Raw genomic sequence first — 49,351 nt, 5'->3', positions numbered from 1 at the left:
TGACTTTCAAGGATCCAACGCCCCAGGATCTGATTTCATCCCCAAAGTTACCCACAGCCACCGACCGGTGATGTGGACAGAATGAGAGCCTGCTGCTGCGGTTATTTTATATAACCAAATATCATTTATTCTTTATATTTTATTCCAATAACATCAGCGCCAACCCGTGATTACAACTAAAAATACAGAACTACAGAGAGAGGAATCCCCATGAAAACCACCATCAAGCTGATTTCCGGCGCCGCCATTCTGCTGGCCAGCCTGTCCGGCCAGGCCATCGCCCAGGAAACCATCAAGGTCGGCATGTCCGGCAAGTATTTCCCGTTCACCTTCGTCAAGCAGGACAAGCTGCAGGGCTTCGAGGTGGACATGTGGAACCAGATCGGTGAGCGCACCGGTTACAAGGTCGAGTTCGTCACCGCCAGCTTCTCCGGCCTGTTCGGCATGCTGGAAACCGGTCGCGTCGATACCATCTCCAACCAGATCACCATCACCGATGAGCGCAAGGCCAAGTACGCCTTCTCCCAGCCCTACGTCTATGACGGCGCCCAGATAGTAGTGCGCAAGGGCAACAGCACCATCCACGGTCTCAAGGATCTGGAAGGCAAGACAGTCGCGGTGAACCTGGGCTCCAACTTCGAAGAGCTGCTGCGCAAGAACGACCCGAACAAGAAGATCGATATCCGCACCTATGACTCCAGCTTCGAGCAGGACGTCGCCCTGGGTCGCATCGATGCCTTCGTGATGGACCGCGTCTCCACCGCCCAGCTGATCAAGGAATCCAAGCTGCCGCTGCAGCAGGCAGGTGCACCGTTCGAGACCATCGAGAACGCCCTGCCCTTCCTGAAGACCCCGGAAAAACAGGCCGTGCTGAAGAAGGTCGACGAGGCGCTGACCGCCATGCGCAAAGACGGCTCCCTGACCAAGATCTCGGAAAAATGGTTCGCAGCGGACATCACCAGCAAATAAATGATGGAATTTGATCTCGAGTACACGCTAGGGCTGTTTCCCATCCTGCTCAAATACCTGGGCACCACGATGGAAATGGCCCTGTGGGGATTCGTATTGGCACTCGTACTGTCGTTGATCCTGGCGATAGTACGAGTGTTTCGCGTTCCCGCAATTCACTGGCTGGCGATGCTGTATATCTCGTTCTTCCGGGGGACCCCCCTGCTCGTCCAGCTGTTCCTGCTCTACTACGGGCTGCCGCAACTGTTTCCGATCTTCGTGGGAATGGATGCCTTTACCGCCGCCATCATAGGTCTGACCCTGCACTTCGCCGCCTACATGGCCGAGTCGATCCGGGCCGCCATTCTCGGCATCCACAAGAGCCAGATGGAAGCCGCTCTCAGCATCGGCATGAGCCGGCTGCAGGCGATGCAGCGGATCATACTGCCGCAAGCTGCCCGCATCGCGACACCATCGTTGATGAACTACTTCATCGACATGATCAAGAGCACCTCACTGGCGTTTACCCTGGGAGTGGCGGAGATAATGGGCAAGGCGCAGATGGAAGCGGCCTCCTCCTTCAAGTTCTTCGAGAGCTTCATGGCGGTGGCCCTGGTCTACTGGGTGGTGGTCATCTTCTTCACCCGCTTGCAGCACCTGCTGGAAGTACGCCTCAATCGTGCTTACTAAGAGGATGCCAGCGATGATGAACAAGCCATTACCCACTTGCGGCACAGGCTGGAAGTACCTCTCAACGGCCGCGCCTGTTAAAGGAGACCTGTCATGATCAAGTTAACGGGTCTTTCCAAGGCCTATGACGGCAATCAGGTATTGAACGGCATCGATCTGGAGGTGAAGAAGGGTGACATTGTCGTCATCATCGGTCCCTCTGGCACCGGCAAGTCAACCCTGCTGCGCTGTCTCAACCTGCTGGAGACCCCGGATGCAGGCACCCTTGCCATCGATGATCTGCAGCTGGATCTGGCCCATGCCAGCGAGCAGCAGGCCATTGAGCTGCGCAAGCGCGCCTCCTTCGTGTTCCAGAACTATGCCCTGTTTGCCAACAAGACGGCGCTGGACAACATAGCCGAGGGGCTGATCACCGTTTGGAAACAGCCGAAGGCGGAGGCCCGTGCCACCGCCCTTGGCATCCTCAAGGACATCGGCCTCGCCGACAAGCAGGACGCCTACCCGGCCTCCCTCTCCGGCGGCCAGCAGCAGCGGGTCGGCATAGGCCGCGCCATGGCGGCTCACTCCAAGGTCATCTTGTTCGATGAGCCCACCTCGGCCCTGGATCCCGAATGGGTCGACGAGGTGCTGGGGCTGATGAAGGAGCTTGCCCGCCAGCATCAAACCATGGTGGTAGTGACCCACGAGATCGAGTTTGCCCGTGATGTCGCAGACCGGGTGATCTTCATGGAGGGGGGCCGGATCGTCGAACAGGGCCCGCCGGATCAGATATTGGTCGATCCGCAGGATCCCCGCACCCGGGAGTTCCTGCGAAAAGTGCTGAAATAGCTCTCTCTTTGGCGGCCTGGCCGCCTTTTTTCTTGGTGGATCCTTGTTTAACCCGGGGTTGCCAGTATAATTCGGGGCCCTTGATCCTCTGGATCCTGCCAGCTTCTCCTGCTTATTGTTGAGCCAGAAGAAGATGAGAGGGAACGGCGGATTGACGAGAAGCCGAACTCTGTTTAGAATTCGGCCTCTTTTGCTAGTCGTCACACGCTATAGCTGGCGCGTCGGCTAAGTGTGACAATCAAAACTGTACAGAAATACGGAATCGAATCATGAAACGTACTTTTCAACCGTCCAACCTGAAGCGCAAGCGCTCTCACGGTTTCCGCGCTCGCATGGCTACCGCCAACGGCCGCAAAGTTCTGGCCGCTCGTCGTGCCAAGGGTCGTGCCCGCCTGGTAGTCTAATGCCTACCCAGCACACCTTCTCTCGGGAGTTACGTCTGTTAACTCCCGAACACTTCAAACGCGTTTTCGCCGAGCCTGTCCGGGCCGCTTCTCCGCAAATTACGCTTCTTGCTTGCCTCAATTCCCTCGAACACCCCCGTCTTGGCCTAGCTGTGCCCAAAAAAGCACTCAAGCGTGCCGTCTGGCGTAACCGTGTCAAACGAGTGGTACGGGAGAGCTTCCGTCTCAATCAGGCCAATCTGCCCGCTATCGACATCGTCGTCATAGCCAAGGGTGGCGTGAAGGAGATGGACAACGAAGAGCTGTTCAAGTTACTGGAAAAGCTATGGCGCACTCTGTCACGCCGTTGCAATGGGTAGCTATCAAACTGATACGCCTGTATCAGCTAATCATTAGTCCCCTGCTCGGGCCGCGCTGCCGTTTCACCCCGACTTGTTCCCAATTTGCGATAGAAGCAATCCGACTTCACGGTTTCATAAAAGGCGTTTGGTTAGCCAGCAAACGTCTATTAAAATGCCATCCCTTATCCGAGGGTGGTTATGACCCGGTTCCGCAACCAAAGCGAAGAAACTGAAGACTATGGAATCACAACGCAATTTACTCCTGATCGGTTTGCTGTTCGTGAGCTTCTTGCTCTGGCAACAGTGGGAGTCCGACAAGGCTCCGAAGCCGGCCCCGACTACCGTGGCCCAAACCGAACATTTCGTACCTGAAGCCGGTCAGACCGGTGATATTCCTCAGGTTTCCGAGCAAGCCAACGCCACCACCGCACGCAAGCTGGTCACCGTCTCCTCCGACGTGCTCAAGCTGACCCTGGATACCCAGGGCGGTGACATCGTCTCTGCCGAACTGCTGGCCCACAAGCTGGAAGAAGGCAAGGAACAGCCATTCACCCTGCTGACCAGCCAGCCTGCGCACCTCTATGTTGCCCAGAGTGGTCTGGTGGGTCGCGATGGCCCGGACAGCCAGCCCCAGGGTCGTCCCACCTATGAAGCCGCCCAGACCAGCTACCAGCTGGCCGACGGTCAGGATCAAGTCGTCGTACCGATGACCTGGACCGACAGCAAGGGCGTGGTCTTCACCAAGGAGTTCGTACTCAAGCGCGGTGACTACGCCATCGGTGTCGATTACAAGATCGACAACAAGTCTGCCGAGCCGGTTCAGGTGCAGTTCTATGGTCAGCTGAAGCAGACCGTGACCACGCCGAAGGACCAGGAAGGTCATGCCATGGTGGCCAGCGCCTACCGTGGTGGTGCCTTCTCCAGCGAAGATACCCGCTACAAGAAGTACACCTTCGACGAGATGAAGGATGCCGACCTGAACAAGACCACCAAGGGTGGTTGGGTCGCCATGCTGCAACACTACTTCGTCTCTGCCTGGGCACCGAATGCCGAGGACACCAACAGCTTCTACAGCCGCGTGATCCCGGGTAAAGACCAGGCCATCATCGGCTACAAGGCGCCGCTGGTTGACGTGGCTGCCGGTCAGCAGGCCGAAGTAAGCGGCAAGCTGTGGGTCGGTCCCAAGTTGCAGGATCAGATGGCCAAGGTGGCAAACCACCTGGACCTGACCGTCGACTACGGCTGGCTCTGGTTCATCGCCCAACCGCTGCACTGGTTGCTGACCGTGTTCCACGGTTTCGTCCAGAACTGGGGTGTGGCCATCATCATGCTGACCCTGCTGGTTCGCGGCATCATGTTCCCGCTGACCAAGGCCCAGTACACCTCCATGGCCAAGATGCGCATGCTGCAGCCCAAGCTGGCGGCGCTCAAGGAACGCTTCGGTGACGATCGCCAGAAGATGTCCCAGGGCATGATGGAGCTGTACAAGAAGGAGAAGGTCAACCCGCTCGGTGGCTGTCTGCCGATCCTGGTGCAGATGCCCATCTTCATCGCCCTGTACTGGGCACTGATGGAGTCTGTCGAGCTGCGTCACGCACCGTTCGCCCTGTGGATCACCGACCTGTCGGTGAAGGACCCCTTCTTCGTGCTGCCAATCCTCATGGGTGCCTCCATGTGGTATCTGCAGAAGATGAGCCCGACCACCATCACGGACCCGATGCAGCAGAAGGTGATGCAGTTCATGCCGATCATCTTCACCTTCATGTTCCTCTGGTTCCCGGCAGGTCTGACCCTGTACTGGCTGGTGAGCAACGTCATCTCCATTACCCAGCAGACCATCATCTATCGTCAGCTGGAAAAGAAAGGCCTGCACACCCGCAGCTAATCTCTCTTAATGGCAAGATGGATGACAAAAGAGGCGGCCTTCGGGCCGCCTTTTTTATTACAATGACCCCACTGCTGTGAACCATCAGCGAACAAATGAGCCAAGCAAGATGACAACAGATACCATCGTGGCCCAGGCCACCGCCCCCGGCCGGGGTGGCGTCGGCATAGTCCGCGTCTCGGGCCCCGCCGCCGAACGAGTCGCCGAGATAGTGCTCGGCAAGCTCCCCCGGGTGCGTTATGCCGAATATCTGCCGTTCAGGGACGAGCAGGGCCAGCCGCTGGATCAGGGCATAGCCCTGCGGTTCAAGGCCCCCAACAGCTTCACCGGCGAGGATGTACTGGAGCTGCAGGGCCACGGCGGCCCCGTCATCCTGGACATGCTGATCCGCCGCATTCTGCAAATCGAGGGCATCCGCCCTGCCCGTCCCGGCGAGTTCAGCGAGCGCGCCTTCCTCAACGACAAGCTGGATCTGGCCCAGGCCGAGGCCATTGCCGATCTTATCGAAGCCTCCAGCGAGCAGGCCGCCCGCAGCGCCATGCACTCCCTGCAGGGTCAGTTCTCCGGCAAGATCCAGCAACTGGTGGAGAGTCTCACCCGGTTGCGTATCTATGTGGAGGCCGCCATCGACTTCCCGGACGAGGAGATCGACTTCCTCTCCGACGGCAAGGTGGCGGGAGATCTCTACGCCATCATGGCAGAGCTGGATGCGGTGCGCGGCGAAGCCAAGCAGGGCGCCCTGCTGCGGGAAGGGATGAAGGTGGTGATCGCCGGCCGTCCCAACGCCGGCAAATCCAGCCTGCTCAATGCCCTGGCAGGGCGCGAATCCGCCATCGTCACCGAAATCGCCGGCACCACCCGCGACGTGCTGCGCGAGCACATCCACCTGGATGGCATGCCGCTGCACATCATCGACACCGCCGGCCTGCGCGATACCCAGGACAAGGTGGAGCAGATCGGCATCGAGCGTGCCTGGGCCGAAATAGAGCAGGCCGACCGGGTGCTCTTCATGGTGGATGGCACCACCACGGATGCGGTCGACCCGCGGGAGATCTGGCCGGAATTTGTTGATCGGTTGCCAAAAAAGATCGGTCTCACAGTTGTGCGCAACAAGGCCGACCTGACTGGCGAGGATCTGGAACCTAGCCAGGAACTGGGCCACGCCGTCTACCGCATCTCAGCCAAGACAGAGCTGGGGCTGCCCACCCTGCGCGAGCACCTGAAAGCCTGCATGGGCTTCCAGGGCAACACCGAGGGGGGCTTTATGGCTCGCCGCCGCCACCTGGACGCTCTGGAGCGCGCCGCCGAGCGGCTGCTGATGGCCAGGGAGCAGCTCGAGGTCTTCGTGGCCGGCGAGCTGGTGGCCGAGGAGCTGCGCCTGGCCCAGGAGTCCCTCTCCGAGATCACCGGCGAGTTCAGCTCCGACGATCTGCTGGGCCGCATCTTCTCCAGCTTCTGCATCGGCAAATAAACCTGCACGGCAGGCAATGAAAAGCCCGGGATCATCCCGGGCTTTTTTTGTGCATTTTTTATCCGAAAACCTAGAGGCGGCGCAGGCACCACATGAAGTAAGCGCCCCCTAACAAGGTGGAGACCAGCCCGACCGGCACCTCCTGCGGGAACAGGATCTGCTGGCCGACCCAGTCCGCCAACACCATCAGCAGGGCCCCGCATCCCGCCGCTCCGAGCAGGTGCCAGCGCGCACGCACCAACCCCATCAGCTTGGCCATGTGGGGGGCCAGCAAACCGGCGAAGGAGAGCGGGCCTATCACCATGGTCGCACTGGCGGTGAGCACGGCCACCAGCAGCAGTATGATGAGCTGGGCGCGGTTGAGACGAATGCCGAGCGCAGTCGCCACCGCCGGCCCCATGGGCATCAGATCGAGCCAGCGGCTCACCAGCAGGCAGGCCGCTAGCATCAGCAGCGCCAGACCAGTCAGGCCATAGGCCACCGGCGGGGTGACGTAATAGGTGGAGCCGGACATCCAGGAGAGCAACTGCTGCACCCGCAGGTCGCCGTTGGCCAGGGCGATGGCCTGCAGCGGCTCGAACAGCGCCGTGATGGCGATGCCGGAGAGCAGGATCCGCTCCGGCTGGAAGCCGTTTTTGCGGTTGATCAGCACCAGCAGCAGCAGGCAGACGAAGGCTCCCAGCACGCCCCCCAGCAACATCAGGGGCAGCGGCAAGGCAGGCAGCAGCAAGGCCATCGCTATCACCCCCATGAAGGTACCGCCGCTCACCCCCAGTAGCTCGGGGCTCGCCATGGGGTTGTTGCTGACCCGCTGCAACAGGGTGCCAGCCAGGGCCAACAAGACGCCGGCGGCACCGGCCGCCAGGGTACGCGGCAGGCGCCACTCCAGCTGGGCCTGCCACCTGAACCAGCTCGGCCAGCCCCAGCCGTTCATCCCCTGGCCAAACAGCAGAGAGGCCAGCATGACGACCACCAGCCCGGCTACCAGAATAGCGATGAAACGCGCCGGCGCCGGATGCCGCGCCACCACCAGCCCGACAGTCGCTCTGGGGGTCGCCTTGAAGCTGAGGCGCGGGATCAGCCACAACAGCAGTGGCGCCCCCAGCAGGGCCGTCATGGCGCCGGTCGGGATCAGCACGGGCCAGAAGCGGGTCAGGGATTGCAGCAGCAGATCGGTGGCCGCCAGCAGCAGGGCGCCCAGCACGGGGGCCCACAGCAGGCGTAAACCGAGCTGCCTCACCCCCAACATCCGCACCATCACAGGGGCCGCCAGCCCGATGAAGCCGATCAACCCCACCACGCTCACCACGCAGGCGGTGACGAAGACCGCGAGGCCGAGGCCGGCGAAGCGCAGCTGCTTGAGGGAGACCCCCAGGCTACGAGCGCTGGCGTCATCCAGCTCCAACACCGCCAGAGGGCGAACCAGCAGCGCCGCCAGCACAACCGCCACCAGCAACCGTGGCAGCAGGTAGAGGACGCCGCTCCAGCTGTTCTGGGCCAGGGAACCGCTGCCCCACACCAGCAGGCCCTTGAGCTCCTCCTGGAAGAAGAGCAGCAGCCCCATGCTGATGGCCGCCAGATAGAGGTTGATCACCAGGCCGGCGAATACGATAACCACAGGGTTGAGCTGGCGACGCCAGGCCAGGGCAAACACTAGTGCCATCGCAAGGCTCCCCCCCGCCATGGCGATCCACTCGCGCCCGATCAGCAGCCAGGAGGGGGCGAACAGGGTCACCATCATCAGCGCCAGCTGGGCGCCGGAGGCCACCCCCAGCGTGGTGGGGGACGCGAGGGGATTGCGCAGCACCTGCTGCATCAGGGTGCCGGCTAGCCCGAGGGCGGCACCGGCCAGCAGGCAGACCACCAGCCGCGGCAGCCAGCTGAAGTGAATGACCGCCTGGCGGGCGTCGTCCAGATTGGGCGAGAAGATGGCCTGCCACCAGGGCGCATCCGGCAACTGATGGGCCAGATCCCAACCGGCCAGCACGCCGGTAAGCAGCAGCAGGCAGAGGCCGGGGCGCAGCAGAGAGGCGGGAAGAAGGTGATTCATCGGGTGCCCCCCTTGGTGTTCACATGGGTTGCCGGATCGGAGGGTGACGCCTCTCGCAGGGCCTCACTCAACAGGTCGGCGAAGCGGCGGGCGGCCAATATGCCGCCGAAACTCCAGACGGCGGGCAGATGGAGCACCTTGCCCTGCTTCACCAGCGGTAGATGCTGCCAGAGCCCGGGCTCCTGCAGCCGCTCGCTCACCCCGACCGGGACAGGATCCACCACCACCAGTCGGGCCTCAGGCAGGGTAAGGAATTGTTCCAGACTGACCACAGAGAACCCCCAGGCATTGGTCTCCCCCTGCCAGGCGTTGTGCAGGCCGAGCCGCGCCATCACTGCCTCGAACAGGCTGTGGCGACCGAATACCCGCACGTGGCGCTCGTCGATAAACTGCACCAGCAACAAGGGTGGCAGCTCCGCCGGCAAGCTTGTCTTCATCCGGGCCAGATCCCTGTCCAGTACGGTGAGCTGGCGCTCGGCCTCGGCGGTTCTGTTCACCAGCGCGGCTATGGTCAGGGTCGCCTCGCGCAGCCGCTGCCACAGATCCGCATCGGGTTCATAGAGGGCGATGGATTGCACCGGGGCGATGCGGGACAGGGTAGGCTCCAGCGACGCCATCAGCGGGGAGATGAGGATGAGGTCGGGCTTGAGCTCGGCCAGCAGCTCGCGGTTAGGCTGCATCCGCAGGCCGATATCCACTACATCCACCGGCAGTGTCGGCTCCCCGACCCAGGCGCGATAGGACTCCACATCCCCCATGGCCAGCGGTGTCACGCCGAGGGCCAGCAGGGTTTCGGCTATGGTCCAGTCCACGGTGGCGATACGCGGAACCGTACCGTCGGCAACAGGGGCTACGGGCTGCGTCTCGGCCTGCGTCGCCAGCGACAGCAGCAGGCTGACGAGGCAGGGGACAATTTTAAGTAGACGATTCAAGAGAGGACCCCGGCTAGACGATGGCGATGGCATGGTCATGGGCCGGATGGCGAATGACCTCCATCGGGATGCCATAGATGGCGTGCAGGGTCTCGCCAGTCATGATCTGTTCGGGCTCACCGTGGGTCAGCAGACGACCGCCGTGCAGTGCCACCAGCCGATCGCAGAAGCGGGACGCCATGTTGATGTCGTGAATGACGATGACGACCCCGAGGTTGAGCTGGCGACTGAGCTGCCTGACGAGGGTGAGCACCTCCACCTGATGAGCCACGTCCAGGGCGGCCAGCGGCTCGTCCAGCAGGATGAAGCGGCTCTCCTGGGCCAGCAGCATGGCCAGCCAGACCCGCCCCCGCTCGCCGCCGGAGAGGGTATCCACCAGCCGGTCGGCAAACCCCTCGGTATGGGTCAGCGCGATGGCCTTGTCGACCTGGCGGTGATCTTCCGCCCCCATGCGGCCCAGCAGGCCGCGCCAGGGATAGCGCCCCATCTCCACCAGCTCGCGGCCAAGCAGGTTCTCGGCGCTCGGCAGGTGCTGGGGCAGATAGGCCACCTGACGGGCGAAGTCCCGGTTGCCCCACGCCTGCAGCGGCTTGTCATCGAACAGTATCTCCCCATCACTCAGGGGTTGCTGGCGTGCCAGCAGCTTGAGCAGGGTGGATTTGCCCGAGCCGTTGTGGCCGATAAGGCCATAGACCCGGCCCTGCTCGAAACGCAGGCTGGTGGGTTGCAGCAGGGTGCGGTCGTTGACCGCGAAGCTGGCGGCTTTCATCTCAAACATGATCTGCTCCTGTGCCGGCTCTGTGCTCGACGCTCGGGTCGGTGAGCGCCATGGCTCGGCGAGCGTTCACCATAAAACCGGCAGATTTCCTCTCAAACATGATTCATTCCTGTGCTGAAAGGGGTTGGCGCTCGCCTCCCCCTTGCGGCCGGTATCAGACCGGCACCTCGCTATCCAGATGGGCGACCGCATCCCGGCTCACCTGCTCGCGCCGCTCGCCGGTCAGCTCGGTGAGCTGGCCCTGACGCATCTCCAGCAGGCGGTCCGCCAGGGAGAAATAGAGATCGTCATGGCTGATGGCGATCACCGTCTTTCCCATCTCCTTGAGGCGTGGCAACAGCACCTGATAGAAGATGCGGCGGAACTGGGGATCCTGATCCGCCGCCCACTCGTCAAACAGCATCACCTCGCGCTGCTCCGCCAGTGCCAGCAGCAGGGCGACTCGCTTGCGCTGCCCCTGGGAGAGATCGATGTTGGCAATGAAGCCCTCCTCGATGGCAAGCTTGCTGCCCATCTGCAGCCGCTCCAGCCACTCGGCCACCAGGGCCTCTTTCGGCTCGGGCCCCAGCAGGTGCTGGAACAGGTGATAGTCGGTGAAGATGGCGGAGAAGAGCGCCAGGTAGGCGTTGCGATCGGCAATGGGTTCACCATCCAGCAGGATCCGGCCAGAGACCGGCTGATAGAGCCCGGTCAGCAGCATGGCCAGGGTCGACTTGCCGGAGCCGTTGCCGCCAATGATGAAGATCTGCTCCCCACGCTCAATGGTCAGATTGATGGGCCCCACGGCGAAACCGCCCTCCCCCTGATAGTGAAAGCTCACCTCCTCCAGCTCGATGCGTTGCCAGGCACTGGGGGCCGGCGGCAGCGGGAACGCGGGCTCCGGCTCGGCCAGATTCAGGGTCGCTATCTTGTCGAACGCCACCTGGGCCGAGATCAGGGTCGGCAGGGCGCCAATGCCCTGCAGCAGCGGGGTACGCAGGAACAGCAGGGTCAGGGCGAAGGTGGCCGCCACATTGGTGTTGGCCCAGCCGAGGCCATTGGCCAGGAAGAAGACCAGGCCTATGGCCCCCAGCATCATGATGTTCGACCAGTTCACCGCGCTCAGGTGATAGGTATCGGCGCGGATGATCTCCCGGCGGTAATCCCGGGCGTTCTGCTCATAGAGCTGGTGATAGACGAAGTGGGCACGCTCGCGATTGAGCGCCAGCTCCTTGCTGCCCGCGATGATGGACTGGTAGTTCTGGTAGAGCCTGTCTTCGGCCTGACGCATCCGGGCCAGGTGGCGATAGACCCGGTTCACCAGCAGCCAGCCCACCACCATGGTCACGGTGACCCAGAGGGCGGTAACACCGAGCAGGGCGGGAGAGAGCAAGCCGAGGTAGATGATGGAACCCAGAGTGAGCACCAGCCCCTGCACCAGCTCCGGCAGGCGCACGAAGGCGATGGTGATCTGGCCTATATCGCTGGAGAGGGAGGCCAGCAGCGGCCCCTGCCCTATCTGACGAATGCGGGCGACGTCGGTGTCCAGCAGTTGCTTGAGCAGGCGGCCGCGCAACCGGTAGACGAAATGATGACCGAGGGTGGTCAGGGCCAGCTGAGAGCCGAGCGTGATCACCAGCAGCAAAAAGATAAGACCGACAAGCTGACCCAGGATCGGCAACGGATCGCCAACTGACTCGATAAGGTATTGGTTGATAAAGGCGATGACACCTATCCCGCTGACAGCACTGAGCAGGCTGAGCAGGGTAATGGCGATGAAGGGCCAACGGTATTGGCGGTAAACCAGTGACAAGAGTTCCATGACAGGCCTGTGTACAAAAAGAAGGAGGGCGGGAGCTTGAGGCTCCCGCCCGGCCTGTATTTTACCAGCGGTAGTTGACTGAGCCGACTATGCTGCGCGGCTCACCGTAGTAGCAGTAGTAGTCACAGCTCGCTACATAGGTGTCGTTCAGCAGGTTGTTGACGTTGACCTGGGCACGCCAGTTCTTGGCAAAGTCATACCCGATCATCGCATCCCACACCGTCTGGGCCGGCACCTGGGCCGAACCGTAGATGGGGGTGTAGTCCGCATTCACGGCACCTATGCCGATGCTGGAGCCGATGTAACGCACCCCGGTGCCCACTTCCAGCCCGGAGACAGGACCCTGCTGCACCTTGTAGTTGCCCCAGAAGGAGGCCTGGTGACGCGGGATCAGGCTGGCCTGGCGATCACCGTTGCCGGTGTCGTTGGTCTTGGCATCGGTGTAGGTATAAGCAGCGGTCAGACGCAGCGCCTCTGTGGCCTGCACGCTCCCTTCCAGTTCGATCCCCTGGGAGGTCACTTCACCAGCCTGGGTCTGCTGGCCGGATCCTGTAGAGACGAGCGAGTTGGTCTGTTCCAGATCGAACAGCGCCAGGTTGATGTAGCCATCGAGGAAGCTGGGGGCGTACTTGATGCCGGTCTCATACAGCTTGCCTTCCAGCGGTTTGTAGGAGTTCTTGGTGTTCGGGTCTATGCCAGGCAGCACTTCGAACGACTCCGCATAGGCGAAGTACGGGGAGAGGCCGTTGTCGGCCAGGTACATCAGGCTGCCGGAGAGCGAGAGGTTGTCGTCATACTGCTTCTCGTTCTTGCTGGTGGCTTCGCTGATGTTGTGGGTCTCCACATAGTCGAAGCGGCCGCCTGCGGTCAGCAACCAGCGATCGTCCCAGCGGATCTGATGCTGGGCGTAGAGGCCGCTCTGACCCTTGGTGTTCTTCTGATAGGTGGCGGTGGACTCGTCGAAGCCGGGGAAGCCGCTGTAATCCGGGTTCATGGTGTCGATGGACCCCATGCCGTAGTTGTCGGCCTCGACCCCTTCGTTCACGTGGCGCTGCAGATCTATCCCCATCAACAGGGTCTGCTCGGTGCTGTCCGTGTTCCAGTAACCCACCAGCTGGTTGTCCATGGTGGCACTCTTGGTGTCGCCGTCACGGTAGACCAGGCCGCGGTAGGCGGTGGTGCCTTCATAGGTCGGGAAGATATAGGTCTGGCGCAGCAGCAGATCGTTGTAGTTGAAGCGGACGTTCTGCTTGAACTCCCAGGTCTGGTTGAACTGGTGGGCCAGCTCGTAACCGGTAGATATCTGGGTGTTGCGGTTGCGATCATAATCCGGCTGACTCAGGTTGGTGGCGGGATCGATCTGGCCGCCCTCGGTATTGAGGGTGCCATAGACGGGGAAGAAGCCGTTGGTGGGCACTCCTTCGTCATGGAGGAAGCTGGCCAGCAGGGTGAGACTGGTGCGATCCGAGATGTCCAGGGTCACGCTCGGCGCCAGGTAGGCGCGTTCGTTGTAAGTGCCATCCAGCACGCCGTCGCGCTCTTTATAGAGCGCAACCATGCGATAACGGCTGTCGTCGGTCAGATCGTCGGAGAAATCGACCCCGACCTGACGCAGATCCCGGTTCCCCAGTTGCAGATTGACCAGGCCTTGAGGGGTCGCGGTGGGGCGCTTGCTGATGGAGTTGATCACGCCGCCGGGAGGCGCCTCGCCGTAGAGGATGGAGGCCGGGCCCTTGAGCAGCTCCACACTTTCCAGACCGAATGGCTCCGGGGTCCAGACATAGTAACCGGTGCCGAACAGGCGGTTGCCATCGAGGTACTGGGCGGCATCGAAGCCACGCACCTTGAACCAGTCGGTGTTGTTGTCGGAGCCATAGAAACCGGTGAGCACGCCGGAGCGGTAGCGCACGGACTCGTCGAGCTGCTGCACGGCGTGCTGATCCAGCTCCTCGCGGTTGACCACGGAGACGGCGCGGGGGGTCTCGGCCATGGGCACCTCGACCTTCATGGCGGTGCCGGTGACCACCATGGTTTCAGCCGCCTTGGGCAGCTCTTTATCTGCTTGTTCAGCAGCCAGCACAGGCAGGCTCGCCAGCAGGCAGGAGAGCGGCAACAGCTGGGCCCCCCTCTTTCGCATCACTGCATTCTGGGTATTTTTTTGCGCAATCATATAAGTGTCTCAAATATCAATGAGTTATATTTTGGTTTCTTATTATGGGTGCCCAATGCGGCCGGTCTGCCCGACTCCTTAGGCGAATAAAGCGGCACAATGCTACTACAGGAGCCATGATCGAATCGATTCAATAATTGCTAATCATTTGCATCTCTATTGTTACCTGCTGTATCAATGGACGACTTTTCCGGCAGAAAGACTCATTCAGGAGGGTGATCAAAAGAAGGGAACACAGAGGAAGATAAAAAAAGATGGCGAGGGCGGCCTCTGCCATAAAAATCGTGAAGGATCCTTATCCCCAAGCTTTATCCATATTTATCCACATCCTTTGGCGGTAGAATCCCGGCTCTCCATTTCTTTCGATGACATCAGGATCCATTCCATGGCCAAACTCAATCTTGTCGTCGGCTCCATGCTGGGCGCCGCCGAATATGTCGCAGATCATGTCGCCAGCCTGCTGGAACAGGCGGGCCACCAGACCCGGATCCACAACCCGGCCAGCCTGGCCGAGGTGTTGGCGGAGCCGGATGCCATCCTGCTGGTGATCACTTCCACCCACGGTGCCGGCGACGTGCCCGACAATCTTCAGCCCTTCGCCAAGGATCTTGCCGACCAGCATCCTGATCTCAACGCCTTGAAATATGGGGTGATCGGGCTTGGTGACCGCAGTTATGACACCTTCTGCCAGGGCGGCAAGACGCTGGATCGACTGCTGGCCGAATGTGGCGCCAGCCGGATCGGGGATCGTCTGGAGATAGACGTGACCCAGCATGAGATCCCGGAAGATGCCGCCGAAGCCTGGATCCATGACTGGATGCAGATGATCGCCTGATCAGGGCCCGGGAGATCCGGTAAAAACACCTTGATCTCCCCGCTTGTCCCCAAATTCCTATCCACCAGGTTATTAACAGATAGATCCGGGAGAGTTGTTCTACACGGTTACCCACAACGCCCAGGGGTAATGTGCATAACTATAGTGTTAAGCTCTGTAAAACCTATAGTTATCCATGTATGAGATCTTATCCAGTTCTGGTCTGTGTATAAAACCACTGGTTATCCCCCCGTTCACGGCCCTGGGATCCAAGCTTTTCCACAAGCTGGGATCGTCTTTAAACGGATGATCTTTATGATCAAAAAGGGCTTATCAACAGAAATCGTGGATCCTAATAAAAGATCCAGTAAAAGATCGATCTAAAGATCCTTAAGATCTACTAACGGATCCTGCATCCATACTGATCCTGAAGTAGACGTTCCCCTCAAGAGGCGAAACGGATAGAATGATCCGCCCTTCAGCCCAGGCAAATAAAGATCTTCAGGCGTGCAGATCAAGGTGATCCCCAATGCAATACCATGAACAATTTGATGTGATCGTCGTCGGTGGCGGTCATGCAGGAACCGAAGCAGCAACAGCGGCAGCCCGTATGGGTCTGAATACTCTGTTGTTGACCCACAACATCGATACGCTGGGACACATGTCCTGTAATCCGGCGATCGGCGGGATCGGCAAGGGACACCTGGTCAAGGAAGTGGATGCCCTGGGCGGGATCATGGCGCAGGCCATCGATCTTGGCGGGATCCAGTTCCGTACCCTCAACTCCTCCAAAGGGCCCGCGGTGCGAGCCACCCGTGCCCAGGCGGATCGCCTGCTCTACAAGGCCGTGGTGCGCCAGACCCTGGAGAATTACCCGAATCTGAAGATCTTCCAGCAAGCCTGTGACGATCTCGTCATGGACGGTGATCGCGTCGCCGGCGTGGTCACCCAGAGCGGGATCCGCATCAGTGGCAAGACGGTGGTGCTGACAGTCGGCACCTTCCTGAACGGTCTGATCCACATCGGGATGGAAAACTACAAGGGCGGCCGCGCCGGGGATCCTCCCTCGATCGCCCTGGCGCAGCGTCTGCGTGAGCTGCCGCTGCGCATCGATCGGCTCAAGACTGGCACACCGCCACGCATCGATGCCCGTACCGTCGATCTCTCCGTGATGCAGCAGCAGCACGGTGACGATCCTCGTCCCGTCTTCTCGTTCATCGGCAACGCCAGTCAGCACCCGCGTCAGGTGCCCTGCTACGTTACCCACACCAACGAGAAGACCCACGAGGTGATCCGCAACAACCTGGATCGCAGCCCCATGTATGCCGGGGTGATCGAGGGGATAGGCCCCCGTTACTGCCCGTCGATCGAGGACAAGATCACCCGCTTCGCCGACAAGACGGCGCACCAGATCTTCGTCGAGCCGGAAGGCCTGACCACCCACGAACTCTACCCGAACGGGATCTCCACCAGCCTGCCGTTCGACGTACAGGTGCAGATCGTCCGTTCGATCCGTGGCTTCGAGAATGCCCACATCACCCGCCCCGGCTACGCCATCGAATACGACTTCTTCGATCCGCGAGATCTCAAGGCCAACATGGAGAGCAAATGCATTCCAAACCTCTTCTTCGCCGGCCAGATCAACGGCACTACAGGCTATGAAGAGGCGGCCGCCCAGGGGCTGATGGCCGGTCTGAACGCCGGTCTGCGAGCCCAGGGCAAGGACGCCTGGCATCCCCGCCGGGATCAGGCCTACATGGGTGTGATGATGGACGATCTCTCCACCCTGGGTACTCGCGAGCCCTACCGCATGTTCACCAGCCGCGCCGAATACCGTCTGCTGCTGCGAGAAGACAACGCCGATCTGCGCCTGACAGCCATAGGTCGCGAGCTCGGCCTGGTGGATGACCATCGCTGGAGCCTGTTCAACACCAAGATGGAGCAGGTGGAGCAGGAGCGTCAGCGCATGCGTTCAACCTGGATCCACCCGCAGCACCCGTCGCTGGAGGCAGTCAACGCTCTGGTGAACACGCCCCTGACCCGGGAGCAGAGTCTGGAAGAGCTGCTGCGTCGCCCCGAGGTGACCTACGATGCCCTGATGGCCATTGAAGGGGTCGGCCCGGCGCTGGAAGACGCGGCCGCGGCGGATCAGGTCGAGATCCAGATCAAGTACGCCGGCTACATCGAGCGCCAGCACGACGAGGTGGAGAAGCAACTGCGCAACGAGAATACCCTGTTGCCGCTGGACATGAACTACCGCGACGTGAACGGTCTCTCCAACGAGGTGATCGCCAAGCTGAACGATGCCAAGCCGCAGACCATAGGTCAGGCCTCCCGCATCTCCGGCATCACCCCGGCGGCCATCTCCATCCTGCTGGTTCACCTGAAGAAACACGGCCTGCTGCGTAAAACCGCCTGAGGAATTCCCCGTTGGAAAACATGCTGGAAAGATTGAACGGCCTGCTCATGCAGGCCGGTATTGTTATCACCGATATCCAAAAGACCCAGTTGGTGCAGTTGGTTGAGTTGCTGCACAAGTGGAACAAGGCTTACAATCTCACCTCGGTGCGAGATCCGGACGCCATGCTGGTCAAGCACATCCTCGACAGCCTGGTGGTGAGCCCTCACCTGCACGGTGAGCGTTTCATCGATGTGGGCACAGGCCCCGGCCTGCCCGGCCTGCCATTGGCGATCATCAATCCGGACAAGCAGTTCGTGTTGCTGGACAGCCTGGGCAAGCGGATCAACTTCATCCGCCAGGTGATCCAGGAGCTGGGGTTGACCAACGTGACACCCGTCAAATCCCGGGTGGAAGAGTATCAACCCGAAGTGGGCTTCGATGGTGTACTCAGCCGGGCCTTCGCCTCGCTGGAGGACATGCTGAGCTGGTGTCACCATCTGCCGTCACCCGAAGGGAGCTTCCTTGCGCTCAAGGGACAATACCCCGAGCAGGAACTGGCACAGTTGCCTGCCAGCATTCGCCTGGTTGCCGCCCATCAATTGGTGGTGCCGGAGCTGGAAGGTGAGCGTCATCTGCTGGAATTCAAACATATCCAGCCCGAATAGGGTCGCAGTTTCATTTAGGGGACAGTGTGGGAAAAGTCATTGCCATAGCCAACCAGAAGGGTGGAGTGGGTAAAACCACCACCTGTGTGAATCTGGCCGCCTCCCTGGCCGCTACCCGGCGCAAGGTGCTGGTGATCGATCTGGATCCGCAGGGCAATGCCACCATGGGCAGCGGCGTCGACAAGTACGAAGTTGAACGCACCGCCTATGAACTGCTAATCGACGATGCACCCATCAACGAGGTGATCATCCCCGAAACCTCGGGTGGCTATCACCTCATCGCCGCCAACGCCGACGTGACCGCGGCCGAAATTCGGCTGATGGAATTCTTCGCCCGCGAGATCCGCCTGCGCAACGCCCTTGCCTCGGTACGGGACAAATACGACTACGTCTTCATCGACTGCCCGCCTTCTCTCAACATGCTGACCGTCAACGCCATGGCCGCTGCCGATTCCGTGCTGGTGCCCATGCAGTGTGAGTATTACGCGCTGGAGGGGCTCACCGCCCTGGTAGACACCATCAGCAAGCTGGCGGCCGTCGTCAACCCGGAGCTGAAGATCGAGGGGGTGCTGCGCACCATGTTCGATCATCGCAACCGGCTGGCCAATGATGTGTCCGATCAGCTGAAACAGCATTTCGGGGACAAGGTCTATCGCACCATCATCCCCCGCAACGTTAGACTGGCGGAGGCGCCGAGCTTCGGTGCCCCGGCCATGCACTATGACAAATCATCGGTGGGGGCCAAGGCCTATCTGGCCTTGGCTGGCGAGATCCTGCGTCGTCAGGAGCAGGAGTCTCAGCCGATCACCGCAGACCGAGAGAGCATATGACGCCGAAGAAACGTGGGCTGGGCAAGGGGTTGGACGCCCTGCTCAGCACCAGCACGGCCGCCCGCCAGAAACAGGTGATGAGCGACCAGCGTACCGAGCAGGCCATGGCGCCCACCAACCAGGGCGAGCTGCGCAAGCTGCCGCTGGAGTGGCTGCAGTCCGGCAAATATCAGCCACGCAAGGACATGTCCCAGGATGCGCTGGAAGACCTGGCCAACTCGATACGGGCGCAAGGCGTGATTCAGCCAATAGTGGTACGCTCCATCGGCGAGAATCGCTTCGAAATCATCGCCGGTGAACGGCGCTGGCGCGCGTCCCAGCTGGCCCGGCTCGAGGTGGTGCCCTGCCTGGTCAAGGACGTGCCCGACGAGGCTGCGGTGGCCATCGCGCTGATTGAGAATATCCAGCGCGAGGATCTCAACGCCATTGAAGAGGCGGTGGCCCTGCAGCGACTGCTGACCGAGTTCGAGCTGACCCACCAGCAGGTGGCCGAAGCGGTGGGCAAGTCCCGCACCACGGTGACCAACCTGCTGCGCCTCAATCAACTCAACGAGGACGTGAAGCGCTTCGTCGAGCACGGGGATCTCGACATGGGTCACGCCCGGGCCCTGCTGGCCCTGAGCGGCCCGGCCCAGTCCGAACTGGCCAAGCTGGTTGCCCAGAAGGGGCTGACGGTGCGAGATACCGAGAAACTGGTGCAGAAAACGCTGGAACCGGCAAAAACCAAGGTCGAACCCGTCCGTGATCCCCAGTTTGGTTACCTCGAGCGCCAGATTTCAGAAAAAATTGGCAATCAGGTACAGCTTCAGCCGGGCAAGAAGGATAGCGGCAAGTTAGTAATAAGTTACGATAACTTGGCAGATTTGGACCGGGTATTGGGCTATTTTGGTCTGTCAGAATCGTGATTTTTACGCTTTTTGTAGTAATAAAACATCCATTCCTTTCGATATGAACATAACCTTAATTTCGCGCGGAAAGCCGCAAAAATTAAGGATTTTTGCCATGTTGCAATAGCCGTCTTCACGGGTATAATTTGACCGGCTTTTCGAGCTGTGAACCTGGGGTCTTCGGATCCCGATTTTTTACAGTTCTGTAATGTTCAGGGGTAGGTTGGTGAAACAGAAAGTAGCCTTGGAAGGTTTGACGCTGGCCTTGGCTATGCTCGTTTGTCAGCTCGTCCTGATCCTGGCGATCAGTTCCGTCTGGTTTTATCAGACCGGGGCGTTTGCCGGACGTTCTTCCCTCTTTGGGGGAGGAATGTACTGGGTTCCTCAAGCCCTGTTCACACTCTGGGTTCTGCGCCGCAAGGTGACGAAAGAGAGCGTGGGCCTGGTCTTGCGGGACTTTTATGGTGGGGCAGGGATTAAGCTCATTACTACAACAGGACTTTTCGCCCTGATGTTTGGCTCCGGGATCGAGGTCGACACCGTCTCGTTCTTCGCCACTTATATCCTCGCCCTCGTTGTACAGTGGATAGTTTCATTCACGCTTAACAACCACTATTAGGAAAACTCATGTCTGCAACCGGAGAAGTCCTGACTCCTCAGGGATATATCTCCCACCACCTGACCCACCTGCAAGTCGGGTCCGGGTTCTGGACGGTGAATATCGATTCCATGATATTTTCCGTCTTGCTAGGCGCCCTGTTTATCTGGTCGTTCCGCCGCGTAGCCGTCAAGGCCACCAGCGGTGTGCCCGGTAAGCTGCAGTGCTTTGTGGAGATGCTGGTCGAGTTTGTGAATGGTAACGTCAAAGACATCTTCCATGGTCGGAACCCGGTCATCGCACCGCTGGGACTGACAGTGTTTGTCTGGATCTTCCTGATGAACTTCATGGATTTGATCCCCGTTGACTTTATCCCTCACGCTGCACAGTTGATGGGTGTTCCCTATCTGCGTGTGGTTCCCTCTGCTGACGTTAACATCACCATGTCCATGGCTTTGGGCGTGTTCTTCTTGATCCTGTACTACAGCATCAAGGTCAAGGGTATCAGCGGATTTGTGAAGGAGCTGACGCTTCAGCCTTTCAACCATCCCGCTGCCATCCCGGTTAACTTCATCCTTGAAACCGTCACGTTGATTTCCAAGCCTGTTTCATTGGGTCTGCGACTGTTCGGCAACATGTATGCTGGCGAACTGATCTTTATCCTGATTGCGGGTTTGTTACCCTGGTGGTCACAGTGGATCCTGTCCGTGCCTTGGGCAATTTTCCACATCCTGATCATCACTTTGCAGGCGTTTATCTTCATGGTTCTGACCATCGTCTATCTGTCGATGGCGCAAGAAGACCATGGTTGATGCAACTCAAATAATCCTTTTTATACAATCAATTACATCTAAATAAATGGAGATCCTCATGGAAAACTTGAACATGGACCTGCTGTACATCGCTGCTGCAATGATGATGGGTCTGGCGGCTATCGGCGCCTCCATCGGTATCGGTATCCTGGGTGGCAAGTTCCTGGAAGGTGCTGCTCGTCAACCGGACCTGATCCCTGTTCTGCGTACCCAGTTCTTCATCGTCATGGGTCTGGTGGATGCGATCCCGATGATCGCCGTTGGTCTGGGTCTGTATGTGATGTTTGCGGTTGCTGGCTAAGTCTCTACGACTCCCCAGGCATAACCCATTAACTAACTTAAGAGGACATAGGCTGTGAATATCAACGCCACCCTCCTCGGCCAAGCAATTGCTTTTTTCTTCTTCGTAGTGTTTTGCATGAAGTACGTATGGCCGCCGTTGATCGCTGCCATCGAAGCCCGTCAGAAAGAAATTGCTGATGGTCTCTCTTCTGCCGAGCGTGCCAAGAAAGATCTGGATTTGGCCAAGGCCAACGCCACCGATCAGCTGAAAGAAGCCAAGCACCAGGCTGCCGAAATCATCGATCAAGCCAACAAACGCAAGGCCCAGATCATTGATGAAGCCGCTGTCGGAGCTCAAGCAGAGCGGGAAAAAATCCTGGCTCAGGGCCGTGCAGAGATCGAAGCTGAACGTCATCGTGCCAAAGAAGAACTGCGCAAGCAGGTTGCTGCTCTTGCCATCGCGGGTGCAGAGAAGATCCTGGCACGCCAAATCGACCAGGCTGCCAACAGCGACATCGTCGACAAACTGGTAGCAGAACTGTAACGGGAACGGGGCTATGTCTGAACTGACTACAATCGCTCGCCCCTACGCCAAGGCTGCTTTCGAGTTTGCCGTTGAGCACAAGGCGGTTGACCAATGGCTGGAGATGCTCGGTTTCGCCGCACAAGTGGCCGAGAACGAGACCATCCATAACCTGGTAAACGGCTCCGTGGCCGCCGAAGAACTGGCAAACCTGTTTGTCGGTGTCTGCGGTGAGCAGCTCAACGAGCATGGTCAGAACCTGATCCGGGTGATGGCTGAGAATGGTCGCTTGGGTGTGCTGCCGGCTGTCGTTGCTGAATATGTCGCGCTCAAGGCTGAACTGGACAAAGAAGTTCAGGCTGACGTGATTTCGGCGATCGAACTGACCGACCAGCAGAAGGCCGCTATTCAGGCTTCTCTGGAACAACGTCTCGCGCGCAAAGTGAAGCTGAATTGCAGCACAGATGCGTCCTTGATGGCCGGGGTGCTCATCAAGGCCGGTGATCTGGTTATCGACGGCACGGTCCGCGGTAAGCTGGATCGCATGGCCGACGCGCTGCAATCTTGATTGGGGTATTAGAGCATGCAACTGAATTCCACTGAAATCGCCGAGCTGATCAAGCAGCGCATTGCGCAGTTTGATGTCAAAAGCGAAGCGCGTAACGAAGGTACCATCGTCTCTGTGAGCGACGGTATCATTCGTATCCACGGTCTGGCCGATGCCATGCAGGGTGAAATGATCGAGCTGCCGGGTAACCGCTTTGCTCTGGCATTGAACCTGGAGCGTGACTCCGTTGGTGCCGTTGTCATGGGTCCCTATGCCAACCTGGCTGAAGGGATGAAAGTAAAAGGTACCGGCCGTATTCTGGAAGTGCCGGTCGGTCGTGGTCTGTTGGGCCGGGTGGTCAACACCCTGGGTCAGCCGATCGACGGTAAGGGTCCGGTAGACAACGACGGCTACTCGCCGATCGAAGTCATTGCCCCGGGCGTTATCGAGCGTAAGTCTGTTGACCAGCCAGTCCAGACCGGTCTGAAAGCCATCGATGCCATGATCCCTATCGGTCGTGGCCAGCGTGAGCTGATCATCGGTGACCGTCAGGTTGGTAAGACCGCCATCGCGATCGACACCATCATCAACCAGAAAGACTCCGGCATTAAGTGCGTCTACGTTGCGATTGGCCAGAAGGCCTCTACCATCGCCAACGTGGTGCGCAAGCTGGAAGAGCACGGCGCCCTGGCCAACACCATAGTGGTCGTCGCCTCCGCCTCCGAAGCAGCTGCCCTGCAGTACCTGGCTCCTTATGCCGGTTGCTCCATGGGTGAGTACTTCCGTGACCGCGGTGAAGACGCGCTGATCATCTATGATGACCTGTCCAAGCAGGCCGTAGCTTATCGCCAGATCTCCCTGCTGCTGCGCCGTCCGCCAGGACGTGAAGCTTACCCGGGCGATGTCTTCTATCTGCACTCCCGTCTGCTGGAGCGTGCTTCCCGCGTCAACGTCGAGTACGTCGAGAAGTTCACCAAGGGTGCCGTGACTGGACAGACCGGTTCTCTGACCGCGCTGCCGATCATCGAAACCCAGGCCGGCGACGTGTCTGCGTTCGTTCCGACCAACGTGATCTCCATCACCGATGGCCAGATCTTCCTGACCACTCAGCTGTTCAACTCCGGTATTCGTCCGGCGGTTGACCCGGGTATCTCCGTATCCCGTGTGGGCGGTGCCGCTCAGACCAAGATCGTCAAGAAGCTGTCCGGTGGTATCCGTACCGCGCTGGCCCAGTATCGTGAACTGGCGGCCTTCGCCCAGTTCTCTTCCGATCTGGACGATGCGACTCGCAAGCAGCTGGATCATGGTCAGAAAGTGACCGAGCTGATGAAGCAGAAGCAGTACTCTCCGATGAGCGTGGCTCACCAGTCTCTGGTGCTGTTCGCCGCCGAGAAGGGCTACCTCGCCGATGTCGAACTGAGCAAGATCGTCGACTTCGAAGCCGCTCTGCTCTCTTACGCCAATACCCAGCATGCTGAGCTGATGGCTGAAATCAATGCCAAGGCCGACTACAACGACGCGATCGTTGGCAAGCTGACTGCGTTGCTGGATAGCTTCAAGGCAACCCAGACCTGGTAAGCGTGTGTGGCAGCGCAAGCTGCCACCTGATGGAGAGAAGAGATGGCCGGCGCAAAAGAGATACGTAACAAGATCGGGAGTGTGAAGAACACTCAGAAGATCACCAGCGCTATGGAAATGGTGGCAGCCAGCAAGATGCGCCGTGCGCAGGAACGCATGTCTGCCAGCCGTCCGTACGCTGAAACCATGCGCAAGGTGATCGGCCATATCGCTCAGGGGAACTTGGAATACAAGCACCCCTACCTCATCGAACGTGAGGTCAAGCGAGTGGGTTACATCGTCGTCTCCACCGACCGTGGCCTGTGTGGCGGCCTGAACATCAACCTGTTCAAAGCTGCCCTCAACGATATGAAGCAATGGAGCGCGAAAGGTGCCAAGGTTGACCTGGCACTGATCGGTAGCAAGGCCTCCAACTTCTTTGAACGGCACGGCGCCAAGGTGAAAGCCCACGTCTCCGGACTGGGTGATAACCCGAGCGTCAATGACCTGATTGGTTCAGTCAAGGTCATGCTGAAGGCTTACGACAACGGTGAGATTGACAGGCTGTACCTGGTGTACAACAAGTTCGTCAACACCATGGTTCAGCAACCAAAAGTCGATCAACTGCTGCCTTTGCCCGTAACAGAAGACAGCAAGCTCGCCAAGAAACACCACTGGGATTACCTCTATGAGCCTGATCCCAAGCAGCTGCTGGATACCCTGTTGATTCGCTACGTCGAATCCCAGGTGTACCAGGGTGTGGTAGAAAACTTGGCAAGTGAACAGGCAGCCCGAATGGTTGCCATGCAAGCCGCGACTGACAACGCCGGCAACCTGATTAACGATCTGCAACTGGTGTACAACAAGGCCCGTCAGGCCAGTATTACCCAGGAACTGACAGAGATCGTATCCGGTGCTGCTGCGGTGTAAGGCAAGGGTTATCAAAGGTTTAGAGGATTTGACATGAGTAACGGTTTCATCGTCCAAATCATCGGCGCTGTAGTGGACATCGAGTTCCCGCAGAATGCCGTGCCCCAGGTGTACGATGCACTGAAAGTCATCAGCGAAGGCCAAGGCCAGGGTCTGGTACTGGAAGTTCAGCAACAGATCGGCGGCGGCGTCGTTCGTTGCATCACCATGGGCTCCTCCGACGGTCTGCGTCGTGGGTTGGAAGTAGTTAACAGCGGCAAGGCCATCCAGGTACCGGTTGGTACCTCGACCCTGGGTCGTATCATGAACGTACTGGGCGAGCCCATCGACGAGAAGGGTCCGATCGGCGAAGAAGAGCGTTGGTCCATCCACCGCGAAGCTCCCAGCTACGAAGATCAGTCCAACAGCGCCGAGCTGCTGGAGACCGGCATCAAGGTTATCGACCTGGTTTGCCCGTTCGCCAAGGGTGGTAAGGTCGGTCTGTTCGGTGGTGCCGGTGTAGGCAAGACCGTCAACATGATGGAGCTGATCCGTAACATCGCGATCGAACACAGTGGTTACTCTGTATTCGCCGGTGTGGGTGAGCGTACCCGTGAGGGTAACGACTTCTACCACGAGATGATGGAGTCCAACGTACTGGACAAAGTATCTCTGGTTTACGGTCAGATGAACGAGCCGCCCGGAAACCGTCTGCGCGTCGCGCTGACCGGTCTGACCATGGCAGAGAAGTTCCGTGACGAGGGTCGTGACGTGCTGTTCTTCGTGGACAACATCTACCGTTACACCCTGGCCGGTACCGAAGTATCCGCACTGCTGGGCCGTATGCCTTCTGCAGTAGGTTACCAGCCGACCCTGGCCGAGGAGATGGGTGTTCTGCAAGAACGTATCACCTCCACCAAGACCGGTTCCATCACCTCAGTCCAGGCCGTTTACGTGCCTGCGGATGACTTGACCGACCCGTCTCCGGCGACCACCTTCGCCCACCTGGATGCGACCATCGTTCTGTCCCGTCAGATCGCGGCACTGGGTATCTACCCGGCCGTTGACCCGCTGGACTCCACCTCCCGTCAGCTGGATCCGCTGGTGGTAGGCAAGGATCACTACGAGACCGCTCGTGGTGTGCAGATCGTGCTGCAGCGCTACAAGGAGCTGAAGGACATCATCGCCATCCTGGGTATGGATGAACTGTCAGAAGAAGACAAACTGACCGTATCCCGTGCCCGTAAGATCGAGCGTTTCCTGTCCCAGCCGTTCTTCGTGGCCGAAGTATTTACCGGTTCTTCAGGTAAGTACGTGCCGCTGAAAGAGACCATTCGCGGTTTCCAGGGCATCCTGAAAGGCGAGTATGACGATCTGCCCGAGCAGGCGTTCTACATGGTTGGCGGTATCGACGAAGTCGTCGAGAAAGCCAAGAAACTGTAAGCCTCGATAGGAGGGCCCATGGCTGAGATGATCTCATTTCACCTGGATGTAGTGAGCGCCGAAGGGAAACTGTTTTCCGGTCGTGTGCAATCTGCCCAGGTAACAGGCTCCGAGGGTGAGCTGGGTCTCCGCCACGGTCATGCTCCGTTGCTGACTGCCATCAAGCCGGGCCTGGTCCGCTTGATCAAGCAAAATGGTAGCGAAGAGGTGCTGTACATCTCCGGCGGCATGCTGGAAGTACAACCCGAAGCCGTGACCGTGCTGGCCGATACCGCCATTCGTGCCGATGACCTGGATGAGGCGAAAGCCCAGGAAGCCAAGCGTCGTGCCGAAGAGCGGATCAGCAGCTCCCATGGTGATATCGACTATGCTCAGGCATCTGCCGAGCTGGCCAAAGCAATGGCCCAGCTGCGGGTTATCGATATCGTCAAAAAGAATTACCGCTAATCACGGTGATGTAAAAAGCGACCTTCGGGTCGCTTTTTTTTTGCCCGTTGGATAGACTCCGCCGGGTATTTCCTCATGTTTCAAAGGCTGGCTATGTCTCTCAACGTCGTGATCCTGGCTGCGGGTAAAGGTACTCGCATGCGTTCCGTTCTGCCCAAGGTGCTGCACCCCGTCGCCAACAAACCCATGGTGTCCCATGTGATCGACACCGCCCGCCAGATAGGTGCCGAGCAACTGCACCTGGTCTATGGCCACGGTGCCGAGCTGCTCAAGGAGCGGATCGCCGCCCCGGATCTCAACTGGGTACTGCAGGCGCAGCAACTGGGCACCGGCCATGCCGTCGCCCAGGCGATCCCGTTCTGGCAGGATGAGGATGATGTGCTGGTGCTCTACGGCGATACCCCGCTGATCCAGCCCGAGACCCTGCAACGGCTGCTGGCCGCCAAGGCCGACGACGGCATGGCGCTGCTGACCGTGGTGCTGGACAACCCCACCGGCTACGGCCGCATCGTGCGGGAAAACGGCCAGGTGGTCGGCATCGTCGAGCAGAAGGATGCCAACGCCGAACAGCTCGCCATCCGCGAGGTGAATACCGGCGTGCTGGTGGCCAATGGCGCCCAGCTGAGCGGCTGGCTGTCCCGTCTGGACAACAAGAACGCCCAGGGGGAGTTCTATCTCACCGACGTGATCGCCATGGCCCATGGGGATGGCTGCCCCATTGCCGCCGTCCACCCGGACAGCGCCATGGAGGTGGAAGGGGCCAACAACCGGGTCCAGCTGGCGGCCCTCGAGCGCAGCTATCAGCAGATGCAGGCCGAGAAGCTGATGATCGCCGGGGTCACCCTGATCGATCCGGCCCGCTTCGATCTGCGCGGCACCCTGGAGATCGGTGAGGAGGTGGTGATCGACGTCAACGTCATCATCGAGGGCAAGGTCAAGCTCGGCAACCATGTGCGCATAGGTGCTGGCGCTGTGCTGAAGGATTGCGAGATTGGCGATCACAGCGAGGTGAAACCCTACTCCGTTATCGAGGGTGCCCTGGTGGCCGATCAATGTTCGGTCGGCCCCTTCGCCCGTCTGCGCCCGGGTGCTGTGCTGGAGCAGGATGCCCACGTCGGCAACTTCGTCGAGATGAAGAAATCCCGTCTGGGGGTTGGCTCCAAGTGTGGTCATCTGACCTACCTGGGGGATGCGGACATCGGCGCCAAGGTGAATATCGGCGCCGGTACCATCACCTGCAACTACGATGGGGTGAACAAGTTCCAGACCATCATCGAGGATGACGTCTTCGTCGGCTCCGATACCCAGCTGGTGGCGCCGGTGCGCATCGGCAAGGGTGCGACTCTGGGGGCGGGTTCAACCATCACCAAGGATGTGGCCGAGCACGAGCTGGTGATTACCCGGGTGCCCCAGCGCCACATCAAGAACTGGGCTCGCCCGGTCAAGAAGAAGTGATGCCCGATCAATGAAATAAAACCGGCGCCCTGAGGGCGCCGGTTTTGTTTTCAGCTCTCCTGATTCGGGGTTGGGGAAGGGGGCGGGTTACCCATCACCCCATACCAGTCCAGCTTGCGGGTCAGCATCATGATCAGTGCCAATATGGTGAACAGCAGCAGGGCGCCGAGCAGCAGGGCTATCTCCTCGGCTTGCAGCAGCCCGAACAGGATGGCGTAGACCAGCCCGAGCAGGGCCGCGAAGCCGAGGCCCTGACGCGGCCCCCCCAGCACATGGCTGAGGTAGAAGCCGTTGAGCGACACGCTGGCGAGGCTGGCGACCAGATAAGCCCAGCCAAAGCCGAGGTGCTCGGTCAGCGCCAGCAACACCAGATAGAAGATGGCCAGACCCATGCCCACCAGGGCGTACTGGATCGGATGCACCCGCAGCCCCCTGAGCAGCTCGAACATGAAGAAGCTGAGGAAGGTGAGGCCGATGAACAGCAGGGCGTACTTGGCGGCCCGCTCGTTCAGCTGATAGTGATCCACCGGCTGCACCAGGCTGACGCTGAAGGTCGGCAACTCGCTCCCGGCTCCCTTCATCATGCGGGTGAAGCGCCGTTCCATGTCGGTGGCAAACCAGCTGGTCTGCCAGCTGGCGTCGAACCCATGATCGTTCAGGGTGCGGTTGCCGGGCAGAAAATCGCCGATGAAGTTGGGATGAGGCCAGTTGCCACTCAGGTTGAACCTGCTGTCCTGGCCGATCGGCACCACCTCGAGTGCGTTCATGCCCTGCAGGTTCAGCTCGATGTGAAAGCGGCCATCTTCCCCGGGCAGGCTGTCGAGCGGAGCATGGATGCCGGCCAGACCGTCTCCCAGCAGGGCGCCGGGGGTGAACTGAATGCGCCGCTCCCCCAGTTGCAGCTCGGGCACGCTGCTGATGCCGCGGGCATCGGACAGCACCAGGCTGAGGTAGGGCTTGCCAGGGATCAGGGCAGGATCCGCGGCGTCGAAGCTCAGGTCCGGGTTGCCGGCAACCAGTGCCTTGTCGGCCAGGCTGGCCGGCAAGTGGCCAGAGAGGGAGAGCCGGCCTTGATAGACCTGGGCCTGATAGATGCCGAGCTTGCGCGGGGTGACCTCCATGCTGGCCCGCACATCCAGCCTGTCCGGCAACAGGTAGCGATAGACCCGCTCCTCGCGCACGAAGCGCTTGCCATCCTGCTCGACGGTGACGGCCCTGGTATAGGGTTGCACCAGCACAGGCCCCAGCAAGCGCTGTGGCCCGCTGCTGCTGGCCATGATGCTGTGGATGGCCTGGCTGCGGTAAGCCTGGCGCACCCGGTTCAGATCCATGATGGCGTGAACCGGGATCATCAGCAGCAGGCAGAGCAACAGCAGCAGGGCGATCTTGTGGGTGATTATCTGTTTGACCATGGCGCATCTCCTTGTTGGTGAACGGGAGTGTGCCCTGGTCGGGTGAAGCGGGGATGGGGCCCTGTGAAGTGGGGGTGAAGGGGATAAAAAAACCGGCGCCTTGCGCCGGTCTTGGCATCACAGCTTCTTCAGCTGTTCTGGCAGTGCGGCAAACACCTCTTCCCTGGCCCTGAGGGAGGCAAACTGCTTGCCAGGCTTCTGGATGACGGTGTGGACGAAGATGAGCTTCTGATCCTGCTTGCTGGCCCAGCCGACGAACCAGCCGATCTGCTGATCCCGGTCGAGGCTGCCATCCAGCAGTTTGGGGTAGCCCATGCCGGTCTTGCCATGGATCTGCCAGCCATCGATGTCGGGCTGACGCAGGATATTGGCCGTGTGCTGCAGTGTCTGGGCGGAGACCGGCAGCTTGCCGCTCACCAGCTTGCCGAGAAAGCGTGCCTGCTCCTGGGGGCTGATGGCAAGGCTGGAACTGAGCCAGGCCTGGGTCAGGCCGTCATGTTTGCCAGGGTTGCCCGAGAGATCCCGGTTGCCGTAGTCGAAGCGGTCCACGTATTGCTGGAAGCGCGCCGCCCCCAGCCACTCGGTGAGGCGTTGGGAGTACCAGATCACCGAATAGGTCATCCAACGGCTCGGGGTGGTGGTCTGCTTCCATTCCGGCAGGAAGTCAGGGTCACCGGCTTTGAATGGCAGAGCTGGCAGTTGCTCATCCACCAGGAAGCCGCTGTCATAGCCCATCAGCGCCAGCGGGATCTTGAAGGTGGAGGCGGGAGGCAGCTGGCTGGCGCAGTCACCCTGGGCACTGAAGGGCTTGCCGCTGCCATCGGCGAACAGCAGGCAGCCGGTGGCGGCGCTGGCGGGCAGGGAGCAGAAGAGACCGGCGGCAAGCAGGCTGGATAACAGAATGCGGGACATGAACATCTCCTTGATTCATCAGAACGCGGGTAGACGGGTCCGGGCAGGACCCTATCCGAGGAGGCGCAGCTTAGCCCGGCTCTGTGTGTTCAGTGTGAAGTCTTCTGGCCGGCAGGCAGCCAGAGCTCGGCCAGCACGCCGCCTTCCGGCTGGTTGCCCAGGGTCAACCGACCGCCGTGCTGGCGGGCCACCTCGGCGGCAAAGCTGAGCCCCAGGCCGCTGCTCTTGCCCTTGTCGGGCCTGGGCAGGGAGTAGAAGCGCTCGAAGATGCGTGGCAGCGCGTAGTCCGGAATACCTGGCCCCTGATCCCGTACCCGGAAGCAGTACCCCCCCTCCTCCATGGCGCCGCTCAGCCGGATGTGACCCCCGGCGGGTGAGAAGTCGAGAGCGTTGTCCAGCAGGTTGCCCAGCGCCTGCTCCACCAGCAGGGGATCCCACTTCTGCCTGGGGGCGTCGGCTAGCTCTGCCCCCAGGGCCACCTGACGACGGACAGCGACTATCTGGCGGGCATCGAGCGCCCGCCTGCCCAGCGTGGCAGGGGCTGTGGCCTGTCTGTCCAGCCCCGGCCCCGATTCGAGGCGCGCGAGCTGCAGCATACGCTCGATCAGCTGCTGCATGCGGGCCGTCTCCAGATTGATGTTGCCAATAAAGCGCCGCGCCACCTCGGGTGGCGGTGCCTCGGCGAGGATCTCCCCTGCCCCGCGGATGGCGGCCAGCGGGCTTTTGAGCTCGTGGGTCAGGCTGTGCACATAGGCTTCGATATAGGCCTTGCCATCCAGCTGGCGGCGCATGGTCTCGAGGGATCGACCGAGCCGGTCCAGCTCGGGGCTGTGGAGCCTTGGCAGACTGGCGGGCTGGCCCTGGCTGACCGCATCGGCGTAGTGCACCAGCTTGCCGATGGCGCGGTTGAGCCACCACACCAGCAGGGTGCCGATGAGCAATGAGATGAACAGCAGCAGGGCGGCCCCCTGCAATAGCTGGTGCTCGCTGCGCTCTATCATGGGCAGCAGGGTGCGGTTGGGCTTGGCAACCGTGAGAGAGCCCAGGATCTCCTCCCCCTCGCGCAGGGGGGCGGCAACGTGCATCACCGAGCTGGCGGGATCGTCCGGATCGCTGCGGGTGCTGCGGGCGCCGTATTCGCCGCGCAAGGTGCGGTAGACGTCGTTCCAGCGGGAATAGTCCTTGCCCAGATCCACCCCGTCCGAGTCATAGACCACCTTGCCCTTGGCGTCGACCACATAGATGCGGTACTCCGCCTGCTGTTTGAGGTGTCCGTCGATCAGGGCGTTGATGGGGCTCTGGTTGAGGCGGGAGAAGGCGCTGGCCAGCCGGCCATCCGCCATCTTCCCCTCCTGCAGATCGTCCAGGGCCAGGGGGGCCAGCAACTGGGCCATGTCCACCAGGGTATCCTCGGTGGCGCTGCGCACCCCGGGTTTGATCTCCTCGACGAAGATCTCCAGCACGAACCAGGCGGCCAGGGCGAAGATGAGCACCAGGCCGCACAGCAGTTGCAATCCGATTCTCATCTCATCCCCCGGCCGGTGCCCGGCAACCCTGAGTTCATGCCAATTCCAGGCTGTAGCCCAGCCCGCGGTGGGTCAGGATCAGATTGGCCTCGGAGTCCCGCTCCCGCAGCTTGGCGCGCAGGGTCTTGATGTGGGTGTCGACGGTGCGATCCAGGCTCTCTTCGGCCCCGCTCCACACCAGATCCATCAGCTGCTGGCGGGAGTAGACCCGGCCCGGCGCCTGCATGAGAGTCTTGAGCAGCAGGTATTCGTAGCGGGTGAGGGTGAGAGGCTGACCGTGGAAGCAGATGCGGGCCCGCTCCTCGTCCAGTGCCAGCAGAGCGCTGGGCTGGGGGGCGCTCGGCTGGCTGCGGCGCAGTATCACCCTCACCCTGGCGCACACTTCCCGCGGCGAGAACGGCTTGGCCACGTAGTCGTCGGCCCCTATCTCCAGCCCGATCAACCTGTCTATCTCCTCGCTGCGGGCGGTGAGAAACATCAGGGGAGTGTCGGTCAGGGCCCGCACCTGCTTGCACAGCTCGAAGCCGCTGATGTCCGGCAACCCCACATCCAGGATCAGAAAATCCGGGCGCGACCGTTCCAGTCGCGCCAGCAACGGCTGCCCGAGGGGAAACCACTCCACCTCGAAACCATCGGTCTGCAGGGCATAGATCAGGGTGTCGGCGATGCTGGCCTCATCTTCCACCAGCCAGATGACTCGTTTTTGCATGGCGTCCTCGTCACAAATCGGCCTGACCATTCTGGCATCGAACCAAATCGGATCCTATTTGCCGTTTGATTTTTCCCAAAAAGGTATTAATATTTCGCCACTCTTTCGAATCGAAACTTTAAGATGACCAAACGCAACACTCAACAGCGCCGTCACACCATAGTGACCCTGGTGCAGGAACAGGGCGAAGTCAGTGTCGATGCCCTGGCCAAGCACTTCTCCACCTCGGAAGTGACCATCCGCAAGGATCTGGCCGTGCTAGAGACTGGCGGTCTGCTGCTGCGTCGTTACGGTGGTGCCGTGCCCCTGCCGAGCGAGATGGTGGTGGACAGCAATCCGGATCAAGTTTCGAAACGAAAGCTGGCCATCGCCCGTGCCGCCGCCGAGCGCATCCGCGATCACAACCGCGTCATCATCGACAGCGGCAGCACCACCAGCGCCATGATCCCCATGCTGGGCAGCAAGCGCGGGCTCATCGTGATGACCAACTCCCTCAACGTGGCCGGCGCCCTGCGCGAGCTGGAAAACGAGCCTACCTTGTTGATGACCGGCGGCACCTGGGATCCCCACTCCGAATCCTTCCAGGGGCAGGTGGCGGAGCAGGTGCTGCGCTCCTATGACTTCGACCAGCTGTTCATCGGCGCCGACGGCATAGACCCGGAGCGGGGTACCACCACCTTCAACGAGCTGGTGGGCCTCTCCAGGGTGATGGCCGAGGTGTCCCGCGAGGTCATCGTCATGGTCGAGTCGGAGAAGATTGGCCGCAAGATCCCCAATCTCGAACTGCCCTGGTCGAGCATCCATACCCTGGTGACCGACGAGGGGCTGGCCAGCGAGGCCAGAGCACAGATCCAGGCCAGGGGGATCGCGCTGATTTGTGCTCCCGTGGCGGTTTAACCCAAACATCCAACTATCCAAACGAATTTCCGTTTTTACCTCTTGAGGAGAAGTCTATGTGTGGCATCGTCGGGGCCGTCGCCCAACGTGATGTGGCTGAAATCCTGGTAGAAGGCCTGCGCCGTCTGGAATACCGCGGCTATGACTCCGCCGGTGTGGCGGTGTTCAGCGCCGATCGGCCGCTGCAGCGAGTGCGCCGTCTGGGCAAGGTGGCCGAGCTGGCCAAGGCGCTGGAAGAGCAGTCCGTCCATGGCGGCACCGGCATTGCCCACACCCGCTGGGCGACCCACGGCGAGCCCTCCGAGCGCAATGCGCACCCCCACGTCTCCGAGCACATAGTCGTAGTGCACAACGGCATCATAGAGAACCACGAAGAGCTACGCAGCCAGCTGCAAGGCATGGGCTACGAGTTCAGTTCCGACACCGACACCGAGGTGATCGCCCACCTGGTTCACCACGAGCTGAAATCCGCCCCCAGCCTGCTGGCGGCCATGCAAGTCACGGTGAAGCAGTTGCGCGGTGCCTATGGCACAGTGGTGATGGACAGCCGTGACGACAGCCGCGTGGTGGTAGCCCGTTCCGGCTCCCCCCTGGTGATTGGCCGCGGCATCGGCGAGAACTTCATCGCCTCCGACCAGATGGCCCTGCTGCCGGTGACCCGCCGCTTCATCTTCCTTGAAGAGGGAGACGTGGCCGAGGTGACCCGTCGCGACGTGCACGTCTTCGATACCAATGGCAACGCCGTGGTACGCGAGGAACTGGAGTCCGAGCTCTCCCACGACGCAGGTGACAAGGGCGAGTACCGCCACTACATGCTCAAAGAGATCTACGAGCAGCCCAAGGCCATCACCAACACATTGGAAGGCCGTCTGGGCAACGATCACGTGGTGGTCGAGTCGTTCGGCAACGGCGCCCGCGCCATCTTCGACAAGGTGGAGCACGTCCAGATCGTGGCTTGCGGTACTTCCTACAACTCCGGCATGGTTGCCCGCTACTGGTTTGAAGAGATAGCCGGCGTCTCCTGCGACGTGGAGATTGCCTCCGAGTTCCGCTATCGCAAGTCCGTGGTGCGCCCCAACAGCCTGCTGGTGACCCTGTCCCAGAGCGGCGAGACCGCAGACACCCTGGCGGCCCTGCGCCTGGCCAAGGAGTCCGGCTACATGAGCTCCCTGGCCATCTGCAACGTGCCGGGCTCCTCCCTGGTGCGCGAATCCGACCTGGCCTTCATGACCCGGGCCGGTGCCGAGATTGGCGTCGCCTCCACCAAGGCCTTCACCACCCAGCTGGCCGGCCTGCTGATGCTGGTGGCCTCCGTCGGTCACTGTCGCGGCAACCTGAGCGCCGCCGCCGAGGCCGAGCTGGTCAAGGCGCTGCAAGCCCTGCCGCTACGCATCAAGGAGAGCCTGGCGCTGGCCAAGGATATTGAAGCCCTGGCCGAAGAGTTTGCCGACAAGCACCACAGCCTGTTCCTCGGCCGTGGCAGCCAGTACCCCATCGCCATGGAGGGGGCGCTCAAACTCAAGGAGATCTCCTACATCCACGCCGAGGCCTATGCCGCAGGTGAGCTCAAGCACGGCCCGCTGGCCCTGATCGATGCCGAGATGCCCATCATCGTCGTGGCGCCGAACAACGATCTGCTGGAGAAGCTCAAGTCCAACGTGGAAGAGGTGCGCGCCCGTGGCGGTATCCTCTATGTGTTCGCCGATGCGGACGCTGGCTTCAAGAGCGACGAGACCATGCGGGTGATGAGCCTGAATCACGTGGAAGAGATGATTGCCCCCATCGTCTATACGGTGCCGTTGCAACTGCTCTCCTACCACGTCGCCCTCATCAAGGGCACCGACGTGGATCAGCCGCGCAACCTGGCGAAATCCGTCACCGTGGAATAAGCCGTTGTCAGACATGAAAAAAGATGTGGGATGAAAATAAAGTATCATCCATGAAAATAAAGTTTCATCCTTGAAAATAGAGTTTCATCCTAAGCCAGCGTGCGCTATGTTGATGGTATCAACTAGGACGTTGGCTTTTTTATGGCTGGAACATTCAAGGGCCTGACTCAGGCTCAGATCGATAGAAGGCTGAAGGAGGGGCGCGGTCAAGGCCGAGGATCTGACTACAAGCCGTTCATCTACACTAGGGATGTATCTTCTCTGGGGCGTTCCCACCGCCTGTTCGGCAATAAATGCCGACGTATGCACCACCTCCTTTCCGACTTAGAACTCGCCGTCTTCCTCACTCTGGATTGGTCTCCCAAGGTCATCGATATCCGGGAGCAATTTCCCCTTCGGGTCGAGGACACCGTCCGCCTTGCTGAAACTTATGGGCTTCCACACGGCAAGTTTCAGGGGATCCCGCAGGTGCTTAGTTCCGACTTTCTGGTGGACTTCGATGATCCCACGCGCCCGGCTATGGCGCTCCAAGCAAAATACAGCGCAGACCTCAAGAAACCTGAAGTCATCGAGCGCCTAGAGCTCGAAAGGCGTTACTGGGAAGAGAAAGAGATCTCCTGGGCCATTGTCACCGAGAGGGAGATCTCCCGGACGGCATTTGCCAACATCCAGTGGCTCTATCCCGCCCAGACCGAGGAAGATATTGTCCTCAACGACCTCGAACGCTATTACAACTTGTTCCTGTGCGAGTTCCAACGCCATCCAGATAAGACTCTAACGAGCATTGCTCAGAGCCTAGATGTGGCTTACAAGCTTGAACCAGGACTGGCACTCTATTGGTTGCGTCAGTTGCTCGCTCGCCACTATTTTCTCTTCGATATAAGCAAACTTTACAGGGAGCTCAAGCCGGGTGATTTATTCGTCAATCCCCATCAAGAACAGCAGGAGATACGCCATGTTCCCGGTTAACTTGGTGATCCAGATGGGCGAGGTACGCAGACGTTTGCTCTGGTGTAACGCAGAGCAGGCCATCTGGATAGATATTGAGTCGAGCTTGGCATTTCCAGAAACGGTTTCAGTTGCAGAGCTGGAGAGGCTGCTTATAGCCGGGGAGCTGAGACGTATCGATGATCCTTTTTTGGATGTCATCCTTCGGGAGGTCGAGGAAGGGTCAAGTGACCAGCAAAAGCGCGATTCTGCCTGGGAGATGCTGGCAGAGGCAGTTTGTGACACAGGCCTGTTTGAGCGCCAACCCAGAGGGGAAATCGTCAAGGGCATAATGGAGCGCCACGGTATCACCAAGCAGACGGTGTACCGGCTTCTGCGGCGCTACTGGCAACGGGGCATGTGCAAGAATGCCTTACTACCGGATTACTCCAATTCGGGAGGCCGTGGCAAGAGACGCAAACCTGACCAGGCCAAGCTGGGGCGGCCTAGGGCAGTCAGGGATGGACAGGGAAGTAATGTGACTCCCGAGATAGAGCGTATTTTCAGGCGCGTCATAGAGGAGCGACTGCTTAAGGAAAAACATCCTTCGATTCCAGACGTCTACGCAGCCAGCCTGAACCCGCTCGGTGTCATGTTTCCCGGCTTACCGACACATGATCTGCCGACACTGGAGCAATTCCGTTACTTCTACAAACGTGAGTACCACTTCACCGAGACCTTGGAGCGCCAGACATCTGCGGTAGATTTCGCCAAGGACATCAAGCCGATCAGGGGGACATCGACGACAGAGGCTCTGGGACCTGGTTACCGCTACCAGATAGACGCCACCATTGCTGACATCTACCTGATATCGGAACACGATCGCAGTCTGATCGTCGGCAGACCTGTTGTTTACATGGTAATCGATGTGTTTAGCCGGATGGTGACGGGCATGTACATCGGGTTTGAGGGGCCATCTTGGATTAGTGCCATGGTGGCCCTAGCTAATACCACTGCCGACAAGGTGGAATATTGCCGCCAGTATGGCGTGGATATTGAAGCTGGAGATTGGCCTGTGCAGGGCTTGCCTGATGTGGTGCTGGCGGACAAAGGCGAACTGAACGGAACCAAAGTTGAGGTGTTCGCCGAATCCTTCGGAGTTCGCGTTGAGAATGCACCAGCCAGGCGTGGGGATGCCAAGGGTATTGTAGAGCGCCAGTTCAGGACGGTGCAGGAACGTTTTAAGCCCTACATCAGCGGTGTGGTCGAGGGCCAAATCAGCCGCAAGCGCGGTGGCCATGACTACAGACTCGACGCTAGCCTGACACTGTCAGAATTCACTAGGAGCATCATCGCTGGTGTCCTTTGGCACAACAACTTCCACGTCTTAAGTAAATACGACAGGACTGCCGGTATGCCCGGCGATCTGCCCGCTATACCAGCTAGGTTGTGGCATTGGGGGCTGAGTAACCTGACGGGCCGGTTACGGGTCGCACCTCAGGATCTGGTTCGCATCAACTTGCTGCCCCATGAACAAGCCACAGTCTCAGAGTTAGGCATAAGGCTATTTGGTTGCTTCTACACCAGCCATGAGGCTCTGAAATCTGGCTGGTTCCACCGGGGGCAAGGTCATAGACCCGAAAAGGTGCTGGTTGCCTACGATCCGCGCAGCGCAGACCACATCTACATTCGCCCCTCCAACAGCCTCAAAGAGTACTGGATTTGTGATCTAGCCGATCGCAGTAGGCGCTTCCGGGGGATGACCTTCTGGGATGTCTGGCTGCTATCCAAGGAGGAGCGCAGAAGTGATGCTAACGCTGCTATGGAGGGGATGAAGGAAAGGGGCAGGCTACTCGAGAAGATCGAGGCCATCGCTGCTTTTGCGGAAGATGCCAGTCCCATCAAAACCGGCATGACCAAGAAGGACCTGGGAACCCAGATCCGCGAGAACAAGCAGAATGAAAAGCGCCATGAGCGTCGCCAAGGGGCCTTTAGGCCAGCGAGAGTACAGTCAGGTAAGCCAGCCGATGTGATCCCGCTGAGGGGGGAGAAACCAGACGACTATGCTTATCCAGATCTTGGCGTCCTAATCTTTGGGGAGGGGGACCATGACTGACGAGATCCGCAGCGGTACCATCCCCTTGGCCCAATACCTTGAGCAGCAACTGCCGGAATATCAGGACAACCCGCTTATCAGCGCCTTGCCACCCATACCTGATCTGCAAGAGGTGGTTACCCAACTCCAGGCTGTGCCTAGCTTCGATCCTCAGGAGGCATTCCTTGATGGGAGGCTCAGGGCCCATGCCATCGCCCGCCTGCTGCATGGTTTCTTTCAGCCTCTGACCCACCACCTTGAGCTGGAAGCCAAGATCAGCCTGATGATCCGTCAAGGTTACATTGGTCGGAACCCTGCCAATGGTGCTTGGTATTCTCACCTCCAAAATGGTTACCGTCGTGTGGAGGAAGAGGATTTAGATGCTGCTGTCTACCAGAGTGTATCTTCGACGGCAAGCAGTCTGTCTCTGTTCGGCTGCTCTGGTTGCGGCAAGACCCGTACCCTAGAGCGGATTTTGGGAATGTACCCCCAAGCCCTCCATCATCTCGACTACAACATCACCCAGCTGACCTACCTGAAAGTAGACTGCCCCATTGATGGCGATCTAGACGAGCTTTGCCTGAGCTTTTTCAACCAAGTAGATAGGGTGTTGGGTACTCATTACAGCCGAAGTCATGGTCGTAAGAAACTGGGAACCAAGCGCCTGCTGGCCAGCATGTGCCAGATCGCCAATCTTCATGCTCTTGGAGTATTGATCATCGATGAGGTTCAGAACCTCAACGAGGCTAGGTCTGGCGGGGCTGAGAAGATGCACAATTTCTTCGTATCTTTGGTCAACACCATAGGAGTGCCCATCATTCAGGTGGGCACACACAGGGCCAGCAAGTTCTTCCAGCGCACGTTCAGGGCTGCTCGACGTATCACCGGCTTGGGCAGCGTCCGCTGGGATAGGCTGCCAAGAGACGATCAATGGAAACGGCTCTTGAAACGGCTTTGGAAGTATCAGTGGGTGCGAAATACCTACCCCTTGGACGATGAGCTTGAGGCGACCATGTATGAGCTCACTCAGGGGGTCATGGATATCGTCATCAAGTTGTTTGCACTGGCGCAGATCCGGGCCATCGTGACGGGTGCTGAATGTATCAAGCCAATGTTGCTGCGCAAAGTCTACGAGGATGAGTTCAAGCCGGTTCATCCCATGCTGGCAGCATTGCGGAGCAACAGGCCGGAACTTATCGCCAAGTACGATGACCTTCTGATGCCAGAAATAGAAGGCAAGCTGATCTCCCTTACACAGTCATTGGACAGAATTACAGAATCCAAACCATTGGCACCATCAGCCGACGACAGGGCAAAAAAGCTGGCGGCCTTGCTCGAGGGACTTGAGATCCCCAAGGATATTGCCATCCCCATGGCTGATGAGCTGCTGGCCGAGAATCCCGATATTCCTTTGGCAGTATTGATCCACAAGGCGACCTCCTACCAAGTTCAAGACAAACCCAAAACTTCTGGATTCTCCAGAGTGAAGCGGACTGAATGGGGTCAGTTACCTCACGACGACTTGCGGCGATGCTTTACCTGCGGACCTGAAGGCGAGGTTTATGGCAAGATCAAAGAGGTTGGTCTGGTGTTCGACCTGCAGGCGTTGTTGGGCAAGGCGAGCTGACATGTATTTCCCCAGACTTTATCCAGATGAGCTCCTCTATAGCGCCATCGCCCGCTGCCGGGTTCATTTGGGGGTTGACTGCCATAAGAGCCTATTGAGGGAGCTGTTCGGTGATACCAAAGTAGCAGCAATTACCGACCTGCCCAGCCATTTGGAAAGCCTAGCGAGCAACACGGGCTTGAATGCAGGTGATCTGGTAGTCAACCACACCCTATTTCCGCTTTATTCGCCTTTTATCCCGCAGGAGCGCCGACAAAGACTTATCCAGGCCATGCTGGCTCCAGACATGCCCGTAGTTATAGGCCTAGCTGGTGCCTCGACTGCACGGGTCAAATGGCCCGATTGGTTGCGGTACTGCCCGCTTTGTATCGAGGATATGGTGGCAAAATTTGGGGAGCCGTATTGGCGGCGAAGCTGGCAGGTTCAGGGCGTGGACATCTGCCCAGTCCACGGTTGTGTGCTTGTTGATTCACCTATCCTGTTCAGGCGAGCACAGAGGCACGAATTCCATGCAGCCTCTTCCTTATTCCTGTCGCATAACACCACTGCTCAAACCGGCGGGGAAGGAGCGGATAGGCTAGGGAAGGTGCGAATAAGCGGGGAAATTCTTCTCGGCTGACTCAGTCATTTCATTTTTTCAGTTTGAGCCGATCTTTTCTCCCGTAAATGCCTTGAATCAGCCTATTTAGACCGTTTCTTCGCCATTTAAGGCGTTATTCCCAGTTTTTAGTGAGATCTCTCCCACTGACGTATCATTTGGTCCGCCCGAAACAGGTTGGCCAGCGTGAATAACATCGCCAGTTGGTTATCGTTTTTCAGCAACCCCTTGTATCTGGCTTTCACGAAGCCGAACTGTCGCTTGATGATGCGAAATGGGTGCTCCACCTTGGCCCGGATGCTGGCTTTCATGTATTCGATGTTGATGGCCGTTTTGTTCTTGCGTGGATGCTGTTTCAAGGTTCTTACCTTGCCGGGGCGCTCGGCGATCAGCCAGTCCACATCCACCTCAGCCAGCTCCTCGCGCTGTGGCGCCCCTTGGTAGCCGGCATCGGCTGAGACAAATTGCTCCTCTCCATGCAGCAGATTACCCAGCTGATTGAGGTCATGCTCGTTGGCCGCGGTGGTGACTAGGCTGTGGGTCAGGCCACTCTTGGCATCGACACCAATGTGGGCCTTCATGCCAAAGTGCCACTGATTGCCTTTCTTGGTCTGATGCATCTGCGGATCGCGTTGCTGCTCTTTGTTCTTGGTCGAGCTGGGTGCCTCAATGATGGTGGCATCGACCAAGGTGCCTTGAGTCATCATGACGCCTGCTTCGGCCAGCCAGCGATTGATGGTCTTGAACAATTGGCGGGCCAGTTGATGCTGCTCCAGCAGGTGGCGGAAATTCATGATGGTGGTGCGGTCCGGCAAGGCGCTATCCAGGGATAACCGCGCAAACAGACGCATGGAGGCGATTTCGTACAGAGCATCTTCCATCGCGCCATCGCTCAGGTTGTACCAATGCTGCATGCAGTGAATGCGCAGCATGGTTTCCAGCGGATAGGGCCGACGACCATTACCGGCTTTGGGATAAAACGGCTCGATGACTTCCACCATGTTTTGCCATGGCAGAATCTGCTCCATGCGGGACAAGAAAATCTCTTTTCTGGTCTGACGGCGCTTACTGCTGAATTCACTGTCGGCGAAGGTAAGTTGATGACTCATGATGAACCCTGTTCCATGGCTCCAGATGACAAACATGATCTCATATCAGGGACTTGTTCGCACCTTCCCTAGCCAAGTCGAGTTGGTTTTGGCCAACATGATCCATATGCCAATAGCCTCATTACCTTCGCAGCTTATTGCGCGGTTAAAGCGGCTGGCGACATTTTCCAATCCTCAGTTCTTTAAAACACAGGCCCTGCGGTTTTCAACCGCAGGGATCCCTCGCCACATCTGCTGTGCGAGGATGGAGGGAAACTACCTGAGTTTACCGCGAGGAACGCAGGATGCGGTGCTCGAGTTGCTGGCAGGACAAGACATTACCACTGTTCTGCGTGATGAACGTACCGAAGGCACGCCATTGAAAGGGATCCGTTTCCTAGGTTCGTTGCGTAAAGAGCAGTTATCGGCTGTGAATACGCTGGCAGAGCAGGACGTTGGGATCCTCCATGCGCCGACGGCATTTGGGAAAACCATCACAGCGATAGGAATGATCGCCAAGCGTCGGGTCAATACCTTGGTGTTAGTGCACAGTAAGGAGCTGGTGTTGCAGTGGCAGGAGCGGCTTCAGTCATTTCTGGCTGATGTGGAGATCGGTGTCGTGTTCGGGGGACGGGCAAAGCCAACCGGCCAAATCGATGTGGCAACGTATCAAAGCTTGCTGTCTCGCACTGACAACATCATCAAGCCGTTTGCGTTCGAATATGGTCAAGTCATTGTCGATGAGTGCCATCACTTGTCGGCTCCCCGGTACGGACATCTACTGAGTGAGCTCAGCCCTCGTTATGTCATGGGAGTGACGGCAACACCTCAGCGCCAGGATGGGCACCAACCAATCATCTTCATGCAGGCTGGCCCAATCCGTTTCCACGCGAGAGCGAAGGAACAGGCAGATTTTGCGAAGACGCTGTACCGCTGCATAGTCAACACCACGCCGCCGGCGGCATTGATGGACAAGGAGCACAAGCCTCATATTTCGGCCGTCTTCAAATGGCTTATTGAGGAAGAGACGAGGACGGAACGGATCGTGTCGGATATTACACGCAGCATTCAGCTGGGACGAAGCCCTATCGTGCTGACAGAGCGCCGTAGCCATGCAGAAGATCTGAGCAAGCGTCTTGAGGCATTAGGTTACCAGACCTCAACATTAAAAGGCGGTATGAAGGCATCCCAGATGCGGGAAGAGAAAGCGCGTTTAGAACAGGTCGATGTGGTGATTGCTACCGGCAAGTATGTCGGTGAGGGATTTGACTTACCACGCTTGGACACACTGTTTTTAGTGCTGCCTATCTCTTGGAAAGGAACCCTGGCGCAATACGTCGGACGGATCCATAGAGTGAGTGATGGTAAAGCCGAGGTTCAAGTGTATGACTACATCGATATTGGCCATCCTATGCTGGAGAAAATGTTTGGCCGACGGGCTAAGGGTTATGCCGCAATGGGCTATCGCATCGAGGAAGCTGGTTCAGGCAATTCTCCTAGACAGGGCGTTATGACGGGGCTTTGAGATATATATTTATCTAGGAGCCGCGTCGAGGGAAGATGACCCTCTTCGAAGAGGATCATCGTCAAACCATGAGTTTGGTTTGTGAGAAAGTCACATGATCTTACGAGATAAGGATGAAACTTTATTTTCATGCATCTAGCCCCATGCAGTTTTATGGCACGGATTTAGGATGATACTTTAGCTTCTGTTTTGATCGAAAATACGGCCAAAAGCGGCAGTTTTTCTGCTATCTAGGATGAGACTTTATTTGCATCCCACAAAAGAGCCGCTGTTGCGGCTCTTTTTGTTTGGCTGGCGGGGTTGCCGTTACGACAGCCGCAGGTTGGTGATGGTCACGTCGTCCAGCGAGGGCACTATGATGCCGCTGGAGATGCTCTTGGCGATCGCCTGGTTGCGGTTCTTCGAATCCGTCTTGTTGGTGACCTGATTGAGGTGGAAGTTCACTGTGCGTTCGCTGATGCCGAGTATGGTGGCTATCTCCCAGGAGGTCTTGCCCTCGCTGGCCCAGAACAGGCACTCCTTCTCCCGGTCCGACAGCTCGGCCAGATGCTTCATCAGGTCTGGCCTGCTCTTTATCAGCTGCAGCGCCGCGTTGAAGATGTAGCTGGCACAAAATGACAGCATGGGAACGTTTTCAAACATCAGGTCAGAGTTGGACCTTTCCTTGCTGATGAAGGAGAGGATGCCGTGTTCCCCCTGAGGGGTGTGCAGCGGGAAGGAGACACCGTTTCTCACGCCAAAGTCGGCGGCGAGGTTCATCACTTCCCGGCTGGCGCTGGGCAGCCAGGGGGAGTCGCAGTCGAGCTTGTTCCAGAAGATGGGCTGGGTCTGCTTCAGGCCCAGGAATACCACAGGATCCTGGGTCAGGTAGTGCCGCTCCGTGTAGGCATCAAACCAGCTGGTCGGGCAGTTGTTGAACAAGGCCACGTGTGATTTCTGCATGCTGATGGGAAAAATGATCAGCAACCGAAAGTAATCAAAGCCCATCTGATGGCTGAAGCGCTCCAGTTGTTGCTGGATATCGCTGGTCTTCTTGGCCTTGGTGAACCGATCTATGTGTTCCCAGATCGCATCGTTAAACATGTAAGTCTCCTTCTTCGACCACTTATCATCCTGATCGAAAAGACATTTTTTAGTTATTTAAAATGGTGTTGTGACTACCAACGCCAGTTGTTCCCGTGCTTGTCTAAAAAGTATCCTGTTTTTTCAGCCACAGGCCAAGAAAATCATCTGATTGCCAGTGGCACGACTCTTTGAGACAATGAGAATAGTTATCATTGTTAAGATTGTGTACCATGAAAAAGATCTGGGGTCTGGCCTTGTTGCCATTGGCCGTTCATTTCGTCGCCTCGGCAGACGATCTGGTCGCGCCCGCACTGAAAAACAGCATCGCGGATGGGAAAGCCTCCCAACAGCGCGTAGAAAAGGCGGCCGATGCCGCCGTTGCCGCCCGGCTGGAGCTGCAAAATGCCCAGTTGCAACTGCGGGATCTGGAAGCCTACAACCGCTACATGCAGTCTCTGGTGGCCGATCAGCAGAATGAGCTGGGCAAGCTGACTCAACAGCTGGAAGCGGTGCAGGAGACCCGTCAGGGCCTGATCCCGCTGATATTACAGATGCAGGCGGATCTGGAACAGCTGGTGCAGGATGACATTCCCCTGCGCAAGGAGGACCGTCTGGCGCGGGTCGAGCAGCTGAAGGTGACCCTGGCCAGGGCGGATGTGAGCGAGGCGGAGAAGTTCCACCAGTTGCTGCAGGCCTACCAGATCGAGGCCGAATACGGCAGCCGGATGGATGCCTATCCCGCCCAGCTGGCCCTGGATGGTGCCGAGCGCCGGGTCGATGTGCTGGCGCTTGGTCGCGTCTCCCTGCTGGCCATGACAGCCGATCGCACCCAGGGCTGGCGCTGGTCCGCCGAGAGCAAGACCTGGTTGCCGCTGGATAGCGAGTGGCTCACCCCCCTTGCCGATGCGCTGGACATGGCGGCCGACAAGAAAGTCCCGCAACTGTTGCATCTGCCCCTGTCTGTCGCGCGTAGCCAGGAGGCTCAGTCATGAAATGGTTCCCCCTTCTGATCACCCTTTCCCTCTGCTCCCATCTGGCTGTTGCCAATGAAGAGTGGCAACAGCAGGAACAAGCCCGCGAGCAACAGGCACAGCAGGATCTCGCATCTGTCTCCACCGAATTGCACAGTGCCCGCGCCAGGTTGGCCGAGGCTCAGCGCCTGAGCAAGGAGCTGGCCGGCCAGTTTGCCAGCAATGAAAAGCAGCTGGTCGAGCTCAACACCCGCTGGGAGCAGGCCTCCGGCGACATGAACGAGATCTTCGCGGTGACCCGTCAGGGCGCCAGCGATGCGGTCAAGCTGCTGGATGACTCCTCGGTGCAGGGCCAGTATCCGGATCGCCTGACAGCCTTGAAGGCCATGGCCCAGGACAAGCAGGTGCCGGATCGCGCCGCCCTCGCCCTGCTGCCCGCCACCCTGTTGCAGGAGATCCGCGAGTCGGGTCGGGTTGTCCAGTTCGATGGCAAGGTGCTCAATGCCCAGGGCACGGCCAGTGAGCAGGCGCTGACCCGGGTCGGCAGCTTCGCGCTGTTTGGCAGCGAAGGCTTCCTGCAACCGAGCGGCGAAGGGCTGATCCCAGTACTGGGACTGCCCGGCGGCTTGCTGTCCGAACTGACCGCCTATAAGGGCAAGGAAGGCGAGGCGTTGCCGCTGGATCCCTCCCACGGCGTCCTGCTCGAGATGCAGGCCCAGGCACCGACCTTCTGGCAGCAAGTCCAGCAAGGGGGCCAAGTAGGCGCCATCATAGTGCTGCTGGCCGCCATCGGCCTCGGCATTGCCGCCGTACGGCTCTGGACCCTCTCCCGCGAACTGACCCTGGTGCGTCGCCAGCTCAAGAGCGGCGAATACCACGCCGACAACGCCCTCGGTCGGGTGCTGACGGTGGCGGACAAACACCCGGAGCTGAGCATGGAGACCCTCGAACTGCGTCTTGATGAGGCGATCCTGCAGGAGACCCCTCGCATGGAGCGTGGCATCGGCATGGTCAAGGTGATCGCGGCCATTGCCCCCATGCTGGGGCTGCTCGGCACCGTGACCGGCATGATAGGCACCTTCCAGGCCATCACCCAGTTCGGTACCGGCGATCCCAAGATCATGGCGGGCGGCATCTCCATGGCGCTGATCACCACGGTTCAGGGGCTGGTGGCCGCCATTCCGCTGATCCTGGCCCACAGCCTGCTGCAATCCCGTTTCACCGAGCTCTCCAATGTGCTGGAGCAGCAGGTCGCCGGCATTCTGGCCGAACGGGCCGAGAATAACGGGGACGGGATGGAGCGGGTGGCATGATGGTCGACATCTGGCAACAGTTGCAGAGCTTCATGGGCCGTGGCGGCCCCGTGCTCTGGGTCATTCTGGCCTTGCTGGTGCTGATGTGGATTCTGATGATCGAGCGGTTGCTCTACCTCAACCTGGGCTTCGGCCCGCTGCAACGGCAGCTGTTCGGCCGCTGGCAGGGACGCAGCGAGCGCCACAGCTGGCATGCCAAGGCAATCCGCAGCCGCTGGCTGGCCGAGGCCGAGCTCGAGCTCAACCGCCATCTCATCTTCATCCGCACCCTGGTGGTGCTCTGCCCCATGCTGGGCCTGCTCGGCACTGTGACCGGCATGATAGGCGTATTCGATGCGTTGGCCGCTGCCAACCGCTTTAACCCGGAGAGCATGGCGGGCGGGATCTCCCGCGCCACCATCCCCACCATGGCAGGCATGGTGGTGGCGCTCTCCGGCGTGTTGTTACTCAGTCGTCTCGAGAGCCAGGCCAAGCGTGCGCTGGCCAAGACCCGGGACGGCCTGCGAGAAGAGAAGGTAATGCAATGAGACGGCAATCCAAACGCCAGCGTGATGAAGTGCAGATCGACATGACCCCCATGCTGGATATCGTGTTCATCATGCTGATCTTCTTCATCGTGACCACCTCCTTCGTACGGGAAGCCGGGCTAGAGGTGCACAGGCCCCAGGCGAGCCAGGCCAAGGCGCAGAAGTCCTCCAGCATCATGCTGGCGATCGGCGCCCAAGGGCAGATCTTCCTCGACCGCAAACAGGTGGATGTGGAGCGGGTGCAGGCCAGTCTGGCCCGCCTGCTGTCGGAGCAGCCCGAAGCCAGCCTGGTGATCCAGGCCGATGAGCGGGTGCCCCATGGCAAGGTGGTGCGGGTGATGGATGAGGCCAAGGCGGCAGGCATCGCCAATATCGCCGTGGCGGTGGCGCCGAAATGAAGTTCAAGCTGATGAGCCTGGGGCTGGGGATTGCTCTCAGCCTGGGGATCCTGCTGTTTATGGCCACGCTGGTGGAGCCGCCCAGAGGGGAGAAGGCGAGCGCCGAGCAGAAATCCATTGTCATCAACATGCAGACCGAGGTGAACGAGGTGCAGGTGCGCGAGCGTCCGGTACCCCAGGAGCCGGAACCCTTGCCGGAGCCTCCCGCCGCTCTGGCGTCCACGCCCATGCCCATGCCGGCGGCAGCGCCGCTGCCCTCGGTGCAGCCCAGCCTGGATCTGGTATCCAGCCTGAGCGCGGTGCAGGTATCTGCCCCCGGGGTCGCAACCAGCCCTACCCCGGTGGCGAGCGGCAGCTTCCATGGTCAGTCACAGGGCGCGGGCATAGGGGTCGGCGACATGCTGACCCCTTTGCAGCGGGTCGAACCCGTCTATCCCTATCGGGCCCAGCAGGCCGGCATAGAAGGCTCGGTGACCCTGCGCTTTAGCGTCGATGCCGAGGGGCGGGTACAGGATGTGGAAGTGATCGACGCCAAACCCAAGCGGCAGTTCGAGCGGGCGGCGATTCAGGCCGTCAGCAAGTGGCGCTACCAGCCAAGACCGGGTGCCACCGACAAGCTGGTGCAAACCATCAATCTCAAATTCAAATTGGAGTCATAACCATGTTGCGGATCTGGATCTGCCTGCTGGCCCTGGTCAGCCAAGCCTGTCTGGCCATGGAAGTGAGCCCTCATTTCTCCCGTCAGCTGGAGCCCGTGATGAAGCTCTATCAGTCGGGTCAGTGGCAACAGGCCCAGAACAAGGCGACCGGGCTCAAGCCTGGCTCCGATGCCGAGCGTGCCTGGCTGGCCCAGTTGCAGGCTTCACTGGCGGCCAACTTGCAGCAGACCGCACAGGCGAGTCGCTACGTGGAGCAGGCGCTGGCCTATAAAGAGTGGCCCGAGCAGCAGCAGCTCCAGTTGCTGCGTCTGCGTGGGGATATCCAGGCCCAGCAATCCAACTGGTCAGGCGCCATCGCCAGTTACAAGGCGGCACTGGCACTCAAGTCCGACGATGCCTTGCGTCTGCGTCTGGCCGGCCTCTATTACCACAACAAGCAATATGGCGAGGCGGTCAGCCAGAGCGAGCAGTTGCTGAAGAAAGGTTGGCACAAGCAGACGGCGATCATTCGCCTCTCCGCCCTCACCGCCCTGCAACGTTATGGCGCAGCGGCAGAGCAGGCAGAAGAGCTGATCCGCCACGAACCAAAAGAGAGCAAGTGGTGGCAACAGGCTGTATCGCTCAACCTCTCCGCCAAGCGCGGAGACCAGGCGCTGGCGCTGTTGCAGACCGCCATCGACCGTCAACTGATGGATGATGCCGCCGCCCGCAACCAGCTGATCCGGCTCTATGCCTGGCAGGGGCT

47 protein-coding genes (1 of these 47 only partly in view) are annotated in these 49,351 nt (G+C 59.4%); 36 read left to right on the top strand and 11 right to left on the bottom strand.

Annotated features, from left to right (window positions below):
• Positions 1-210 precede the first annotated feature (210 nt).
• The 8 genes from KI797_RS20915 (at position 211) to mnmE (ending at position 6,567) form a co-directional block, all read left to right on the top strand.
• Positions 211-969, top strand: a complete 759-nt coding sequence (locus KI797_RS20915; protein ID WP_042650677.1) for an amino acid ABC transporter substrate-binding protein — start codon at positions 211-213, stop codon at positions 967-969.
• Positions 970-1,638 (top strand): amino acid ABC transporter permease, encoded by a 669-nt coding sequence (locus KI797_RS20910; RefSeq protein ID WP_082030189.1) that lies wholly within the window; start codon positions 970-972, stop codon positions 1,636-1,638.
• Positions 1,639-1,731: 93 nt separating this feature from the next.
• The gene (locus KI797_RS20905; RefSeq protein ID WP_005326294.1) at positions 1,732-2,466 is read left to right on the top strand and encodes an amino acid ABC transporter ATP-binding protein; all 735 of its coding nucleotides are present in this window, start codon (positions 1,732-1,734) and stop codon (positions 2,464-2,466) included.
• A 269-nt stretch (positions 2,467-2,735) separates the two neighbouring features.
• Positions 2,736-2,870, top strand: a complete 135-nt coding sequence (rpmH, locus tag KI797_RS20900) for a 50S ribosomal protein L34 (protein ID WP_005307156.1) — start codon at positions 2,736-2,738, stop codon at positions 2,868-2,870.
• Complete coding sequence (gene rnpA, locus KI797_RS20895; protein WP_218410663.1) at positions 2,870-3,229, top strand: ribonuclease P protein component; 360 nt, start codon at positions 2,870-2,872, stop codon at positions 3,227-3,229. Before rpmH ends, rnpA begins: the two co-directional genes overlap by 1 nt.
• A complete protein-coding gene (gene yidD, locus KI797_RS20890; protein ID WP_010672280.1) occupies positions 3,196-3,444 on the top strand; it encodes a membrane protein insertion efficiency factor YidD in 249 nt (82 codons plus the stop codon). The genes rnpA and yidD overlap by 34 nt, the downstream gene beginning before the upstream one ends.
• Before the next feature lie 5 nt (positions 3,445-3,449).
• A complete protein-coding gene (gene yidC / locus KI797_RS20885; protein ID WP_041206623.1) occupies positions 3,450-5,096 on the top strand; it encodes a membrane protein insertase YidC in 1,647 nt (548 codons plus the stop codon).
• 109 nt (positions 5,097-5,205) lie between these two features.
• On the top strand, positions 5,206-6,567 hold the full coding sequence (gene mnmE / locus KI797_RS20880) for a tRNA uridine-5-carboxymethylaminomethyl(34) synthesis GTPase MnmE (protein ID WP_226170903.1): 1,362 nt from the start codon (positions 5,206-5,208) through the stop codon (positions 6,565-6,567).
• Between the two features lie 70 nt (positions 6,568-6,637).
• Here mnmE and fhuB read toward each other — a convergent pair whose 3' ends face one another.
• From fhuB to KI797_RS20855, 5 genes are all read right to left on the bottom strand, one after another.
• A complete protein-coding gene (fhuB, locus tag KI797_RS20875; protein WP_226170902.1) occupies positions 6,638-8,617 on the bottom strand; it encodes a Fe(3+)-hydroxamate ABC transporter permease FhuB in 1,980 nt (659 codons plus the stop codon).
• Positions 8,614-9,549 carry an ABC transporter substrate-binding protein gene (locus tag KI797_RS20870; protein WP_396336606.1) on the bottom strand — a complete coding sequence of 312 codons (936 nt, stop codon included), beginning with the start codon at positions 9,547-9,549 and terminating at the stop codon, positions 8,614-8,616. The genes fhuB and KI797_RS20870 overlap by 4 nt, the downstream gene beginning before the upstream one ends.
• A 13-nt stretch (positions 9,550-9,562) precedes the next feature.
• Positions 9,563-10,327: an ATP-binding cassette domain-containing protein gene (locus KI797_RS20865; protein WP_226170901.1), complete on the bottom strand. Its 765-nt coding sequence runs from the start codon at positions 10,325-10,327 to the stop codon at positions 9,563-9,565.
• 154 nt (positions 10,328-10,481) lie between these two features.
• Entirely contained in the window at positions 10,482-12,128 is a 1,647-nt protein-coding gene (locus tag KI797_RS20860; RefSeq protein ID WP_226170899.1) for a multidrug ABC transporter permease/ATP-binding protein, read from the bottom strand.
• 61 nt (positions 12,129-12,189) lie between these two features.
• Entirely contained in the window at positions 12,190-14,298 is a 2,109-nt protein-coding gene (locus tag KI797_RS20855) for a TonB-dependent siderophore receptor (protein WP_226170897.1), read from the bottom strand.
• 385 nt (positions 14,299-14,683) lie between these two features.
• On the opposite strand from KI797_RS20855, the gene mioC reads away from it, so the two are divergent.
• The 15 genes from mioC to glmU all read left to right on the top strand — a co-directional run bounded on the left by mioC (position 14,684) and on the right by glmU (position 28,468).
• On the top strand, positions 14,684-15,133 hold the full coding sequence (gene mioC, locus KI797_RS20850; RefSeq protein ID WP_025328874.1) for an FMN-binding protein MioC: 450 nt from the start codon (positions 14,684-14,686) through the stop codon (positions 15,131-15,133).
• A gap of 508 nt (positions 15,134-15,641) precedes the next feature.
• Positions 15,642-17,531 (top strand): tRNA uridine-5-carboxymethylaminomethyl(34) synthesis enzyme MnmG, encoded by a 1,890-nt coding sequence (mnmG, locus tag KI797_RS20845; RefSeq protein WP_139437145.1) that lies wholly within the window; start codon positions 15,642-15,644, stop codon positions 17,529-17,531.
• Positions 17,532-17,551: 20 nt separating this feature from the next.
• Positions 17,552-18,178 (top strand): 16S rRNA (guanine(527)-N(7))-methyltransferase RsmG, encoded by a 627-nt coding sequence (gene rsmG / locus KI797_RS20840; RefSeq protein WP_043132411.1) that lies wholly within the window; start codon positions 17,552-17,554, stop codon positions 18,176-18,178.
• A gap of 26 nt (positions 18,179-18,204) precedes the next feature.
• Positions 18,205-19,008: a ParA family protein gene (locus KI797_RS20835; RefSeq protein ID WP_043132402.1), complete on the top strand. Its 804-nt coding sequence runs from the start codon at positions 18,205-18,207 to the stop codon at positions 19,006-19,008.
• On the top strand, positions 19,005-19,913 hold the full coding sequence (locus tag KI797_RS20830; protein ID WP_005326273.1) for a ParB/RepB/Spo0J family partition protein: 909 nt from the start codon (positions 19,005-19,007) through the stop codon (positions 19,911-19,913). The genes KI797_RS20835 and KI797_RS20830 overlap by 4 nt, the downstream gene beginning before the upstream one ends.
• A gap of 190 nt (positions 19,914-20,103) precedes the next feature.
• Complete coding sequence (locus KI797_RS20825; RefSeq protein ID WP_041206627.1) at positions 20,104-20,514, top strand: ATP synthase subunit I; 411 nt, start codon at positions 20,104-20,106, stop codon at positions 20,512-20,514.
• Between the two features lie 8 nt (positions 20,515-20,522).
• A complete protein-coding gene (gene atpB, locus KI797_RS20820; RefSeq protein WP_025328868.1) occupies positions 20,523-21,305 on the top strand; it encodes a F0F1 ATP synthase subunit A in 783 nt (260 codons plus the stop codon).
• Positions 21,306-21,363: 58 nt separating this feature from the next.
• Positions 21,364-21,606 (top strand): F0F1 ATP synthase subunit C, encoded by a 243-nt coding sequence (gene atpE / locus KI797_RS20815; protein WP_005307205.1) that lies wholly within the window; start codon positions 21,364-21,366, stop codon positions 21,604-21,606.
• A gap of 54 nt (positions 21,607-21,660) precedes the next feature.
• Positions 21,661-22,131, top strand: a complete 471-nt coding sequence (gene atpF, locus KI797_RS20810; protein ID WP_041206628.1) for a F0F1 ATP synthase subunit B — start codon at positions 21,661-21,663, stop codon at positions 22,129-22,131.
• Between the two features lie 13 nt (positions 22,132-22,144).
• A complete protein-coding gene (gene atpH / locus KI797_RS20805) occupies positions 22,145-22,678 on the top strand; it encodes a F0F1 ATP synthase subunit delta (protein ID WP_043132405.1) in 534 nt (177 codons plus the stop codon).
• Between the two features lie 15 nt (positions 22,679-22,693).
• Positions 22,694-24,235, top strand: a complete 1,542-nt coding sequence (gene atpA / locus KI797_RS20800) for a F0F1 ATP synthase subunit alpha (RefSeq protein WP_005326253.1) — start codon at positions 22,694-22,696, stop codon at positions 24,233-24,235.
• A gap of 42 nt (positions 24,236-24,277) precedes the next feature.
• Positions 24,278-25,144, top strand: a complete 867-nt coding sequence (atpG, locus tag KI797_RS20795; RefSeq protein ID WP_041206629.1) for a F0F1 ATP synthase subunit gamma — start codon at positions 24,278-24,280, stop codon at positions 25,142-25,144.
• Positions 25,145-25,177: 33 nt separating this feature from the next.
• Positions 25,178-26,566, top strand: coding sequence for a F0F1 ATP synthase subunit beta (atpD, locus tag KI797_RS20790; protein WP_041206630.1), 1,389 nt, complete (start codon positions 25,178-25,180; stop codon positions 26,564-26,566).
• A gap of 18 nt (positions 26,567-26,584) precedes the next feature.
• Complete coding sequence (locus KI797_RS20785; protein ID WP_025328862.1) at positions 26,585-27,013, top strand: F0F1 ATP synthase subunit epsilon; 429 nt, start codon at positions 26,585-26,587, stop codon at positions 27,011-27,013.
• 93 nt (positions 27,014-27,106) lie between these two features.
• Complete coding sequence (glmU, locus tag KI797_RS20780; RefSeq protein ID WP_161507795.1) at positions 27,107-28,468, top strand: bifunctional UDP-N-acetylglucosamine diphosphorylase/glucosamine-1-phosphate N-acetyltransferase GlmU; 1,362 nt, start codon at positions 27,107-27,109, stop codon at positions 28,466-28,468.
• A 50-nt stretch (positions 28,469-28,518) separates the two neighbouring features.
• Here glmU and creD read toward each other — a convergent pair whose 3' ends face one another.
• The 4 genes from creD to blrA all read right to left on the bottom strand — a co-directional run bounded on the left by creD (position 28,519) and on the right by blrA (position 33,027).
• The gene (gene creD, locus KI797_RS20775; protein ID WP_226170895.1) at positions 28,519-29,880 is read right to left on the bottom strand and encodes a cell envelope integrity protein CreD; all 1,362 of its coding nucleotides are present in this window, start codon (positions 29,878-29,880) and stop codon (positions 28,519-28,521) included.
• Positions 29,881-29,997: 117 nt separating this feature from the next.
• Positions 29,998-30,792, bottom strand: a complete 795-nt coding sequence (blaOXA, locus tag KI797_RS20770; RefSeq protein ID WP_226170892.1) for an OXA-427 family carbapenem-hydrolyzing class D beta-lactamase — start codon at positions 30,790-30,792, stop codon at positions 29,998-30,000.
• 89 nt (positions 30,793-30,881) lie between these two features.
• Complete coding sequence (gene blrB / locus KI797_RS20765; protein WP_226170889.1) at positions 30,882-32,318, bottom strand: beta-lactam sensor histidine kinase BlrB; 1,437 nt, start codon at positions 32,316-32,318, stop codon at positions 30,882-30,884.
• Positions 32,319-32,352: 34 nt separating this feature from the next.
• Positions 32,353-33,027 (bottom strand): beta-lactam response regulator transcription factor BlrA, encoded by a 675-nt coding sequence (blrA, locus tag KI797_RS20760; protein ID WP_161507791.1) that lies wholly within the window; start codon positions 33,025-33,027, stop codon positions 32,353-32,355.
• Positions 33,028-33,150: 123 nt separating this feature from the next.
• Here blrA and KI797_RS20755 point away from each other — a divergent pair, with 123 nt between their 5' ends.
• The 6 genes from KI797_RS20755 (at position 33,151) to KI797_RS20730 (ending at position 41,081) form a co-directional block, all read left to right on the top strand.
• Positions 33,151-33,924 (top strand): DeoR/GlpR family DNA-binding transcription regulator, encoded by a 774-nt coding sequence (locus KI797_RS20755; protein WP_042650286.1) that lies wholly within the window; start codon positions 33,151-33,153, stop codon positions 33,922-33,924.
• Positions 33,925-33,980: 56 nt separating this feature from the next.
• Positions 33,981-35,813, top strand: a complete 1,833-nt coding sequence (gene glmS / locus KI797_RS20750; RefSeq protein ID WP_161507790.1) for a glutamine--fructose-6-phosphate transaminase (isomerizing) — start codon at positions 33,981-33,983, stop codon at positions 35,811-35,813.
• A 141-nt stretch (positions 35,814-35,954) separates the two neighbouring features.
• Complete coding sequence (locus KI797_RS20745) at positions 35,955-36,782, top strand: TnsA endonuclease C-terminal domain-containing protein (protein ID WP_226170886.1); 828 nt, start codon at positions 35,955-35,957, stop codon at positions 36,780-36,782.
• The gene (locus KI797_RS20740; RefSeq protein WP_226170884.1) at positions 36,769-38,856 is read left to right on the top strand and encodes a Mu transposase C-terminal domain-containing protein; all 2,088 of its coding nucleotides are present in this window, start codon (positions 36,769-36,771) and stop codon (positions 38,854-38,856) included. Before KI797_RS20745 ends, KI797_RS20740 begins: the two co-directional genes overlap by 14 nt.
• Positions 38,849-40,462, top strand: a complete 1,614-nt coding sequence (locus KI797_RS20735) for an ATP-binding protein (RefSeq protein ID WP_226170882.1) — start codon at positions 38,849-38,851, stop codon at positions 40,460-40,462. Before KI797_RS20740 ends, KI797_RS20735 begins: the two co-directional genes overlap by 8 nt.
• A complete protein-coding gene (locus tag KI797_RS20730) occupies positions 40,398-41,081 on the top strand; it encodes a TniQ family protein (protein ID WP_319003236.1) in 684 nt (227 codons plus the stop codon). The genes KI797_RS20735 and KI797_RS20730 overlap by 65 nt, the downstream gene beginning before the upstream one ends.
• 107 nt (positions 41,082-41,188) lie before the next feature.
• On the opposite strand, the gene KI797_RS20725 is transcribed toward KI797_RS20730, so the two are convergent.
• Entirely contained in the window at positions 41,189-42,169 is a 981-nt protein-coding gene (locus tag KI797_RS20725; RefSeq protein ID WP_026141915.1) for an IS5-like element IS5 family transposase, read from the bottom strand.
• Positions 42,170-42,203: 34 nt separating this feature from the next.
• Here KI797_RS20725 and KI797_RS21180 point away from each other — a divergent pair, with 34 nt between their 5' ends.
• On the top strand, positions 42,204-43,673 hold the full coding sequence (locus tag KI797_RS21180) for a DEAD/DEAH box helicase (RefSeq protein WP_226170878.1): 1,470 nt from the start codon (positions 42,204-42,206) through the stop codon (positions 43,671-43,673).
• 306 nt (positions 43,674-43,979) lie between these two features.
• Here the strand turns inward: KI797_RS21180 and KI797_RS20715 are convergent, their stop codons facing one another.
• A complete protein-coding gene (locus KI797_RS20715; protein ID WP_005326226.1) occupies positions 43,980-44,756 on the bottom strand; it encodes a LuxR family transcriptional regulator in 777 nt (258 codons plus the stop codon).
• A 212-nt stretch (positions 44,757-44,968) separates the two neighbouring features.
• Between KI797_RS20715 and KI797_RS20710 the strand changes: the two genes are divergently transcribed.
• The 6 genes in view from KI797_RS20710 to KI797_RS20685 are tightly spaced (at most 2 nt apart) and all read left to right on the top strand, a layout consistent with a single transcriptional unit that may run on beyond the window.
• Positions 44,969-45,730 (top strand): DUF3450 domain-containing protein, encoded by a 762-nt coding sequence (locus KI797_RS20710; protein WP_226170876.1) that lies wholly within the window; start codon positions 44,969-44,971, stop codon positions 45,728-45,730.
• Positions 45,727-47,022, top strand: coding sequence for a MotA/TolQ/ExbB proton channel family protein (locus tag KI797_RS20705; RefSeq protein ID WP_226170874.1), 1,296 nt, complete (start codon positions 45,727-45,729; stop codon positions 47,020-47,022). The genes KI797_RS20710 and KI797_RS20705 overlap by 4 nt, the downstream gene beginning before the upstream one ends.
• A complete protein-coding gene (locus KI797_RS20700; RefSeq protein ID WP_025328851.1) occupies positions 47,019-47,549 on the top strand; it encodes a MotA/TolQ/ExbB proton channel family protein in 531 nt (176 codons plus the stop codon). The genes KI797_RS20705 and KI797_RS20700 overlap by 4 nt, the downstream gene beginning before the upstream one ends.
• Complete coding sequence (locus KI797_RS20695; protein ID WP_005326222.1) at positions 47,546-47,947, top strand: ExbD/TolR family protein; 402 nt, start codon at positions 47,546-47,548, stop codon at positions 47,945-47,947. Before KI797_RS20700 ends, KI797_RS20695 begins: the two co-directional genes overlap by 4 nt.
• Positions 47,944-48,606 (top strand): energy transducer TonB, encoded by a 663-nt coding sequence (locus tag KI797_RS20690; protein ID WP_005326221.1) that lies wholly within the window; start codon positions 47,944-47,946, stop codon positions 48,604-48,606. The genes KI797_RS20695 and KI797_RS20690 overlap by 4 nt, the downstream gene beginning before the upstream one ends.
• Before the next feature lie 2 nt (positions 48,607-48,608).
• Positions 48,609-49,351 carry the 5' portion of a tetratricopeptide repeat protein gene (locus KI797_RS20685; RefSeq protein ID WP_226170872.1) on the top strand. It continues 436 nt past the right edge of the window, so the window shows 743 of its 1,179 coding nt (coding positions 1-743); the start codon lies at positions 48,609-48,611; its stop codon lies beyond the right edge, outside the window.

The organism is Aeromonas media, assembly GCF_020423125.1.
In the GTDB taxonomy this organism is placed as follows: Bacteria; Pseudomonadota; Gammaproteobacteria; order Enterobacterales; family Aeromonadaceae; genus Aeromonas; species Aeromonas media.
Note: the sequence above shows the minus strand (reverse complement) of the source record. Positions and strands in the feature narration are given on the sequence as shown.

What these genes read in the sequence shown, in the direction of transcription:
- KI797_RS20855 (WP_226170897.1), bottom strand. Translation starts at nt 14,298, where the DNA reads ATGATTGCGCAAAAAAATACCCAGAATGCAGTGATGCGAAAGAGGGGG.
- creD (WP_226170895.1), bottom strand. Translation starts at nt 29,880, where the DNA reads ATGGTCAAACAGATAATCACCCACAAGATCGCCCTGCTGCTGTTGCTC.
- KI797_RS20740 (WP_226170884.1), top strand. Translation starts at nt 36,769, where the DNA reads ATGTTCCCGGTTAACTTGGTGATCCAGATGGGCGAGGTACGCAGACGT.
- atpD (WP_041206630.1), top strand. Translation starts at nt 25,178, where the DNA reads ATGAGTAACGGTTTCATCGTCCAAATCATCGGCGCTGTAGTGGACATC.
- KI797_RS20825 (WP_041206627.1), top strand. Translation starts at nt 20,104, where the DNA reads ATGTTCAGGGGTAGGTTGGTGAAACAGAAAGTAGCCTTGGAAGGTTTG.
- atpA (WP_005326253.1), top strand. Translation starts at nt 22,694, where the DNA reads ATGCAACTGAATTCCACTGAAATCGCCGAGCTGATCAAGCAGCGCATT.
- yidC (WP_041206623.1), top strand. Translation starts at nt 3,450, where the DNA reads ATGGAATCACAACGCAATTTACTCCTGATCGGTTTGCTGTTCGTGAGC.
- atpE (WP_005307205.1), top strand. Translation starts at nt 21,364, where the DNA reads ATGGAAAACTTGAACATGGACCTGCTGTACATCGCTGCTGCAATGATG.
- KI797_RS20700 (WP_025328851.1), top strand. Translation starts at nt 47,019, where the DNA reads ATGATGGTCGACATCTGGCAACAGTTGCAGAGCTTCATGGGCCGTGGC.
- KI797_RS20905 (WP_005326294.1), top strand. Translation starts at nt 1,732, where the DNA reads ATGATCAAGTTAACGGGTCTTTCCAAGGCCTATGACGGCAATCAGGTA.
- KI797_RS20910 (WP_082030189.1), top strand. Translation starts at nt 970, where the DNA reads ATGATGGAATTTGATCTCGAGTACACGCTAGGGCTGTTTCCCATCCTG.
- blrB (WP_226170889.1), bottom strand. Translation starts at nt 32,318, where the DNA reads ATGAGAATCGGATTGCAACTGCTGTGCGGCCTGGTGCTCATCTTCGCC.
- blaOXA (WP_226170892.1), bottom strand. Translation starts at nt 30,792, where the DNA reads ATGTCCCGCATTCTGTTATCCAGCCTGCTTGCCGCCGGTCTCTTCTGC.
- rnpA (WP_218410663.1), top strand. Translation starts at nt 2,870, where the DNA reads ATGCCTACCCAGCACACCTTCTCTCGGGAGTTACGTCTGTTAACTCCC.
- KI797_RS20730 (WP_319003236.1), top strand. Translation starts at nt 40,398, where the DNA reads ATGGCAAGATCAAAGAGGTTGGTCTGGTGTTCGACCTGCAGGCGTTGT.
- rsmG (WP_043132411.1), top strand. Translation starts at nt 17,552, where the DNA reads ATGCTGGAAAGATTGAACGGCCTGCTCATGCAGGCCGGTATTGTTATC.
- KI797_RS20690 (WP_005326221.1), top strand. Translation starts at nt 47,944, where the DNA reads ATGAAGTTCAAGCTGATGAGCCTGGGGCTGGGGATTGCTCTCAGCCTG.
- KI797_RS20830 (WP_005326273.1), top strand. Translation starts at nt 19,005, where the DNA reads ATGACGCCGAAGAAACGTGGGCTGGGCAAGGGGTTGGACGCCCTGCTC.
- KI797_RS20725 (WP_026141915.1), bottom strand. Translation starts at nt 42,169, where the DNA reads ATGAGTCATCAACTTACCTTCGCCGACAGTGAATTCAGCAGTAAGCGC.
- rpmH (WP_005307156.1), top strand. Translation starts at nt 2,736, where the DNA reads ATGAAACGTACTTTTCAACCGTCCAACCTGAAGCGCAAGCGCTCTCAC.
- KI797_RS20735 (WP_226170882.1), top strand. Translation starts at nt 38,849, where the DNA reads ATGACTGACGAGATCCGCAGCGGTACCATCCCCTTGGCCCAATACCTT.
- KI797_RS20695 (WP_005326222.1), top strand. Translation starts at nt 47,546, where the DNA reads ATGAGACGGCAATCCAAACGCCAGCGTGATGAAGTGCAGATCGACATG.
- atpH (WP_043132405.1), top strand. Translation starts at nt 22,145, where the DNA reads ATGTCTGAACTGACTACAATCGCTCGCCCCTACGCCAAGGCTGCTTTC.
- yidD (WP_010672280.1), top strand. Translation starts at nt 3,196, where the DNA reads ATGGCGCACTCTGTCACGCCGTTGCAATGGGTAGCTATCAAACTGATA.
- KI797_RS21180 (WP_226170878.1), top strand. Translation starts at nt 42,204, where the DNA reads ATGATCTCATATCAGGGACTTGTTCGCACCTTCCCTAGCCAAGTCGAG.
- KI797_RS20785 (WP_025328862.1), top strand. Translation starts at nt 26,585, where the DNA reads ATGGCTGAGATGATCTCATTTCACCTGGATGTAGTGAGCGCCGAAGGG.
- atpG (WP_041206629.1), top strand. Translation starts at nt 24,278, where the DNA reads ATGGCCGGCGCAAAAGAGATACGTAACAAGATCGGGAGTGTGAAGAAC.
- mnmE (WP_226170903.1), top strand. Translation starts at nt 5,206, where the DNA reads ATGACAACAGATACCATCGTGGCCCAGGCCACCGCCCCCGGCCGGGGT.
- KI797_RS20745 (WP_226170886.1), top strand. Translation starts at nt 35,955, where the DNA reads ATGGCTGGAACATTCAAGGGCCTGACTCAGGCTCAGATCGATAGAAGG.
- blrA (WP_161507791.1), bottom strand. Translation starts at nt 33,027, where the DNA reads ATGCAAAAACGAGTCATCTGGCTGGTGGAAGATGAGGCCAGCATCGCC.
- atpB (WP_025328868.1), top strand. Translation starts at nt 20,523, where the DNA reads ATGTCTGCAACCGGAGAAGTCCTGACTCCTCAGGGATATATCTCCCAC.
- glmU (WP_161507795.1), top strand. Translation starts at nt 27,107, where the DNA reads ATGTCTCTCAACGTCGTGATCCTGGCTGCGGGTAAAGGTACTCGCATG.
- glmS (WP_161507790.1), top strand. Translation starts at nt 33,981, where the DNA reads ATGTGTGGCATCGTCGGGGCCGTCGCCCAACGTGATGTGGCTGAAATC.
- mnmG (WP_139437145.1), top strand. Translation starts at nt 15,642, where the DNA reads ATGCAATACCATGAACAATTTGATGTGATCGTCGTCGGTGGCGGTCAT.
- KI797_RS20865 (WP_226170901.1), bottom strand. Translation starts at nt 10,327, where the DNA reads ATGTTTGAGATGAAAGCCGCCAGCTTCGCGGTCAACGACCGCACCCTG.
- KI797_RS20715 (WP_005326226.1), bottom strand. Translation starts at nt 44,756, where the DNA reads ATGTTTAACGATGCGATCTGGGAACACATAGATCGGTTCACCAAGGCC.
- KI797_RS20710 (WP_226170876.1), top strand. Translation starts at nt 44,969, where the DNA reads ATGAAAAAGATCTGGGGTCTGGCCTTGTTGCCATTGGCCGTTCATTTC.
- mioC (WP_025328874.1), top strand. Translation starts at nt 14,684, where the DNA reads ATGGCCAAACTCAATCTTGTCGTCGGCTCCATGCTGGGCGCCGCCGAA.
- KI797_RS20755 (WP_042650286.1), top strand. Translation starts at nt 33,151, where the DNA reads ATGACCAAACGCAACACTCAACAGCGCCGTCACACCATAGTGACCCTG.
- KI797_RS20860 (WP_226170899.1), bottom strand. Translation starts at nt 12,128, where the DNA reads ATGGAACTCTTGTCACTGGTTTACCGCCAATACCGTTGGCCCTTCATC.
- KI797_RS20705 (WP_226170874.1), top strand. Translation starts at nt 45,727, where the DNA reads ATGAAATGGTTCCCCCTTCTGATCACCCTTTCCCTCTGCTCCCATCTG.
- fhuB (WP_226170902.1), bottom strand. Translation starts at nt 8,617, where the DNA reads ATGAATCACCTTCTTCCCGCCTCTCTGCTGCGCCCCGGCCTCTGCCTG.
- KI797_RS20915 (WP_042650677.1), top strand. Translation starts at nt 211, where the DNA reads ATGAAAACCACCATCAAGCTGATTTCCGGCGCCGCCATTCTGCTGGCC.